The sequence below is a fragment of the Patescibacteria group bacterium genome (genome assembly GCA_034659915.1).
In the GTDB taxonomy this organism is placed as follows: domain Bacteria; phylum Patescibacteriota; class WWE3; order JAUXAW01; family JAYEID01; genus JAYEID01.
Genome location: JAYEID010000004.1, coordinates 1 through 57671, shown reverse-complemented (window position 1 = coordinate 57671; position 57671 = coordinate 1). Strand labels below are relative to the sequence as shown.

55 protein-coding genes (1 of these 55 running past the window's edge) are annotated in these 57671 nt (G+C 41.4%); 26 read left to right on the top strand and 29 right to left on the bottom strand.

All coding sequences use genetic code 11. The features are described 5' to 3' along the window. The 3 genes in view from U9M98_00760 to U9M98_00750 are tightly spaced (at most 48 nt apart) and all read left to right on the top strand, a layout consistent with a single transcriptional unit that may run on beyond the window. Window positions 1–933: the 3' portion of an LCP family protein gene (locus tag U9M98_00760; protein ID MEA2020249.1), read on the top strand. It extends 147 nt beyond the left edge of the window; 933 of the gene's 1080 nt are visible here — the last part of the coding sequence; its start codon lies off the left edge, out of view; its stop codon occupies window positions 931–933. Window positions 934–981: 48 nt separating this feature from the next. After that, window positions 982–1677 (top strand): hypothetical protein, encoded by a 696-nt coding sequence (locus U9M98_00755; protein MEA2020248.1) that lies wholly within the window; start codon window positions 982–984, stop codon window positions 1675–1677. 3 nt (window positions 1678–1680) lie between these two features. Then, entirely contained in the window at window positions 1681–2400 is a 720-nt protein-coding gene (locus U9M98_00750) for a sortase (GenBank protein MEA2020247.1), read from the top strand. 5 nt (window positions 2401–2405) lie between these two features. On the opposite strand, the gene U9M98_00745 is transcribed toward U9M98_00750, so the two are convergent. The 6 genes from U9M98_00745 to gap all read right to left on the bottom strand — a co-directional run bounded on the left by U9M98_00745 (window position 2406) and on the right by gap (window position 7076). After that, window positions 2406–2807, bottom strand: a complete 402-nt coding sequence (locus U9M98_00745; GenBank protein ID MEA2020246.1) for a fibronectin type III domain-containing protein — start codon at window positions 2805–2807, stop codon at window positions 2406–2408. Between the two features lie 9 nt (window positions 2808–2816). Next, window positions 2817–3461 (bottom strand): fibronectin type III domain-containing protein, encoded by a 645-nt coding sequence (locus U9M98_00740; GenBank protein ID MEA2020245.1) that lies wholly within the window; start codon window positions 3459–3461, stop codon window positions 2817–2819. 211 nt (window positions 3462–3672) lie between these two features. Further along, on the bottom strand, window positions 3673–4548 hold the full coding sequence (locus tag U9M98_00735) for an NAD(P)H-hydrate dehydratase (protein ID MEA2020244.1): 876 nt from the start codon (window positions 4546–4548) through the stop codon (window positions 3673–3675). A gap of 66 nt (window positions 4549–4614) precedes the next feature. Next, a complete protein-coding gene (locus tag U9M98_00730; GenBank protein ID MEA2020243.1) occupies window positions 4615–4995 on the bottom strand; it encodes an HIT family protein in 381 nt (126 codons plus the stop codon). 47 nt (window positions 4996–5042) lie between these two features. Next, window positions 5043–5822: a 3-oxoacyl-ACP reductase family protein gene (locus U9M98_00725; protein MEA2020242.1), complete on the bottom strand. Its 780-nt coding sequence runs from the start codon at window positions 5820–5822 to the stop codon at window positions 5043–5045. Window positions 5823–6005: 183 nt separating this feature from the next. After that, the gene (gap, locus tag U9M98_00720) at window positions 6006–7076 is read right to left on the bottom strand and encodes a type I glyceraldehyde-3-phosphate dehydrogenase (GenBank protein MEA2020241.1); all 1071 of its coding nucleotides are present in this window, start codon (window positions 7074–7076) and stop codon (window positions 6006–6008) included. Window positions 7077–7129: 53 nt separating this feature from the next. Here gap and U9M98_00715 point away from each other — a divergent pair, with 53 nt between their 5' ends. Further along, the gene (locus U9M98_00715) at window positions 7130–8992 is read left to right on the top strand and encodes a UvrD-helicase domain-containing protein (GenBank protein ID MEA2020240.1); all 1863 of its coding nucleotides are present in this window, start codon (window positions 7130–7132) and stop codon (window positions 8990–8992) included. Here the strand turns inward: U9M98_00715 and U9M98_00710 are convergent. Further along, complete coding sequence (locus U9M98_00710) at window positions 8989–9684, bottom strand: cohesin domain-containing protein (GenBank protein ID MEA2020239.1); 696 nt, start codon at window positions 9682–9684, stop codon at window positions 8989–8991. The genes U9M98_00715 and U9M98_00710 overlap by 4 nt on opposite strands. A gap of 212 nt (window positions 9685–9896) precedes the next feature. After that, entirely contained in the window at window positions 9897–11003 is a 1107-nt protein-coding gene (locus U9M98_00705; GenBank protein MEA2020238.1) for a PEGA domain-containing protein, read from the bottom strand. Between the two features lie 936 nt (window positions 11004–11939). Between U9M98_00705 and U9M98_00700 the strand changes: the two genes are divergently transcribed. Continuing rightward, entirely contained in the window at window positions 11940–12404 is a 465-nt protein-coding gene (locus U9M98_00700) for a DNA polymerase ligase N-terminal domain-containing protein (protein MEA2020237.1), read from the top strand. A 174-nt stretch (window positions 12405–12578) separates the two neighbouring features. On the opposite strand, the gene groL is transcribed toward U9M98_00700, so the two are convergent. Beyond that, window positions 12579–14234, bottom strand: a complete 1656-nt coding sequence (gene groL, locus U9M98_00695; GenBank protein MEA2020236.1) for a chaperonin GroEL — start codon at window positions 14232–14234, stop codon at window positions 12579–12581. Window positions 14235–14369: 135 nt separating this feature from the next. Beyond that, complete coding sequence (gene groES / locus U9M98_00690; protein ID MEA2020235.1) at window positions 14370–14660, bottom strand: co-chaperone GroES; 291 nt, start codon at window positions 14658–14660, stop codon at window positions 14370–14372. A 268-nt stretch (window positions 14661–14928) separates the two neighbouring features. Here groES and U9M98_00685 point away from each other — a divergent pair, with 268 nt between their 5' ends. Further along, window positions 14929–15360, top strand: a complete 432-nt coding sequence (locus tag U9M98_00685; protein MEA2020234.1) for a ribonuclease HI family protein — start codon at window positions 14929–14931, stop codon at window positions 15358–15360. Here the strand turns inward: U9M98_00685 and U9M98_00680 are convergent. The 4 genes from U9M98_00680 to U9M98_00665 all read right to left on the bottom strand — a co-directional run bounded on the left by U9M98_00680 (window position 15357) and on the right by U9M98_00665 (window position 19049). After that, window positions 15357–15983, bottom strand: coding sequence for a Wzz/FepE/Etk N-terminal domain-containing protein (locus tag U9M98_00680; protein MEA2020233.1), 627 nt, complete (start codon window positions 15981–15983; stop codon window positions 15357–15359). The two genes, U9M98_00685 and U9M98_00680, sit on opposite strands and share 4 nt — an antisense overlap. 147 nt (window positions 15984–16130) lie before the next feature. Next, window positions 16131–16433, bottom strand: a complete 303-nt coding sequence (locus U9M98_00675; protein MEA2020232.1) for a GIY-YIG nuclease family protein — start codon at window positions 16431–16433, stop codon at window positions 16131–16133. Window positions 16434–16517: 84 nt separating this feature from the next. Further along, a complete protein-coding gene (locus U9M98_00670; GenBank protein ID MEA2020231.1) occupies window positions 16518–17243 on the bottom strand; it encodes a G5 domain-containing protein in 726 nt (241 codons plus the stop codon). 6 nt (window positions 17244–17249) lie between these two features. Then, window positions 17250–19049: a SpoIID/LytB domain-containing protein gene (locus tag U9M98_00665; protein MEA2020230.1), complete on the bottom strand. Its 1800-nt coding sequence runs from the start codon at window positions 19047–19049 to the stop codon at window positions 17250–17252. Between the two features lie 464 nt (window positions 19050–19513). Here U9M98_00665 and U9M98_00660 point away from each other — a divergent pair, with 464 nt between their 5' ends. The 11 genes from U9M98_00660 (at window position 19514) to U9M98_00610 (ending at window position 26659) form a co-directional block, all read left to right on the top strand. Continuing rightward, window positions 19514–20014 (top strand): pilin, encoded by a 501-nt coding sequence (locus U9M98_00660; GenBank protein MEA2020229.1) that lies wholly within the window; start codon window positions 19514–19516, stop codon window positions 20012–20014. Window positions 20015–20018: 4 nt separating this feature from the next. Beyond that, complete coding sequence (locus tag U9M98_00655; GenBank protein MEA2020228.1) at window positions 20019–20336, top strand: hypothetical protein; 318 nt, start codon at window positions 20019–20021, stop codon at window positions 20334–20336. A gap of 3 nt (window positions 20337–20339) precedes the next feature. After that, on the top strand, window positions 20340–20675 hold the full coding sequence (locus tag U9M98_00650; GenBank protein MEA2020227.1) for a pilin: 336 nt from the start codon (window positions 20340–20342) through the stop codon (window positions 20673–20675). A gap of 11 nt (window positions 20676–20686) precedes the next feature. After that, the gene (locus U9M98_00645) at window positions 20687–21025 is read left to right on the top strand and encodes a pilin (protein MEA2020226.1); all 339 of its coding nucleotides are present in this window, start codon (window positions 20687–20689) and stop codon (window positions 21023–21025) included. Between the two features lie 14 nt (window positions 21026–21039). Further along, window positions 21040–21390, top strand: coding sequence for a hypothetical protein (locus tag U9M98_00640; GenBank protein MEA2020225.1), 351 nt, complete (start codon window positions 21040–21042; stop codon window positions 21388–21390). Between the two features lie 29 nt (window positions 21391–21419). Then, window positions 21420–21752, top strand: coding sequence for a hypothetical protein (locus U9M98_00635; protein ID MEA2020224.1), 333 nt, complete (start codon window positions 21420–21422; stop codon window positions 21750–21752). Between the two features lie 110 nt (window positions 21753–21862). Then, entirely contained in the window at window positions 21863–22444 is a 582-nt protein-coding gene (locus tag U9M98_00630) for a pilin (GenBank protein ID MEA2020223.1), read from the top strand. 29 nt (window positions 22445–22473) lie between these two features. Then, entirely contained in the window at window positions 22474–22836 is a 363-nt protein-coding gene (locus tag U9M98_00625; protein MEA2020222.1) for a hypothetical protein, read from the top strand. 143 nt (window positions 22837–22979) lie between these two features. After that, on the top strand, window positions 22980–23351 hold the full coding sequence (locus U9M98_00620; GenBank protein ID MEA2020221.1) for a hypothetical protein: 372 nt from the start codon (window positions 22980–22982) through the stop codon (window positions 23349–23351). 54 nt (window positions 23352–23405) lie between these two features. Further along, the gene (locus U9M98_00615) at window positions 23406–23807 is read left to right on the top strand and encodes a pilin (GenBank protein MEA2020220.1); all 402 of its coding nucleotides are present in this window, start codon (window positions 23406–23408) and stop codon (window positions 23805–23807) included. Window positions 23808–23965: 158 nt separating this feature from the next. Continuing rightward, the gene (locus U9M98_00610; protein ID MEA2020219.1) at window positions 23966–26659 is read left to right on the top strand and encodes a hypothetical protein; all 2694 of its coding nucleotides are present in this window, start codon (window positions 23966–23968) and stop codon (window positions 26657–26659) included. Window positions 26660–26661: 2 nt separating this feature from the next. Here U9M98_00610 and U9M98_00605 read toward each other — a convergent pair whose 3' ends face one another. Together U9M98_00605 and U9M98_00600 are read right to left on the bottom strand one after the other, a co-directional pair. After that, the gene (locus U9M98_00605; protein ID MEA2020218.1) at window positions 26662–27297 is read right to left on the bottom strand and encodes an Ig-like domain-containing protein; all 636 of its coding nucleotides are present in this window, start codon (window positions 27295–27297) and stop codon (window positions 26662–26664) included. 19 nt (window positions 27298–27316) lie between these two features. Continuing rightward, window positions 27317–30883 (bottom strand): CHAP domain-containing protein, encoded by a 3567-nt coding sequence (locus U9M98_00600; protein MEA2020217.1) that lies wholly within the window; start codon window positions 30881–30883, stop codon window positions 27317–27319. A 96-nt stretch (window positions 30884–30979) separates the two neighbouring features. Between U9M98_00600 and U9M98_00595 the strand changes: the two genes are divergently transcribed. Next, window positions 30980–32293, top strand: coding sequence for a hypothetical protein (locus U9M98_00595; GenBank protein MEA2020216.1), 1314 nt, complete (start codon window positions 30980–30982; stop codon window positions 32291–32293). A 157-nt stretch (window positions 32294–32450) separates the two neighbouring features. On the opposite strand, the gene U9M98_00590 is transcribed toward U9M98_00595, so the two are convergent. Both U9M98_00590 and U9M98_00585 read right to left on the bottom strand, forming a co-directional pair. Further along, complete coding sequence (locus tag U9M98_00590) at window positions 32451–34301, bottom strand: hypothetical protein (GenBank protein ID MEA2020215.1); 1851 nt, start codon at window positions 34299–34301, stop codon at window positions 32451–32453. Further along, complete coding sequence (locus tag U9M98_00585; protein MEA2020214.1) at window positions 34298–34675, bottom strand: hypothetical protein; 378 nt, start codon at window positions 34673–34675, stop codon at window positions 34298–34300. Before U9M98_00585 ends, U9M98_00590 begins: the two co-directional genes overlap by 4 nt. Window positions 34676–34994: 319 nt before the next feature. On the opposite strand from U9M98_00585, the gene U9M98_00580 reads away from it, so the two are divergent. From U9M98_00580 to U9M98_00570, 3 genes are read left to right on the top strand one after another with little or no spacing between them, the layout of a single operon-like run. Further along, window positions 34995–36419, top strand: a complete 1425-nt coding sequence (locus tag U9M98_00580) for a PrgI family protein (protein ID MEA2020213.1) — start codon at window positions 34995–34997, stop codon at window positions 36417–36419. Window positions 36420–36465: 46 nt separating this feature from the next. Continuing rightward, window positions 36466–37077, top strand: coding sequence for a hypothetical protein (locus U9M98_00575; protein MEA2020212.1), 612 nt, complete (start codon window positions 36466–36468; stop codon window positions 37075–37077). A 3-nt stretch (window positions 37078–37080) separates the two neighbouring features. Continuing rightward, window positions 37081–38886, top strand: a complete 1806-nt coding sequence (locus U9M98_00570; GenBank protein MEA2020211.1) for an ATP-binding protein — start codon at window positions 37081–37083, stop codon at window positions 38884–38886. Window positions 38887–38929: 43 nt separating this feature from the next. Here U9M98_00570 and dnaN read toward each other — a convergent pair whose 3' ends face one another. From dnaN to U9M98_00540, 6 genes are all read right to left on the bottom strand, one after another. Then, window positions 38930–40039 (bottom strand): DNA polymerase III subunit beta, encoded by a 1110-nt coding sequence (gene dnaN, locus U9M98_00565; protein MEA2020210.1) that lies wholly within the window; start codon window positions 40037–40039, stop codon window positions 38930–38932. An 86-nt stretch (window positions 40040–40125) separates the two neighbouring features. Next, window positions 40126–40593: a R3H domain-containing nucleic acid-binding protein gene (locus U9M98_00560; protein ID MEA2020209.1), complete on the bottom strand. Its 468-nt coding sequence runs from the start codon at window positions 40591–40593 to the stop codon at window positions 40126–40128. A gap of 7 nt (window positions 40594–40600) precedes the next feature. Continuing rightward, entirely contained in the window at window positions 40601–41323 is a 723-nt protein-coding gene (locus U9M98_00555; GenBank protein ID MEA2020208.1) for a YidC/Oxa1 family membrane protein insertase, read from the bottom strand. Between the two features lie 66 nt (window positions 41324–41389). After that, entirely contained in the window at window positions 41390–42127 is a 738-nt protein-coding gene (locus U9M98_00550) for a 50S ribosomal protein L25 (protein ID MEA2020207.1), read from the bottom strand. Next, window positions 42010–42423 (bottom strand): hypothetical protein, encoded by a 414-nt coding sequence (locus tag U9M98_00545; protein MEA2020206.1) that lies wholly within the window; start codon window positions 42421–42423, stop codon window positions 42010–42012. The genes U9M98_00550 and U9M98_00545 overlap by 118 nt, the downstream gene beginning before the upstream one ends. A gap of 48 nt (window positions 42424–42471) precedes the next feature. After that, entirely contained in the window at window positions 42472–44163 is a 1692-nt protein-coding gene (locus U9M98_00540) for an NAD-dependent epimerase/dehydratase family protein (GenBank protein ID MEA2020205.1), read from the bottom strand. A 72-nt stretch (window positions 44164–44235) separates the two neighbouring features. Between U9M98_00540 and rsmA the strand changes: the two genes are divergently transcribed. The 3 genes from rsmA (at window position 44236) to U9M98_00525 (ending at window position 47259) form a co-directional block, all read left to right on the top strand. Next, window positions 44236–45024, top strand: coding sequence for a 16S rRNA (adenine(1518)-N(6)/adenine(1519)-N(6))-dimethyltransferase RsmA (gene rsmA, locus U9M98_00535; GenBank protein MEA2020204.1), 789 nt, complete (start codon window positions 44236–44238; stop codon window positions 45022–45024). Window positions 45025–45247: 223 nt separating this feature from the next. Next, entirely contained in the window at window positions 45248–46261 is a 1014-nt protein-coding gene (locus U9M98_00530; protein MEA2020203.1) for a peptidoglycan bridge formation glycyltransferase FemA/FemB family protein, read from the top strand. After that, window positions 46246–47259, top strand: a complete 1014-nt coding sequence (locus U9M98_00525) for a peptidoglycan bridge formation glycyltransferase FemA/FemB family protein (protein ID MEA2020202.1) — start codon at window positions 46246–46248, stop codon at window positions 47257–47259. The genes U9M98_00530 and U9M98_00525 overlap by 16 nt, the downstream gene beginning before the upstream one ends. Window positions 47260–47450: 191 nt before the next feature. Here U9M98_00525 and U9M98_00520 read toward each other — a convergent pair whose 3' ends face one another. The 5 genes from U9M98_00520 to U9M98_00500 form a co-directional block, all read right to left on the bottom strand. Continuing rightward, on the bottom strand, window positions 47451–50360 hold the full coding sequence (locus tag U9M98_00520; protein MEA2020201.1) for an ATP-dependent DNA helicase: 2910 nt from the start codon (window positions 50358–50360) through the stop codon (window positions 47451–47453). A gap of 110 nt (window positions 50361–50470) precedes the next feature. Beyond that, window positions 50471–50851, bottom strand: coding sequence for a hypothetical protein (locus U9M98_00515; GenBank protein MEA2020200.1), 381 nt, complete (start codon window positions 50849–50851; stop codon window positions 50471–50473). 3 nt (window positions 50852–50854) lie between these two features. Next, window positions 50855–51655: a hypothetical protein gene (locus U9M98_00510; protein MEA2020199.1), complete on the bottom strand. Its 801-nt coding sequence runs from the start codon at window positions 51653–51655 to the stop codon at window positions 50855–50857. 4 nt (window positions 51656–51659) lie between these two features. Then, a complete protein-coding gene (locus U9M98_00505) occupies window positions 51660–52664 on the bottom strand; it encodes a DNA recombination protein RmuC (GenBank protein MEA2020198.1) in 1005 nt (334 codons plus the stop codon). A 633-nt stretch (window positions 52665–53297) separates the two neighbouring features. Beyond that, window positions 53298–55172, bottom strand: a complete 1875-nt coding sequence (locus U9M98_00500; GenBank protein MEA2020197.1) for an extracellular solute-binding protein — start codon at window positions 55170–55172, stop codon at window positions 53298–53300. A 476-nt stretch (window positions 55173–55648) separates the two neighbouring features. Between U9M98_00500 and dnaA the strand changes: the two genes are divergently transcribed. Together dnaA and rnpA are read left to right on the top strand one after the other, a co-directional pair. Next, the gene (gene dnaA / locus U9M98_00495) at window positions 55649–57001 is read left to right on the top strand and encodes a chromosomal replication initiator protein DnaA (GenBank protein ID MEA2020196.1); all 1353 of its coding nucleotides are present in this window, start codon (window positions 55649–55651) and stop codon (window positions 56999–57001) included. Window positions 57002–57284: 283 nt separating this feature from the next. Next, window positions 57285–57632, top strand: coding sequence for a ribonuclease P protein component (gene rnpA / locus U9M98_00490; protein ID MEA2020195.1), 348 nt, complete (start codon window positions 57285–57287; stop codon window positions 57630–57632). Window positions 57633–57671: the final 39 nt, after the last annotated feature.

Below are 57671 nucleotides of genomic sequence, written 5' to 3'. Positions count from 1 at the left end.
GCCCCAGTTTCAGTGTTTTCCCAAGTTGTAAATCCAAAACAGCTCTCCAGCACAGATGGGAGAACAAACATTTTGCTACTTGCTGTAGATGATCGCGAAGAAATAGATCCGCGCTGCGGTGATGACGCTGGTTCCGGAAGTCTAACCGATACTATAATCCTAGCCTCTTTAGGAAAAAAAGATAAAGACATTGTCTTACTCTCTCTCCCCCGCGACTTGTGGGTAGAAACAGGTTATTACTCAGGCAAAATAAATGCTGCATACGCTTATGGGGGTAGTAGCTCAAATGGTGCTGAATTTGTCTCTAGAATAGTAGGCGGGGTAACAGGTGTTCCTATTCATTATTACGCTGTAGTAAACTTCCTCGGATTTGAACAAGCAATTGATATTCTAGGTGGGATAGAAATAGATGTGGAAAGAGGTTTTGATGACTACCGCTATCCTATTCCTGGACAAGAATGTGCCGAAAACGAAGAGGAGCGCTGGGAACATATTCACTTTGATGAGGGCTTACAAACCATGGATGGGGCACGAGCTTTGAAGTTTGTCCGATCCCGCCATGCAGAAGGACCAGAAGGTAGTGACTTTGCCCGGTCGCGTAGGCAACAAAAAGTTCTACTAGCTGCAAAAAGAAAATTCTTCTCTTTATCAGCGTTCTCCGACTGGGCAAGAGTTAAAAATCTTTACCAAACGTTTGAAGATCATGTACGCACAGACTTAGGGATCTGGGAATTAGAAAGGCTTTATCATTGGGCAAGGGAAGCAGAAACAATCCCAATTAAAATGGAAGTTTTAGACGGTGCCCAAGGACTATTAGTTGCTACTCAGGATGAAAATAAGTATAAAGGTGCCTGGGTTCTCGCTCCTATTGCCGGCGATTATTCTCAAGTCCGGAACTATGTTCAGACTTTACTTTTCGAAAGTGGCAACTGAGCTTGAAGGTCCCCTGTGCTTTAGCATTGGACACTTGTTCCTACCCTAATGATTTACATCCTCCACGGTAACAACCTAAAAGAAAGCAGGGAAAAGCTTACCGAACTAATTAATAACCTAGGATCTGAAGCTCTCATCCGCTTGGAAGATGATCAATTTTCTTTTCCAAAATTCAAAGAAGCTTGCGAAGCACGCGGTCTCTTCTCCAAAAAATCCTTGGTAGTTGTAGAATTAGAGTCTTCCAAAAACTTAGAACCACTAAAAAAACCTGACAATCTTTCTTATTTACAAAATATCCCCCCTCACACCAATGTGATCATCTGGATAGGCGAACTCCTACATGCAAATAGCAAGATACTTAAGGAGTTCAAAAAATTGGGCAGGGTGCACTGCTTTCAAAAAAAAGAAGACAAACCTTTCGAATTTCTAGATGCCCTAGGAAAAAGAAGCGCAACAAGTGCTTATCTAGAACTAGCAAAACTGCGAGCGCAAGGTGAGCACCCCCTTAAACTTGTCCAACTAATTGCCTGGGAGTTGCGTACCCTTATTAGTATTAAATCCGCATCGGATAACCCCGGATTCCACCCTTATGTGTATAAGAAGAACAAAAAAATTGCTCAGGATTTTTCCCAACCCGAATTGATCAACCTTTTTGAAAAAGTTATGGAAGCTGACTTGAAAATGAAAACAGGAAAGGATGAACGTCTAGTACTGGATCTTTTAGTTGACGCGTTTTTAAAATAGCCCATGAAATTTGAACCCTACCGCTATGTAAAAGATTATAAACCCCAATCACCATCCTCTAGAAAGGGGGTTTTCTGGGATCAAATTCTTCCTTTATTTCTAATTTTCTCAGGATCCTTCTTAATCTCCAGCCAAGTAGTCTTACCCTACTTCTCATTCCCTTCCCAAGAAGCTTTCATGATCAGACCTGTAAAACCATTTCATGTTCTCGGTGCTTCCCAAAGACAATGGGAAACCAGCAGTAAAGAAGATAAGAATAGTATTACTCGCCAAGAAGTCCCCCCTACTTTTTATCTTTCAATACCAAAATTGGAAATAAAAAAAGCAAGAGTTCGAAAAGACAGCACAGAACAAAACCCTCAAAAATTTCTGGGTCACTTGCTAGGATCTGCCCTGCCAGGAGAGAAAGGAGGTAGTATATTTATTTACGGACACTCAACATTTCCCTGGCTTTTTGATTCCGATAACTATCGAACAATCTTTTCCACACTACCTGAACTAGAGCAAGGGGATTATATATATATTGAATACCCAGGGAAACAGTGGGTTTACAAAGTCACAGGATTCAAAACCCAAGCACCAGAAGAAGTAAATCCCTACGAGTCTGTGTCTGAATCAGCACCAGCTCAACTAGTACTTATGACTTGTGTTCCTCCGGGAACAAGACTAAGAAGGCTTCTCGCCTATGCCTCTTTGGTAGATGAACAAACTTTAGCTGAATAAACCAACTATTGAGCAGGAGTAGTCACTTGCAAAGCCTCATCACTTACTAGCTTCCCATCCATCCCAACCTTATAATAATAAGTAGTCTGGGGTTTTAGTCCTTCGATTGTTATTCTGTGCTTTACTAGCGGTGAGGTTTCGGGAGCAGTACGCTCTAGCTGCGTAGGAGCTGTACCGTATTGGACAAATCCAACACCCTCCTCCTCCTCAGTCTCCCAACTCAACGTTACAGCTGTGGGAGTAAGGCTTTCAATTCTAAGGTTTTTTATCTCCACTGTTTCCTTCTGAGCCTCAATAAAATGCTTATAGCCTGCTGGAATACCTTTATATGCCCCAGCTAAAGTAAGCACTCCGGTAACCATAAGTAAAAATGTTTTAAATCCTTTTTTAGCTTCAACTGAATTCATATCAGCAGATTACTGGGTCTGGTTCCTATATAACAATACATCTATAGCATTTACAATACCGTCACCATTTAAATCATAACGGGGATCATCTGTTCCTATTGCATCCCTTATTACTTGTTCGCTAAGTTCTATCTGCTCTGCTGGCTCGCTTTCTTCCTCCTCCTCGATATCTGCTGAACTTGTTGTCTCCCGCTCCAACTGTTCTTCGGTTGGGAGCGGTTCCTCAAGGTCGGCACCATCGCTTGCTTCTAAAGGATCTTGTGTTCCACTTTCTTTTGGAGTTGTGAAGCTGTAAGGAACACCATCGTTATCATAAATTTCTTCTCCTACCCCAATTTTATAATAATATGTTGTTTGCGGAGATAGGTTAGGAATAGTAACAGTATGAACAGCTGCTCTCTGATCCGCTTGAACTGTGTTCCCCAAACTCATGGTTTTTCCATACGAAACAAATCCATAAGCAGGTGTTTCTGTAGTCCAACTAATAGTAGCACTAGTAGCAGTTACTTCATCAAGGCGAATATTTTGGGGCCTGTTTTCTGGAGATGCTTTTGAATCAGGACTTCGGAAAAACTTCAGCCCCAAAACAATTCCAGCCAAAGCCAAGGTCAGAAAAACAATTCCAATTATGAGCAGGGTTTTTTTCTTCTTCATTACTCCTATAAGTTTTAACTTCACTTTAAATATAACTTAGACAACAGCAAGTTGTCTAGGGGTTTTTGGATTCTTAAAAAGCAACAAGGAAATAAAAAAACCGGAACTCGTAACAAAAAACAGTTAAGTAAAACAATTATCAATCTTAAATTATAAATTTTAAATTTAAATGACAAATAGAAGCCATTCCAAAGGACGGGGTGAAAAAGATCTAACTAGTCTCTTTTAACACCTGAGGAATGTAAGCAAGAAGATCTGTTGCCAAAAACGAAGGTCCCAAAACATCTGCAGCCAAATCACCTGCACGCCCGTTCACAAAAGCAGCTGCAGAAGCTGCTGTAAACGGATCTAACCCCAAGGCTAAATAGGCTCCGCAAAGACCAGCGAGAGTGTCTCCCGTTCCCCCCACCGACATGTAAGGATTTCCTGTATTATTAACCATAGTTTCTACACCATTAGATATAATATCCGGATTTCCTTTTTGCAAAATAACACACTCAATTGCTCTAGCACCGTGCTCTACCAACTCCAGCCGCTTCGGGCCCGCCTCGGGAAGTTTCTGACCGGTTAAAACATAAAACTCATAAGCATGAGGTGTAACAATAAAATCCTTTTCCTCAAACATCTCCGCTTCTGCCCATTCTTGAATACCCTCATCATCTTGCGCAGCATAAATTGCATCAGCATCAACCACTACTGGCATCTCTGTTCGCATTAGAAAGCGCCGAACAAATTCCAGTGTTTCCAAATTCCTTCCCATACCCCCACCAATTACCACCGCATCTTTATTTTCTGTAAGATCTTCAACTAAGGTAAGGTGCTTAGGTGTAAAATATTTAGTATCTACAGGGTAAGTAATAAGATCAGGAGAAAATCCCGCAACTATATCAGCAGCCCTCTCTGGCGCTACTACCGTAACCAAATCTACTCCCGCGTGGTAAGCTGCTAAAGCATTAAAAGCTGGAGACCCTGAATATAAAAAAGAACCCCCTACCACCAACAAATGCCCAAAGTCATACTTATGCGCGTGGGGAGAGCGGTCAGGGTAAATTTCCTTTAAAATGTCCGCTGTAACTTCCTTAGACATAAATTAAACAAATCACAAATCCCAAAAATCTGGAACTTGGCCCGCCAGCTGGCGGATTGATGCTTATCAACTAATCTTCCTCGCAATCTTCTCCAAATCCGTCTCATCAAACTCAGATTTTGCCTCATAAGCAGGAATAATGTGCATGTGAAAATGGAAAACAACCTGCCCCGCAGCCTCCCCGTTCGACTGGCGCAGCCAAAGACCATCGAGGTTCAGATCACTACCGCCAATCATTTCGGCTACTTTTTTAACCCTTACCATTAAACCACTCAGCACATCCTCCGGAATATCAAATATATCCTCATAATGTTCTTTCGGAATCACCAGCGTATGACCTGCCGATTTGGGGTTAGCATCCAAAAACGCCATAAATTCATCGTCCTCATAAACTTTATGAGAAGGGACTTCGCCCTTTACAATTTTACAAAAAATACATCCTTCCATAAACTTAGCGTAAATTCGCCTCCAATTTGCGTTTATTAGCGTTGGTCTCACCCAGCGAGCCAGCCTCCATCAACAAAAAGGACAATACCATTAACAAAATCTGCCTCATCTGAAGCAAGATAAACAGCAGCTGCGCCAATATCGCTCGGCCTACCAATACGACCTATGGGGGTTCTGGCTAAAATATTCCTTCTTTGTTCTTCATCAGAAAGCATATCACTAGTCATCTCTGTCTCAATAATTCCAGGACCAATAGCATTTACCCGAATGCCCTTGGGCCCAAGCTCTAAAGCTAAAGTCTCAGTTAAGCCCGTAACACCACCTTTAGAAGCTGTATAATGAGCCACTTGCGGAAAGCCTACGCCAACTTGCCCCGATGCAATAGACGCAACGTTTATAACTCTACCCCACCCGTTTTTTGCCATTTCTCTCGCAGCTACCTGAGCACAAAGAAACTGGCCTTTCAAGTTAACCTCAATAACTTTATCCCACTCCTCTTCTGTCATTTCAAAAAAGTCCTTAAACTGAGAAATACCAGCATTGTTTACCAAAATATCCAACCTCCCGAACTCATCTACCGCCATCGCTACCATACCCTCTACTTCCTCTTTATTTGTCACATCACAAAGAAAAGGGATCGCTTGTTGCCCTGTTTTCTCCTCTATCTCTTGACAAGCTTTTTTGCAATCTTCTAAATCAATGTCAGAAACCAGAACATCGGCACCAGCTTGAGCCAAAGCAAGAGCAATACCCTTACCAATGCCACGCCGGGCACCAGTTATAATTGCCGACTTTCCTGTTAAATCAAACATATATAAGTCACCCACTTTCGAAAAGTTCTAAACACTAAAATTCTAAGCACTAAATCCTAAATTCTAGACAAGCACAAAGTTTCAAATGTCCTAATGTTCAAAATAAGAGTCTTAAGGTTTTGGTCAGTTGTCCTTTGGTAATTCGAATTTGTTTAAGATTTAGATATTAGGATTTAGGATTTTTCTACTCATGAAGCTCTAACCCAAATCATTCATAACCAGTTGGGCAACTTCCACCAACCGGTTTGCGTATGCCCACTCGTTATCATACCAGGCCAAAATTTTTACCAAATCACCCCCAACAACACGAGTAAAAGGCGCATCAAAAACGGCCGAGTGGGGGTCACCAATAATATCTGTGGAAACAAGAGGGGCCTCCGAATAATCAATAATTCCCTTATACTCATCCAAATCCACGGCCTCCTTAAAAGCACTGTTAATCTCATCCACACTTACGCTTTTTTTCACAACAGCAACAACATCGGAAATTGATCCACAGGGAACAGGTACACGAATTGCAATTCCGTCAAACTTACCATTCAACTTGGGTACAACTTTGCCGGTTGCTTTTGCCGAACCTGTTGTAGTCGGGATGGAATTTACACCCGCAGCACGAGCCCGTCGCGGATCTTTACGATGCGGTCCGTCCACCAAATTTTGTGTAGAGGTATAAGCATGCTCTGTTGTCATCAAGGCTTTCTCTACTCCAAATGAATCTTCCAAAATCTGCATAATTGGAGAAATACAATTAGTAGTGCAAGAAGCGTTTGAAAAAACATTGTACTCTTTTGCCAAAGCCCCCAAATTATTTGCCGAATCTGTACCAAGAACTACTGTAGGACCATCACCCTTTGCATTAGTTGAAATAATCACTTTTTTCGCTCCTGCATCAATATGCATAGCAGCCTCTTCAAAATCAGCAAAAACACCTGTACATTCCAGAACTACATCCACACCTAGCTCTTCCCAAGGTAAGTCTGCGGGACTCTTTTCAGAGCAAAAACGCACTTTCTTTCCATCAACAATTAGATAATTACTATCTTCCGAAAGAGATACTTCAGAACCAAACACACCATAAACACTATCGTACTTTAAGAGATTAACTAATTGCTTCTTATTGCCCAAATCATTTACTGCAACCACTTCAAAATCATCTGCATTAAACCGCTTCGATTTTCTCCGTCGATTTCCAGATCCAAACAAACCAATAGCAGCAGCAAAAGCTGCGCGGCCTATTCTTCCAAATCCGTTAATGGCTAGTTTTGTCATTGAGAATTAAAAATAGATAAAACTATAAACGATTGTGCTAACATTATACAGCTGTGTCAGAAATTCTTCAAGACCTTAATAATCAGCAAAGAACTGCCGTGGAAAAGACAGAAGGACCCATCCTAATTATTGCGGGACCAGGGTCTGGCAAAACCCGCTGTCTAACTCACAAAGTTGCCTACCTAATTGAACAAGAAAAAGCTCTTCCTTCGGAAATACTTGCAGTTACTTTTACAAATAAGGCTGCTAACGAGATGAAGGAGCGAGTACGAAAGCTGATTAAACAACACAACAAAAATGTTTCTTGGATTGGAACTTTCCACGCTACTTGTGCCAGAATTTTAAGAATCGAAGGACCAAAAATCGGAATTCCAAAAAATTATGTCATTTACGATACCTACGACTCAGAAAAAGTTATAAAAGAAGTTATCCAAGAGCTAAAACTCTCTCCTAAGGAATTTCAACCTGGAACTGTACTTAGCAAAATCTCAAGCGCAAAGAATGAATTAGTAACTGCTGCTCAATACAAAAACTACGCCTACGGGTACTTCCAAGAACAAATAGCAAAAATTTATCCAAAATACCAGAAGGTTTTGGGAAAGAATAAAGCTCTAGATTTTGGCGATTTGATTTTAAAAACTGTTCAACTTCTTAACACCTGCCCAGAAATACTTGAAAAATGGCAAGGGAAATTTAAATACTTCTTGGTCGACGAATACCAAGATACTAACCAAGCGCAGTACACCTTTATCCACTCACTCGCAAAGGGCAATAATAACCTTTGTGTAGTTGGGGATGTTTCTCAAGCTATCTACGGCTGGAGAGGTGCTAATTTTAAAAATATCCTAAATTTTGAGAAAGACTGGCCAAACGCTACTATCTTTCACCTTGAAAAAAACTACCGCTCAACGCAAAAAATTATTGAAGCAGCCAAGAAGGTTATAGAACACAACAAAACCCATATCAATATCAATTTGCAAACAGAAAACGAGCAAGGGCAAGACCTTTTTGTTTACCAAGCGTGGGATGAAAAAGATGAAGCTCGCTACGTCGCTCGCAAGATTGAAAAGATGCCCACTCGCTACCAATGCGCAGTTTTGTTCAGAACAAACGCACAATCCCGTGCTTTTGAAGAAGCTTTTATTCGAAGAGGTTTACCTTATCGGTTATTTGGGGGCACAAAATTCTATGAACGGCGGGAAATCAAAGACATCCTTTCCTATCTCAGACTAGTGGAAAACCCACAAGACACACTAAGTCTAAAAAGGATTATTAATGTACCACCAAGAAGGGTTGGAGAAAAAACTCAAGAAGAATTAGCTAGAAAGGGTTGGAAAATAAAAGACGCGGATAAGCACTTTGAGTTTTCGTTGCAAGAGTTGATCCAAAACAAGGATCGCTTAGAGCCACAACAAATAATAAATATTATCCTAGGAAAAACAAAATACCTTGATTGGATCAGGGATAGAGGAGATGAAAACGAAGGTAGAGTTGAAAATGTAAAAGAGCTTCGTGCTGTTGCCTCAGAATTTAATAGCCTAAAAAAATTTTTGGAGAATGTTTCTCTTGTTGAAAATGACCAAACACCAAACGGACTTAATTTGTCCCAACCAAGCAACACAGCAGGCAACTATCCTATTACTATTTTAATGACTCTACACTCAGCCAAGGGTTTGGAGTTCCCAGTAGTATTTATTACTGGATTAGAAGAAGGTTTGTTACCACACTCGCGGTCACTACTGGATTTGCACCAGCTAGAAGAGGAGCGCCGTCTGTTTTATGTAGGAATGACTAGAGCTAAGAGGGAATTACACCTAACATACGCAAAAAGGAGATTATACTTTGGGGGCGAACGAAGTGGTAGTATCTCCAGATTTCTCCTCGAAATCCCCGAAAATCTAAAAAACGAACTCTAAAAAACCAACAACAACCCCGAAAAGAGAAGGCTACATCCTAGAAGGAAAAAGAACACGGATAATTCACCCTCACCTGTCTCTGGCGTATCTGTAGTTTCGGGAAGCTGGTCCACATCCTCTTCTGTACTATCCTCTGTAGTAGTTGTTTCTGTCGTAGTCGCCCCTGCCTCAAAAGTATAAACACCATTAGTCACGGAGTTCAATATGTCATCCACACTTTCTGCTTCAATTACATTGCAATCTTCTGTCTCACCTAAAGTAAAATCAAAAATCAGCCCCTCTTCTCCTGAATCTACCAACGGTGTAAGTTCCAAGGTACCAACAATTGCCTCACCACTAACAGTTTCTTCAGCCTCAGTATAAGCAGAAAAGTTAATCTCCCCCGTAGTATTATCAATTCGCCCAGTAGTTGGCATAAATGTGGAAAAGGCACTATCATCAACATTCATAGAAATATCAAACTTATCTGGATCAAAATCAATAACTACATCTACACCACTAATAAGTGCTTCTCCCGAATCCACAACTATATCAACATCAAGGGTATCGCCGAAAGAGAGTGTGCTTTCACCAGGAATCAGCTCTAAAGTAGCACTTGCAGCCGAAGCTGGAGTAACAAATAGACGCATGCCACAGAAGATTATCAATACTGTTAAACATAAAAAAAGCTGGGCAGGTTTTCTTAGCATCATAAATTTAGTCTAACAAACAAAAACAAACTTATACAGAAGTAAACAAAGTCATTATCCAGCAACGAGCTTCATTTGCATCCTACTTTATTCTAAACCCAAAAAGTCTTGTGGCAAAGCAGCTTTGATCTCATTACCTCTTTGGGTATATGTCCCCACTTTCCACAAATCTCAGTTCCAATAAAATAATAGCGCAGAAAGTTGTTTTCCAAAACCTATTCTACTATTTCCTCCACATAATCTCCCGATACCCACCCCTCGCGACCGTCATCTAAAAGGATGCGATGCCAACCACCTTGGGTACCAAGCATAGGATATATATCACCAGGGCTAACCTTAGTTATTTCATTGTAAGAAGTACCAGAACCTGAACGCACTCGCAAGAATCCAACTCCAGTAGGAAGAACCCTAACCTTAGGACTACTTTGGGCAGGGAAAGACTTTTCTAAAAATGAAACTAGACCTTCCCGGGCAGCTTGCGGTACATCCTCATCACTATCCCCAAGATAAGCTAATACTAGCCTTCCCTCACCACCCTCTTTCTCTTCCACTTCTTCACCTCTTTCATTATAAACTACACCTGACTGATCAAGAAAGTAAGTTGGAGTCTCCTCCAAAGAATTATCCCCCCACCGGTCTTGCAAAGCCGATATCCAGCTCTTTGTGGAAGCAAAAAAGCTGGGGTCAGGAACCGAATAATCCAAGAGTGTTACTAAATCACCCTTGCCTTCCCAACCCCACTCTGTGGGATCAATCTGCTCCGCCTCATAAGGAATTATACTTGGTCTAAGCTTAAACCAGGCATTCAATTTGTAACCAGGCTGCACATGCACCTTTAAATTGGATAATTCATAACCATCCTTTACAACTTCCAAATCATAAGGGCCTGGCTGAACAGGTGAAAAAAGCGGTGTGGTACCCATGTTTTTTCCTCCCATTTTAATCTCAGCTCCACCTGGCTCAGAAATTACAGAAATCTTGGCTTCGTCACTTTTTTCAAGCCAAAATATTTCCTCCTTAGTAAATTGCCCTAAATCCAAATTAACAGCAGTAAGAGTAGAAGGAGTAAAATTCAACCGCGCTGACCAACTTGCAACTCGAACTGTAGATTCCCCGGGGCGCAGGGTATCTGAATAAAAAGGGGTTTTACCGCGCAGTTCACCATCTACCCATACATCTTGAGAAGAACCATCCAAATTAATACTCAAAGCTGCATTGGGCTCCACTCTTCTTCCTGTAAAATAACGCCACCCAACAAACCCGAGCGTGATAATAACTGTAGGTCCCAGTCCAAGCAAAATCTTTTTTATACGGTCATCCATAACAGGTTCAGATTAGCATAGAAGCCCTAGATTGACAATTTGGAAAAAAGATGAAATCCATTCATTGTTCAATTGCCCTATTGTTAAAAGAAAGCCTCGAAAAGAACATTAAAGAACCCAGAATGTTAAACTAAATAAACCTCTAAAAAGTCAAAACAACAAGAATAAGATATAAAATACAGACATAATATTTATATCTTATAGGTTGCTATTTGGCTTGTTTTTCGGTATAGTATACACATCGTAAAAAAGCAAGAGAGTTTGCCTCGAAGCCCTCTATTTTAAGCCTTTCTACAGGTTCTTTAATAAAAACTTTGCCGCCCAGCGCTTTGCTAGCAAGCCCATTGCTATCAGACCGCTGGGGATGCGAGGTACATTTCACGGGACCCTTTCGGGGACCCGAAACTAATAACTGGCCGAGGCCTTTAAAGGAGGGACAAAATGGCTAAGTTCTACGCATGGAGCAACAACGGTGTCATCGCCGTTATCTCCGAAACGGTTTTCGAGCTAATTCAAGACCGCCGCGAAAAAGAAGGGCACACGGAGGCTGTTGGGCGAGGCCGTCCTCAACTTCCGTATCCGCGCCCTATCTTCACCTTCGCGGATCTCAGAATGATGCCTTTCAAGAATGAGTGGGTGACAGGCAGCACAAATCTCATGAATATCCTCTTAGAGGGCCACCAAGTCGAGCACTGCAGCTTCTACGTACCCTTTTCGAATGGGTACGAGTATGGTGGAAACTCGCCGAAACGGAACGCGCATTCCGCACAACGCTCACCGAGGCCATGGCAACTTTTGGCCTCGGCCGCGTAGAGTAGCATAACAAGACTCGGATCCCAGCACCCAAGGCATTGTGTGCCGCAACTTGGACCCCACCGGGGGACCTTAAAAATGTTGCGCATGCAGTGCTTTTTCGTTTTCTGCTAGAATGTATTTGTGAGCTTAGAAAAATACAAAGAAAAAAGAAAATTTGAAAAGACAAGTGAACCTGAGGGGAAAGGAGGAAAGGAAAGCAAACATCGCTTCGTAGTACAAAAGCACGACGCCTCTAATCTTCATTATGATTTTCGGTTAGAGTTAACCGAAAATGTTTCTAGCGGAGACGTGGTCCTCAAAAGTTGGGCCGTACCCAAAGGTGTGCCGGAAAAGAAAGGGATCAAAAGGCTTGCCATTGAAACCGAAGACCACCCCATTGATTACCTTAGCTTCGAGGGCAAAATACCCAAAGGAGAATACGGTGCGGGAACAGTTGAACTCTGGGATGGCGGAAAATTTGAACTACATAACCGGGAAAAAAATCTTTATGATTTCAAATTAAAGGGAGAAAAATTAAAAGGAAACTATATCCTTGTCCATCCGCAAAGTTTCAAAAAAACCCACTGGCTAATTTTTAGAAAATAACCACAATCACCCCAGCACCAGAACCTTCGGTTCGGTGTGGGGTTGATAGTTCCTAAGCTCACTAAAGTTCGCTAAGGTTCTATCAAAAAAATAAAACTCGCCTTCCAGCGAGCGTACATCAACAATATTCATCTTGCTTTTTTTATCAGCGTTAATCCGTAGGCGTCCCCACCATTACATGCCGGGCATACCACCGCCCATTCCGCCCATACCTCCCATTCGTCCACTGCCCCCAGCAGCATTATTACCTTCGCTATCTTCGGGTTCCTCGCAAACCAAGGCTTCGGTAGTCAGAACCATGGTTGCCACCGATGCGGCATTTTGTAAAGCAGACCGAGCAACTTTAGCAGGATCGATTATACCTTTCTCAAACATGTGACCAAACTCCATAGCAACTACATCATAACCAAAATCATCCTCTTCCTTTTCCACCTCCCGCAAAATCCAACCAGAGTCTTCTCCCGCATTTTCAACAATTTTCCGCAACGGTGCCTCTAAAGCATTGTAAACAATTTTTGCACCCAAATTTTCTTCGCCGCCCGTTTTTGCCGCCTCCTCCAAAACTTCGCGCGCGCGAATCAAAGCCACACCACCACCAGGCACAATACCTTCTTCCAGAGCCGCCCGAGTAGCATTAACCGCGTCCTCAACTCGGTATTTTCTCTCCTTAAGCTGTGTCTCAGTTGCAGCACCAACACGGATAACAGCCACACCGCCAGCCAAGCGGGCAACGCGCTCTTCCAATTTTTCTCGGTCATAATCGGAAGTTGCTTGCTCAATTTGCTTCTTAAGCTGAGCAACTTGGGCTTCAATATCTTCTTTGGAACCTTTCCCACCAACAATAGTTGTTTCTTCTTTAGTGGAAACTACTCGTTCTGCCCGTCCTAGGTCTTCAACAGTTACTGATTCTAAATCTCTCCCCGTCTCTTCAGAAATAAAGGTACCGCCAGTCAAGGTTGCAATATCAGAAAGATTTGCTTTTTTCCTATCGCCAAAGCCGGGTGCCTCAACTGCCAAAACATTAAAGGTACCACGCAATTTGTTAACCACTAAGGTAGCTAAAGCCTCACCCTCAAACCCATCCGCAATTATGACAACATTTTTAGTTTGTTTAACAAGGTTTTCTAAAGCAGGCAAAAATTCGTTAAGGGAGGATATTTCTTTATCAGTAATAAGAATCCGAGGCTCCTCAATAACTGCCTCCATTCTTTCGGAATCAGTAATAAAATAGGGGGAAGCATATCCTTTATCAAATTGCATTCCCTCTGTATAATCAACTTCTATTTCCAACCCACGACCTTCTTCTACTGTAACCACACCATTGTCGCCAACTCTTTCCAATGCATCTGCAATCTTTTCCCCAATCTCCTCATCACCAGCAGAAATTGTTGCTACCTGGGCCTTTTCTTCCTTTGTAGAAACACTTTTAGCTGTGTTTTGAAGTTCTTCCACAACTTTACTAGCCACCTGCTCAATACTACGACGAAGAACCATAGGATTTGCACCAGCAGTAATATTTTTCAAACCCTCTTCCGTTATTGCCTTAGTAAGAAGAACGGCAGTAGTAGTACCGTCGCCAGCTACATCATTGGTTTTAGATGCAGCCTCGCGCGTTAAACGCGCTCCCATATCCTCCAAAGGATCGGAGAGCTCAATGTCTTCCGCAACGGTAACACCGTCATGGGTAACATTGGGAGATCCCCAGCTTTTAGCTAACGCCACATTTCGCCCCTTGGGTCCTAGTGTTGTAACAACAGCTTTCGCCAGTTTATCAACACCAGCTTTTAAGTTGTTTCGCGCCTCCTCGGCGTAAACGATTCGTTTAGACATCTTTTTAAAACAATACTTAACTAGACTTAACTAGACTTAACTAGACTTAACTAGACTTAACTATTCTTTACCATTTTTTTCACTCGTTAAGTGTGGAAAAGTATCGTAAAAAAGTCGTAAAGTGTTGTAAATAAATTAGCCTTTAACTACTGCCAGTACATCCTCTTCCCTCACAATTAACATATCCTTACCATTAACCCTCACATCATTACCGCCCCACTTCTTGTAAATCACCCGATCACCTTTCTTAACATCCATTTCAATTCTTTTCCCCTCCTCATTTTTCCTACCGGGACCTACAGCCACAACCTCGCCTTCCTGTGGCTTTTCCTTTGCTGTATCAGGAATAACAATTCCTGCTGGAGTTTGTTCCTCCTCTTCTATTGGCTCAATTAAGATATAATCTTGTAGGGGTTTAACTTGCATCTGTTTTTTTTAATCCAAAACACAAAGAAAAGGTTTTTCCGAAATTTCCCTTGGCAGGAAATATTCTTTCAAACCCGAACTAAAGAATATAGTATAAAAAACACCACCTCTTGTCAAGAACTTCGGCTGAGTGATAGAATCCATAAAGCATAAGAACATAAAAAGCGGATCTTACTTTTCTCCTTATTTAGAAATTAACAATTAGGAATTAGAAATTCCGCACAAACCTTATAAGGAAAGACTAGGATTTTATTTACTCAAAACTATTATGAAAGAACTTCATTTGTACACTGACGGTGGTTCTCGGGGAAATCCCGGTCCAGCTGCTGTTGGTATTGTATTAAAAACGGCGGAAGGAGAAATTCTGAAAGAAAAAGGTAAAAGTATTGGAAAAGCTACCAACAACGAAGCTGAATATCAGGCACTAATTGAGGGTCTCAAATTAGCACAAAAATACAATCCCCAAAAACTTATCTGCTTCCTGGACAGCAACCTGGTTGTCAACCAACTAAACGGTAACTGGAAAGTAAAAAAGGCACATCTAAGAAAACTGGTATTTAAGGTAAGAGAAGAAATGGCACAGTTGTTAGGTACTAGAGTAACTTTTCAACACATCTCCCGCGAAAAAAATACAGAAGCAGACGAGCTTCTAAATACAGCCCTAGACAACAAAAAAACAGAAGAAGAAGGCGGGGGTTAATTCTCAAGATATCTGCGAAAAGTAACAACAAAAAAGGCTACCAAAAAACCAAAAAGGGCTGCAACCATAGTATTAAGAACAATATTTGGATTGCGAACTTCTACTAGGAGGTCCTGGCTAAGAACATCAACTGATAAACCATCATCTCCACCTCGCGTATTAAGTTTATCAACCTTTTCAACCACCCTGCTTGAAAGAACATTTGCCAAGTCTTTCGGAATCCACGAGACCCCTCCCTTCCAACGCTTATGCACCTCCACTTTTACAAGCTGCGGTGCTGTTTTACGCACATTTATTTTTTTCCCTACACTCCGGAGAAATTTCTGATCAGTAGGTAGTCCTAAATCTAGAAGGGAATCCTTCAACAAACTTCTACTTTGAAGCAAACCCACTACCGTATCTGCATACCGCTCCGCTGCTTGCTGAGCATAGTAACCATCGTAATTATAAAACTCCTCGCTAGCGGGTTGGGCAGTTCTCTTCACATATAGAGTTATTTGAGCTGATTGCACAGGGGGAATCTGTAAAGAACCCACCAGAGCAACAACAGCACAAACAATTGCTGTAAGCAGCAAAAACAGCCGGTGTTTATTTAAAATATCTAGTAGTTCTTTAAGTTCCATTGAAACCATTCAAACATATAAGTAACTATCACACAAGAAATCCTGAGTCCTTCTATCATTTCGACCAATCCCGACTTGTCGGGAGAGCGGAGTTGCCTCTTCGGCAACCTACCGAGGAGGCAGGAAATCTAGGCCTCTGGGCCGCGCTCAACTTTCCTCGTCTTCCCATGGTTTTAATTTCTCCCAATCAGAATTCTTCCCTTCGATTAAATCTTCTTTCTTTTTCCGACTCCAACTCTTAATCTGTTTTTCTCTCCTAATAGCACTTTCCACATCTTCAAAAACTCCATAATAAACTAACTTCCAAAGATTATATTTCTTTGTAAACCCATCCACGAGTTTATGTTTGTGCTGATAAACTCTACCCCGTAAACCGCTTGTTACACCAATATACAAAGTCGTGTTTGAATAATTAGTCAAAATATAAACAAAATATTTCTTGTTTTTCACTGCGTAAAAGATGCGGCCCCGATTTTGTCGGGACCTAGATTCCTCGACTCCTCGCAGACTCGTCGCTCGAAATGACAAAGCATATCACTCCGGCGCATTCGTGAGCAAATAAACGTCAACGTGGCGGGCGCTCCAAAAACCCTTACTCACATCTTCAAACCCTAGATCAACATCATTGCCATCAACTGCCCCACCAATATCCTCTGCCCGGCAAATACCATAACCGGGAACATAGAAATTAGTTCCCAAAGGAATAACCTCAGGGTCAACAGCACAAACCCCATGTTTTACTTCTGTACCTGAATATGTTAAGCCGCGGCACCCTTCACAATTTCCATCGTAAGAAGTTGCCCAACAATTTTCCAATTTTGCCCAGTACTTGTAACCCTTACCTGGAACTTCTTTCCATTCAATCTTTGTTCCGCGAGAAATAACTTCAGGAACAGGCTCTTGAACCTCCCTTTCCAAAAGTTTTCGCGAAACCTCCTCCCCATACCAATAACTAATTTCGTAAGTAAGAACTTCCTCCCCTGGCTTACCCTCTTGCACTATCTCCTCTTCGCCCCAGGGCAGGTCGCTATCCTCTTTATACTCTGTTTCAAAAGGTATTTGTTCGGTAACCACTTTAACTTTTTTCTCAAACTGGGAAACGGTTTCGGGATCAAGTGCAAGTCCCAAAAAGGTGTCCCGCTTTGCCGGAAAGTTACTACCAAGAACTCTAGCAGGAGGAGCCACTGCATCAACAAGCTGAGGTTGAAACAATACAAGAAAAAAGGAAATTGCTGTTACAAACAAAGGCTGCCAGCGCATAATTGTTTAGTCTCTTCTTTCAATATCGTAAAGCGAACTCCACAAAGCTAAATATCCAGGAGAACGGATAACAAATATTTTTCTAAAATCACGCCCAGAAAGAGTCAGGCCCTCATCATAATTCTCACTAACCAAAAGGACTTGCGATGTATAACCTTCCGAAGAATTTGAGACTGTAATTTGCTCAATTTCCCCAACTGGATCAAGGTCACGATCCTCAAGTTCATCTTTTACTTTATCTTTACTCCAACCAGGATCAACGTCAAAAGCTACGGGATCTTCCTGATACAAATTCTCTTCTAAATCATGGTCCTCACTATAAAGTAGCGTAGCATTCAAAAGATCTTGCATTTCTTTCTCACTTAGCCAAGGATCGCCATCCTTGCTTTCACTATACCAAGCTTTGTAAAACCAAGGTGAGTTCCCGTATTCAGGACCGTCGTAAAAATTACCACCGCTATCGGCATCTTTTATCCTCTTTATATAATCAGGTGTACTATTCCACTTAACATCAAAATCTGTAGGCAACCTTGTGTATCCTCCTGCTGTAGAAGCATACCAAGCTTTAATTGCGTCTCCGTCGTGTGTAATTGCTACACCCTTAGTCTCCTTCACTGCCTGGTGCCAACGAGAAGCAGCTGAAGAATCCACTTTAGATTCCAGCCAAACCTGACATGATTGGGTAGTACAAATAGAACCAGCACCATCTCCTGTATATGCTAAAGCGTAGGTTCTTGCAGCTACAGCCTGAGCTTTCAAGGCTTCCATTTCCCAACTAGAAGGCATCTCCGCAATACCTTTTAAATACTCATCTTCAAAATCCAGCTCCTTGGAACCAAAAGACCCTGTCACAGTAATTTTATCTGGACAGTCATAGTTCTCATCAATTTTGATATCTTTATAGTAGGCTTTCAAAATCTCCTTATAATTTTGCCCAGCCATTGCCCGTCCTCTCGCTCCGTACTGATTCATACCTACCCGGTGCGGATATCCCCTGGAATATACCACATAAGCGGGAGTATCCGATGGGTCTGGCAACGACTTTCGAATAGGAGCCACATCCCCAACCGAAGTATTTTCTGCAGTTGCTTCCAACTTAGCTCTCACCAACTTACTTATCTTCTCCGAAAGTTCAGAAAGTTCAGAAGATATTGCATCCCGCCTTTGCATAGTTTGAGCTGCCTGCACTTCTGCCTCCTCCTTTTGCTCAGCTAATTGATCTTTTAACACAGCAATTCGCGCTACTTCCCTATCCAAAGACTTTTTGGATTCTGCTAACTGTTCTTTCTGCTCTTCAACCTCAGAAATATCGTTGTTTAAATTAATAATCTTATCTTTCAAATCACTCACAGAAAGGGAACGGTAAAAGACATTTTTTGAGAGGTTAGAAAAACCGTCATTGCTCAAAAACATCTGCCAAAAAGGGGTTCTCTTCTTTTTGTAAAGTTGGCGCACCAATTGATCTCGAAAATGCTCCTTTTCGGAAAGATCACTACGAAGCGTAGAAAGTTCTTTACTCAAGTCCTCAATTCTTGCTCCTAATTGCTTAGCTTTAAAAGCAACTTGGTTCAGCTGAACTTGGGTCACAGTAATATTATCTTCCAACTCACCTATTTCACTGTGTAACTCTTCCAACCTCTCCTCTAAGTCCTGCATTTCTCCCTGCTTTTTCTCTCTTTCTTCACGTAAATCCTCTAACTGCTCGTCTATATCCTCCGCCCAAATAGTCGTGGGCACTGGAGTTACATTGACACCAACCAACATTGCTGCTAGGATAATTGCGAAGATTGGTAGGATTTTACGCATTTTGGACAGGTCCACCGCAAAACAATTATAGCAAATTAAAAGGACCGTTTTCAGAGGGCCTACCTAAAAACTTGAAAAGTCTTAAATCAATGAGTATTTCAAAAAAAACTAATAAAATTCTTTCCTCTCTGCTCTTATGTGGTACTTTCTTCCTAATAAGAGGTATTGCACCTCAATCCGTTTTTGCTCAGGGTTGGGTTTCCTGCATGTGGAGTCCGGGCGATGTGTGTACATCCGCTACAGATCATTGCCAAAGGGAATACCAACCACCTTCCGATTGGATAACACAATGCCGAACGTATTCAACACCGGACGCCTGTAACTCTGCTCGTATATATTGTGTATATGATCCGCAAGAAGCTTGCGGAGGACATAACCAACCTTGTTGTGGAACTATACCCCCCCTTTTTTGTGACTCTCCGCTTAAACCATCCAACCCACAGGATTTAATTAATTGTGTGTGTGTGAGTCCAACAGAGGAGGAAAAGGATGCTGGGTATTGTCCTGGAATATGCAAGGGGGAAGGCGTACAACCTGATAATGAAAACCTAAAGAGGTGGGTTGAAGGAGATGCAGGTTGTAGCAAAACAGAACCACGGTGTTGGGTTTATATCTGGGAGTCACCCACTTCAAAAGAACACCCAGCTGTCAGCACAGGTTTGGGAACCATCCCCACTGATCCAGAAGGTCTAACAGTCTGGTTCCTACATTATGCGCGCCTGATTGCTGGAGGCATTGCCTTTGCTCTACTCCTCTATGGAGGTATTCTCTTTATCACAGCCCAAGGAGATGAGGAAAAAGTTGAAAATGCAAGGAAAACCATAACATCTGCTCTTACTGGACTACTGGTTATTATCTTTGCTACTCTTATTTTAAGAGTTATTGGTTATGATATACTAAAATTACCCGGGTGGGGAGGAAATGGGAGTCTAACATTACCCAGCACCGAGGAAATAAATAATTAGATCAATGATAATACAACAACTATATGCCTATGAAATAGAAAACCCCACAGGCTTCAACACTATTGGAGACGTTATTGGCACTGTTCTTCTCAACGTGTTTATAATTGCAGGACTTCTTCTATTCTTCTATCTTATTTTCGGGGGGTTTAAGTATTTAACAGCGGGGGGAAATGAGGACGCAGTGGAGCAGGCTCAGAAAGTAATAACTACAGCAATAATTGGATTTGTAATTATTTTTATGTCGTATTGGATAATGTGGATAATACAAACAATTTTTGGTGTAAATGTTGGAATAATAGGAGGTCAAGGACCAATTATTTAAAGTATGCCAATAAACTCTTTTTTTGGACAAATCGGAAATCCCTATAAAGGCTTATATGGAGGTATTACCCAAAGCCCTGAAGGTATGCGCTACTTCATAAATAACTTAATAAATGCTGTAATGATAATAGCAGGGCTTCTTCTTTTCTTTTATCTTATTTTTGGCGGTTTTCAATACCTTACAGCAGGAGGAAACGAGGACGCAATTGAAAGTGCGACTAAAACAATTCGAAATGCTGTAATAGGTCTTTTAATAGTGGTAGGAGCTTGGTTCATTACAAAAATAGTAGAAACTCTTACCGGTGTTCCAATACTAAGCCCTGAATTCACAGGGCCATAAAACTCAAGTAGATGAATGTTCTCGCATTAGCTGCAAAACTAGAAATAGGCGATATAAAAAATCCTACTGAATACGGGGATGATACTACAGCGCTAGGAAATCTAATAACAAACGCTGCGTCTTCTATTGTTATGATTGCGGGTGTGCTTTTGTTTGGAATGTTAATCTTTGGAGGGTTTCTTTGGCTAACTGCACAAGGAGATGAAGATCAAGTTGAAAAAGCGCAAAAAGTTCTCAGTAGTGCTGTAATTGGGTTAGTTATTGTGGTTGCAGCCTTTTTCATTACCCAAATCCTAGGAACTGTACTTGGATTTGGAAGTATTTTTGAACTAGAGTTTCCAACACCCTAAAAAGATAACTTTATATGTCTTTGTTTGTTTCTTTTGGAACAGTTGAACATCCCTTACCATCACTTAGAACAACAGATCCAGGTGCGGGTATAGGAACCTTACTTAACAATGTTATTTCTCTTACAACTTACGCAGCAGGAATTGCATTTTTAGGCTATTTAATATACGGAGGAATCATGTGGATAACAGCTGCTGGAAACGAAGACCGAGTAGACCGTGCACAGAAAGCTATCAGCAACGCTCTAATTGGCTTAGTAGTTGTTGTTGCAGCTATTATCGTAACCCAAATTGTTGGAGCTATGCTAGGATTCGACAATATTCTTACACCAGTATTTGAGGGTCCTAGTGGAACAGGGACTAGCTAATATTTAAAATATAAGCAAAATTTTTTAAGATGGTTTTTTTACCACAAATCACATTCGAAATAGTAAATGAAGCAATAGGCTATGATCCAAGCGGTGGCGGTTTGAACTTATTAATCTCAAACTTAATTGGGGCTGCTACTATGTTTGCTGGAATTGCTATGCTTGGTTACCTTATTTATGGCGCTATTACTTGGGCTACGGCTGGCGGAAACGAGGAAAAAATCGAAACTGCACAAAAAGCAATTAGTAACGCTTTAATTGGAATGTTAATAGTAGTGTTAGCTACAACTATTGCAGCTATTGTTGGCAGTGTTATTGGTACACCTATTCTTTCCCCTCCTTGGGAAACTTTAAGACCATAATAAGAAAGAGATTAGAGATTAGAGATTAGAGATTAGAGATTAGAGATTAGAGATTAGAGATTAGAGATTAGAGATTAGAGATTAGTAACTAGCAACTATAAAAGAAAATTATGAAAAAGGTACTTTTAGCATTAACAATTCTTATAAGTGCTAGCCTCTTGTTCACTGAGGATAGTTATGCCTACACTTGGAAACCAAGTTGTGACAGTAACGAATGTGTTGGAAGGCAAAGAGACAGCGATGATTGGTATGCGTGTCACACTGAAGGTGAGTGCGGTGCCCTCACTCTTGGAGAACCAGAAAACTACTACTGTCAAGGTAGTGCTGGCTGGAGATACGACCCCGATGCTTGCGGAATTGGTGGGGGTGGCGGAGGAACAGGATCCGGAAGTGGTGCTATCCATAACCCCATGGTTTCTGTAGAAGGAATAACTGCCCTTTCCAATTACATTGGCACTTTCTGGCAACTTGCCTACATTGCTACTGGCATAATAGTCTTATTTTATCTAATTTACGGCGCAGTAAGGTTTATCACTGCCGCCGGTAACGAAGAACGAGTAGAACAAGCTCAAAAAACAATGACCAATGCCTTTATTGGTTTGATAATTTTAGCTGCAAGTTTTCCAATTATAAAAATTATTGAGGTTGTTTTTGGAATAAATATTTTACAAATTCAGTGGCCAACTGTTTAATTCCCAACTATCACTAACATAACCAAGGCATGACTTTAGAAAACTTAAACTCCAAAATTACAAAACAAGCACACGCTGCTATATCAGGAGGTAACATTGAAGAACACCTAGATGGCGGTTGGCCTTTTCGCAACATAGGACAACTAATGAATACAGCACTGTCAACCGTTATCATTGTTTCAGGATTAGTGTTGCTTATTTACCTTATCTATGGGGGATTCTTGTATATGACAGGACAAGGGAATGAAGAAAGGATAGAAAAAGCACAAAGAGTAATCTCAAACGCGTTTATTGGATTAATTATAATTATTTCTACTTTTGCAATCATTACCGTAATTGAGCAGGTTTTTGGAGTAAGCATTGTAAGCGGAATCACATTGCCACGTCCATAACAAACAACAAATACAGTAAGCTGCAGTTTGCTGTACAATGCTTTCCAAGATATGCTAATCTTTTTTAGCTGAAATCCTTATTTATCAATTTATTAGCTAGCAGACCTTAACTAACTACTCTGAAAGGAGGTGAATAGAGAAAAATGATTCTCAAAGAACTTAACACTCTTTTTACAAAAGTAGTGTATGCCCAAGACATAAGTCCTCTTAGAGAAGAGGAAGTAGCACCTTACACCAATTTGGGGCAAATCCTAAGTACTGCTATTCAAATTGCTCTGGTTGGTGCTGGAATTGTTGTTCTTTTAATGGTTATTTGGGGCGGTATTCAATACATGACATCAGGTGGAGACAAGGAAGCAGCCCAAACAGCCCAAAAACGAATTACAGCAGCTCTTGTAGGCCTAGTAATTGTAGTATCAGCCTACGCTATCGCAGTTATAGTTGAACAAGTATTTGGAATTCAAATTGTTTCTGGAATTAACCTTCCAACAGCAGAGCATCAAATTGGAAAATAAAACCAATCTGCCCACGAAACCAATTAATAGCGGAAAAGTGGGGCGGCTATTTTTATGTTAAGCATAGTAAAAATACAATTAAAAAGATTGGTTAGCGCTGCGGTATGGGCGCCTAATGGGCTCCCCGACGGTCCAGAACGTCCTGGGGGTTGGGATGACCCTTCAGGCTACGCGCAGCTTAAAGATTTGGAATGGGTGTTCCATCGAATTATAAGTACCCTCTTCTACGCCGGGGGGATTGTCGCTTTTGTCTATCTTCTAATTGGCGGTTTCAAATATTTGACCTCTAGCGGCGATGAAGAAGCAGTAGAAACTGCAAAAAATACCATTACCTACGCTATTCTAGGCTTGCTTGTAATTGTACTCAGTTGGCTTATCCTTGATTTACTAGGCAAAATTATTAGTCAGGGTGGTAAACCTATCGACCTTCTTCAATTTGAACTTCCCAAGCCATAATGAAACTTCTCCTTGTTTCAACCACTTTTTGCTATACTAAGCATTAGATATTTATGAACCGTATTATTATTATTATTGCCTTGGCCACAATTGGACTTCTTTTACTCTTCCCCAAGCAGGTAAGGGCCCAATGCTTATATGACACTGTGTATGCCTGCATGAACAGGAATGTCGCTACCCAACCTTGCCACTATGACTTTGAACGCGGTATTTACGCATCCTCCACACCAGCTGTTGATTCTCAGTGCCGAGATGGAGAGGGTTGCCTTGGCGACGCCCAATGTAGCCTTGTGCAATACTGGTCAACCGAGTGCGGTGGCTGCACTTGTCAAGCAGTAGGTGGTATATGTGTACCCTCTGCTAGCTGCCCCTCTTCCCTATCATTAGCAGGACCCCCCAAAGATCCTGAAACCTCTCAAACCTGGTCAGATTGTGATTCAAATCAAGGATATGTGTGTTGTGATTTAAACGATATTGAAAACTGCGCTGACCTAAACCTTGAGAATGCTGTTTGTCTAAATCCTAGCCAGTGCCAAAGCAGCAATGGGGAGCCAATTGCACCCGCAAAAAGTTGGACAGATTGCGCGTCTTACGCGGGAGATGTTTGTTGTTTACTACCCGAAACGGGAACCGATACACAGCCACAACAACCTACAGGAGGATCCTGTGCTGCATCAGGAGGTTTTTGCGCACCAATTAGCGAGTGCTCGCAGCAGCTTTCTCGCCCAGATAATGGTTGGCAAGAAGAAGATTGTAAGTTAGAAAATAGTGGAACATGCTGTTCGGTAGAACAATACCTAACTCCAGGATGTGAGTACGCGGGCGATTGCCACCGCGATTACATAGGATGCTACAGGGGTGAGTTAAAAAGAACTAAAGAGTGGTCACGAACCTTCACTACTAGAGAGGAGGCTGAACTATGGCTCGAAAACTTCAATGTAACAACCACCTATAGCTACGACGGGACAATGACTTTGGAAGATTTGACCTTTCCCATTGATGGTGAATTAGAAAGACTTGTCGGATACTTTCCTTACGGAGACCCGGACGGAGATGGTCCTGCCCCAGACGTAATTAACGGGCCACAAGATTTAAAAAAACACGATTTTGTCGAAGGTCCCCTTTTTCGCCTAGCACCTCCAGAAAATGCTGCAGAAATTGCTAACTGGCTGCCAGCAATGTTTAAAAACTACAAACACTACGCAGTTAGGCTAAAATATTGTGGAAACAACCGAACCCCAGAAGATGATGACACTAACGACCAGGGTAACCCTGAGATCCATGGTGGCGTTCGCGGTCCATGGGGACTTCTCCAATCCATGCACAATGATGTTCTAGACGCTGGACTTTGGACCTGGATTGCAAGAAAACCAGGACAATCAGCAGCAGAAGCCATAAACGAAACCAAAGCCCTTACCGCAACCAAATTAGATACAAACAATAAGGCAGAAATAGCTCCACAAGTTACTTATCCACTAGCTACCGCAGCCTCCCTGGAAGAGGGAAACCACTACGCACTCCTAACTCAAGCAAATACATATAGTGATATTGGAAACGTATTAGGAAAAATAACATGCCCAGAGGTACAAAGCTGTCCGCGGGACGGCAGAAGTGCTCCCCAATATGATGAGGATTGTGTCCGGTACGGAGGAAATGTAGAGGTACGCAGCCAATTCACAAATATAACTGTAACCAAAGAAAACTCAGATACTAGAATAGACACCAATATTGATGGTCCTGTTGTTACACACACTGCTCACCTTAGTCACACTGAAAGCATTGAAATGAATACGGAAGTAAGAGAGTGCCACCTCGCAGAATATTGGCCGTTGAAACTAAACTTTTTTCTCAGCTTAATTCCTCCACAAATCACCTCCGGCTCAGGCCCACAAAATTTAACCACATCTCCTGAAAACCTCTGGGGCAGGTTAGAACTAGATCACTCTGACCCCAATGTTCAAGTAGATGTTGGCAATGAAAATATAGGTAAAGAAGTAGAATACATGCACCTTGCTGGCTGGGCAAAAACTGCCGAAGAGCTAGTAATGGGCAAAGATACTCGCGTCCTGGGTACCAGTACCTCAAAAACACAAAACACCGGAAGTAGTACAGGAGAAGTTTTAAGTAGCAGTACACCTATGCAAACAGGTCTTGGTTACGCAATACCTCCAAGCTGGGGAGGAGTTTACTTACCAATTATACTGAAAGGCTACGAGGATTACTTAGAAGAATCCGTGCCACCTGGAAGTTATGCGGAGGGCCCTGACAGCATCCCCAACCCAGAAGCGTTGGCTGCCCAGGTCGAAGACTGGGCAGACTCTTTATGGGGAGAAGGTGCAGGAGACCGCTTTATTTACCTAGCACTAACACAAGGAGAAACAGGTATGGGTGCAAACTGCGGAACTTGCATTGCCTGGGAAGAGTACCGCAAACATCCTGCCCTAGACACTGATAGTCAGCGCAGTGCACTGAGAACTCTAAACGAATTTTGGAAAAAGCACGACATTCGAAGCAATCCCGAATCTTTTGCTTCCCAATACATACCCGACTCCTACAGCGTACAGGGAATTAAAGGAAGCTGTGGAGGTGGGGCTTTGGGACTTTCCCAACTCTTGGCAGGAACAGCTGTTCTCCATCTAAACAAGCACGGACTTGGAGAGCCTTTTGATCTTTGGGAACCAGAAACAGCAATGAAAGTAATGGCGGCAGAATTGCACAGACTAGGATGGCATAGAGATTTAACTTGGACACAGAAATTAAATGTTTTAAGGAAGTGGAACAACAAAGACTGGTGGCTACAGCAAGTTCTCCAAACTGCAAAACAGTACATGAACTATCGCAGCAGTCACTAACTCTATTCAATCCATTCAATAGTAATATCTTCCGAATTAATATTGTGCTCTGCAAACCATTGCAAAACCTTCTGTCGCGCAAATTCCTTATCTTCTGCATACAAATAAATTCGGGCTGCTTTTTTCCCAGTTCGCACAATTTTATAATCTTGAGTTAAAACAGGAGTAATTCTTAAAAGAGGGTTCTCCTCATAATAACGTTGCTCAGCCTCACTAAACTCAGGGTCACCCCTACCCTCAACCTCGCTTTCTGGAATGGTTGCTTCCTTTGTCTTAAATTGCCAAGAATACTTATAAATATTAGGACCACTTACAGTTACAATATAAGTAGTCTCCGGGTTTAACTCTTCTTGGAAGTTTATAATTATACTTTTCCTTTCTAGAGGCGACTCCAATTCAAAAGGAACAAAAGGATCCACAGAAACAACCACCTCTTCACTTGTAACCTCGCGATCAAACACCACTCGTGCAGTAACTTCCAAGGGAACGTCCTCTGCTCCAGGAACAGGAGAAACTGAAACAATATCTGCAGGAGGAATCTCCGTCGCTTGTCTTAAAACAAAGAGTAACAAAGCAAGAATTGCAATCAAGCCTATCACCAAGAAAATATTTTTATTTTTTACCAAAAAGTTTTTCATTAAATCTAATTCTAAACTCTTATTTTAACACCCGAATAAACCCTGGTATTTCGTACCCAGAAGATGCTTCAATCTTACCATCAACAATAGCTTTAGTTCCTATTCTTGTGGAAGTATTTGCATGTGCATATCTAACGCTACTATCCGTTTCTTCAACAATAACACCAATATGACCATCCCCAGTGGGACCACCACTAAACACAAGTATGTCCCCTTCTTGGGGTTGCGCAGAACCATTCGGGTACACTAAAAATCCATCTTGACCTTGATAGGATGTATACCACGTATGTGCATCGCCTGCATGAGGCACATTCACATCCGAACAATGCATTGCTGCAACCACAAAATTGACGCAAGTTATAAACCCGTGATTAGAAATACTAGCATCAAACTGGCTTTTTGCTCTAGAACATGTATTGAAGTAGTCACATTCTGAATAATACTGGTTATAAACAACCTCATCTGCAGAAGTAGAACCGTCGCGTAAGCAGTCCGATAAGCTCTGAGCAGTAGCTGCCAAGGCTTCAGATCCTTCTGCGTTTAAATAAAGCGGCACGGGGCCAACTGTTTCCTCCATGCCCTCCACAGTACCTTCTACAGTCTCAACTGTATTTTTGATTGCACCTGCAAACTCTTTCTTGTAGTACTCATCAACCGCGACCTTATAAGAAACAGTAAAAGTGTCTCCTGGATCTAACCTTCCTATATCCCAAAAGAATGCTTTGGTACATCCCGGAGTTTGTACAACATTTACGTTATCCGGTTCTGGTCCCCCCACAATCTCAATTCCACCCTCTTTGGGACAAGGCCTCATACTCGGACACTCATCTTCCGGGTAACAGGGGTTCAGATAACGTACCATAGGGAGATTGAGTGGTGATTCATAAAAAACTTGAGTATCCCTAAGTTTTATATCTTCTACAATCTTTTCCCTTGCAGACAGTTCTACTGTATAAATAATTTCATCCCCAGCTTCTGGTTCATCTGGTTCTGCCCTCTTTGTTAGCATTAAATACCTACTTTGAACAACACCGGGCTGCCATGCCTTGTACTGATCGTAACTAACTACTGCAGCTATCGTAACTCCCACAACAGTCAACACAAGAATTGCAATAAACGCAACAGATGCAAGCGTCGCAGAAGCCAAAATCCCTCCAAGCCCTGCCCACACACCAGAGAAAAAGCTAGCAAATGCTGCTCCTATCTTTACTACAACAGCTTCTATTATCCCTCTAGCAAAAAGAGTCTTAATTCCCCATAAAGTGCCATAAACAGCCCCTGCACCAAGCAAACCTCCTCCCAAACTCATTAAAAGTACGCCCCAAGGCGGTAGCCCCATCCGCATCCCCAACTTCGCACCTTGCCAAGCACCAAAGCCAAAGCCTCCTATATATAAACCGATAGGACCAGTTATACCTAATTTGGAAGCTATAGTACTAAACAGAGCTGAAAGAGCTTTATGAATACCATACGCAGCACCAGAAAAAACTAAAAACCCAATTCCTGCTGTTATAAGTGAAGCCCAATGCGGTAGCCCTAGAGCTCTTCCGCTCACATAACCAACGCCAGCTCCCACCAAGCCTGCTTGCCAGTGTTTAAGAAAGGCTAGATGAGCTAAAATAGGGTGGGCTGCAACCAATTGGGGCCAAACAATGTTAGAAGTAACCCTGGAAAGAACAACCGCTCCATACTCAATACCAAAACCACCAACAAACCCAAAAGCAGCCCCAATACGCGGGTAACCAAAAGTAGATCCAACAATATATCCCACGCCGCTACCTAAAGTTGGGCCCACTACAGGAATGTGAAAGAGAGAAAAAACTTTGGAAGTTGCAGTTGCCTGACCAGAAGCTGTAACAGAATAGACGGGAAGATGAAATGATTTTAAAAAACCTGCAACCGCACCACTAATACCGGGCTGACCAGCTAACGCCATAAAATGAGAGTGGGTTGCTAAATAACTTAACGCTTTTCCAGCCAAACCAACACCGCCAAATGCCAAAGCGCCATAAGGACTTCCCGTCATCAAGTAACCAGCCAAGCCGTAGCCTAAACCCCCCTTAACACCCGCAACTGCGGCTTGTCCCCAATATTTTCCGTGACGAATAAACCGCAACAAATTTCCAGCAAACCCCCCGCCCGTTTCAATCGCGTACCATTTTCGGACAAGTGCTGCTTGCAGCGTTGGCAAGCCTAACGCTCTTGAAGCTGCAACAGCCAGTGGGCGTGCTAATACCCACACTGCTTTTGCTGCACCCTTAGCTAACCACCAGAAGGCGCTGCTATCATCATCGCTACCGTCTTTCCTTTTACGCCGAAGGTGGGGACTTAAAACTTTCTTGGCACTTTGCAAAAATACTGCGCCTTTTTTTCTATTTGCCGCTCTATCAATAGCATCTGCCCAACTATGTCGCCTTTTCTTCCACCAACCAGCAACAAAAGCAAAAGGTGTAAAATACGTTTTTTCTCTCCGACCTTCAGAATCGTGCTTCCAGGAAAAAAGTGAGTACCGATGCCCATGTTCATCAACAAAGATGGGGATTGTCAAAAGATGGTTTCGTACAGCTTTCCATGCCAAATCCTCCATCTTTTTCCGAATATAATCTGACCTTTTGCTTTTTTCTAACTCTTTTAACCACGCGGGTTTCTCAATCTTTAGCTTCTTATAAAAAAGCCGCTCGAGAGGGGGTGCAACAACGTGGAGAGCTGTTCTGAAAAGCTTCCCCTTCCAAACTCTTGCTAACCAATACTTGGCAGCTTCTGATTCATCAATACCGTAATAAGACAAATCAAATTCTAGTTCTGCTTCTTCTACATCTTTTATCTCTCGAACCAAGTCCCTATGTGCGTGCTTTAGCCGCTCATCAATCTCGTCTTCTGCTGGTACAGGATAGTAAGACTTTTTCTCCCGCCGCAAAGTACCCACCTCCGAAACTTCTAACCGCACCCCAGTCTCTTCTGACTCCTCTAAGGACACTTCGTGAACAGGAGCATCCCTTAAAGCTTCCGCTGCACCATCCTCCATGGTATCAATTAAACTACGCTGAAATTGCAGCTTTTCAGGAGAATGATCTTCGGGAAAAATATCTTCAAAGTCCTCGCGAAGTGCTTTACCAAGAGGTTTGCGAAACTGAGGATCGCTGAAAACCTCAGAAATTTTCTGAGTGGCACGAGCACGCGCAATTTTTAGGCTTTCATCAGATGACTTGCCTTGGGCTGTAGCTGCTAAATACCCAGATACAAATTCTCCAGAAACCCGGTTAGCTAACTTCTTGGCTGCCCTTTTAGATTGACTGCTTAGCCTTTCAGCGCCAAATCCAAACGGCAGAGAAGTTCGCGCAGAAAGGTGGGCAAATATCTGCCTCCTTAACCTTACAGTCAAAACATCCCTAGCTAATTCACGTATGGCTGAGTTTGCTAACTGTTCCCGTACTCCGGGTGAAGGCAACCCAGAAAAAACACCTGCATCCGTGATAACACCAGTACTTTTTAACTGGTCAAAAACTTTTTTCCGACCCTTCTCAAAACGAAAGAGATTATTACCATCATCAGAAACAAAAACTATTGGAGATGCATTACTTGCCATGTGCTAATAGTAGCACAACAAACCCCGCAAACCACAAGATTTCATAGTTTCTAAAGCATTGACTAAAAAATTGCCGTATGATTAAATCAAGGCAGAATGAAACCAAAGCTTCTTCTTATCCTTGGAACAATAATTTTTCTTCCTGTTGCCCTTTTATCTTCCCCTAAAAATACCGAAGCAGCCTATCCATGGGAACCTAGTTATAACATGGGCCAGACGTTTACCCAGGAACTCAATGCGGGGCCAAACCTCGTAAATTGGATGGGACACCTGGTAGTATACGGAATTCAATTCGGAGATACTCTAGTTAACGGCACTTCCCAACAAGCTATGGGAGAAGAATCTACTCAATTCGCAGGATTGTTAGGATACAGCACAGTAGCCGTAGGCGCCACATATAATGCACAAACACCCTTTGCAACAACAACCTACCTCGCGTCTCTAAACCCTGTAAAAACTGCTTTTGCTGCTCCCTCTACGGGAACAGCACATCTCCAATTTATTCTGTCAATTTGGAAGGTTTGTCGCAATATCTCATATTTTCTAATAACTATAGCTCTTGTCATTGTTGGATTCTTAATTATGTTTAGAAGAAGGCTAGATCCAATAACGGAAATTACATTAGTAGCTGCCTTACCAAAAATAATAGTTGCTCTCTTGCTTATTACATTTAGTTTTGCTATTGGGGGATTTATGTTTGACCTAGCAGCCCTCAGCAAGAGAGTAATGGGAAATACTCTGGCCTCTCTCGAGATGTATGAAAACCCAGCTGACGTTAAGTTTCCCCAAGAATTTGCTTTCTATGATATTTTTAACAACTTTGGAATGGGCGCTTTTAAAGATGCTTTCAAAGGTAACCTGGAGGGCAATATAGAAATACCAACGGGAGTTACCCCTATCAGCTTAAACGTGGGTGGTCTCTTTGGTACAATCGTGGGTTTTGCCATCTTTTCAGTAATGATGAAATTGCTGATGTCGTTAATAAAGTACTTCGCACAGTGGTTTTTATTTACTGCGTTTGGTCCTTTTTTCATTGCAATCGGAGCACTACCTAATATGTCCGAAATAATCAGCTGGTGGCTTAAAAAACTCTTTGTATCTGTAATTGTATTTCCCGCTACTTATTTTGTCTTAAATTTAGCCTTTTACATAAAAAAAGTCCTAGCATTAAGTAGTGAAGCTGCACAAACATTACCCTCAGCACCCTTCCTAGGGGTACCTGATCCCAGTACCCCAGAACAAAGTAAATTACTAGGTTCCCTAATCGCTTGGGGGTTAGTTTTAGCATCCGCATCACTACCACAAGCAATTGAGAATGCGCTATCTGGTGACATAGAAGGCCGTACAGATGGGGTAGACTTAAGCAGAGCAGCTCAAAAGATTCCTATTATTGGGGGATTAATGAGTTAGCAAACCCACTTCTCTTTCCTTTAAATTTAAAAACTTTGTTCTTTCCTCTCAAAAAAAGGAGGGTTTACAACCATCTGCCGTGTACGCCAAGAAGCATACGCGGAATTCGTAATTGTAAACCCTCTGGTCCAAAGTGCACTCCTCACCAAACTAGAAACTAGAACGGAGAGAATGTATCGCCACCGTCAGGCACGGGCGTAGAGTTACCACCACCCAAGATCGGAAATTTTATACCTGTACTAAGTGCCCCACATAACAACTGTACCAGTAAGAAAACCCCTAAAAGGAGCAGGACAGTTGTTATAACCCGGGCGCGTTCTGAACGCCTCTTTCCTAAGCCGCGCCTAATGTAGATATTCGCCGCTACTCCTACTGCAACAGCAACAACTATTGCTAGAAGGAGGAACCCTCCAGTCACATTAAAGGTTATAACTCCAGCTATCAGCCCATACACAAGAGGAATGGTAGCTGGCAACTCAATACCGAGGAAGCGCTGATCCGACACGTCAAGGAAATCATGAATTCCCCGAGCTACAGCGTGAACCGGGGAACCCTTCAGCGCTTTTACTGCAGCCTTCAAAGCGGTTTCATTAATCGAACCGCTAATAAACTGCTTCCAGAAAACGTCCTCTGGATCGCCCTGCACAACATCTACAGGAGCGTCCCGATGGCGCTCTGCAAGCTCCTTAGCATACACAGGTTGACCAAGACGGTCAACAAGCGTATCGGCTACTTGATTCTTCAGCCGTACACGATCGTCTTCCGTGCTTAACCAGCCGTGACCTAAACGTTCCTCCAGGTCACTCCAGCGGGTAACCATACCTCGAAGGGCCTCCTCATGAACCATTCCCAGCTCACTCTGATCCGCTGCCTTCCACAGGCGCGCGAACCTTTCTCTTCGGGCGCTGTCATCCGGCATGCCGTTCGGAAGACGGTCCTCTAAGTGGTCCCAGAGCCCGTCATCCCATGCGCTTGCTACATCCTTCCGCATAAGATCGCCATGAACTGCCCTGAAATCAAAATCAGGAGCAGCTTTGAAGCTCTCCGCAGAAGGATCTTGATAGCGCGCAGCAGCAAGAAGCCGCTGCTCAGTCGACGTGTCTGCAATCGTCCGGAGATAATCCATGTACGTCTGCTTTATCTCCCAACAAGCCGCACCGGCGTCCTTATCCTCATCCATCACAGCTTCGAGAATTTGGAAGAAGATATCGTAAAAGAGGTTAAGGCCCGGCTCCCGCTTAATGCCAAGAATCCCCTCTGGAGGTGCCCAAGGCACTGGAACCCATACATCAGCTCCCTGCGTAATCCCATCAAAGAAGCTTTCCCTGTAAGGCTTTATGCCCCCCAAGGGGCAGATAGTAAGCAACGCTACAATATCCTTTACTTTGTAAGGATGCACAAACCCAAGGTCTTTGGGCAAACCATCCAAAAGAATGTCCCGCGTTGCTCTCCCCCAACGAATTGGAGCCTCATTAGAAACCCGCAACGTTGTTCTAGTGCCCCGTAGAGTGCAAAGGTTCATCCAAGCACTCTTAGGAATCCAAACAAAGTCGCGAAGGTTTCCGTCCTCGTCGATAAACAGTTCTTCGGCCGCACTTCCCAGACGCACTAATACTTCCCTAGGAAGTTTGGTTTCAATGAGTCTTATACGTTCATCCTCCGAAAGAGGTCGATGCACAGTCCCATCGTCCGCCTCTTCGTAAATCCAAAGGAAGACGCGAACACCCATCTCTCCTTCGAAAGGACCGTAAGGAATGCGCCTCCAACGCGCAAACGCATTAAGCGCTTGCATAAGAATCGCATCCTTATCAAAACGGTTGTCTTCCAACCGCTCGCGAAAGTTCTCTTCGGGGTCCCCCAAAGGAAACAAGGGCTGCTCTAGAGCCTCCCGGATCTCTCTCAAGTCCTCCCGAGTACTAAACAGCGCCTGCAAAACCTCTGTCGGCGAAGCCTCTGTTTCCAGCTCCAAGAGCTGGCGGAGAACTTCGACTATTCTGTCAGCCATCATCTACCTCCAAAAACTACATTAACCATATACTTAGCTATCCGAGTAAGTGGACAAAACATCGCCACTGACCCAGAAAGAACAATTCCCATGAGAAAAAATCCTACCAGGTTATACAAGACCCCCTTTTCCCTCTGCAACAAGACATACCAAAGTCCTGCTACAGATCCTGCACTCAACACTATAAGCAAAAACGACGCGAACAAAGCCTCGTTTGCTACTGGCGCACCCGAAACTACATAAGCAGCGGCGCTCAGTTCATCATTGAAAATGAGTAACGCCATTAGGAAGACTAAGAACGTAGCCCAGCCTTTCTTTCGAACCGCCCAGTTCCGCACCTTAGCATTTGCAAACCACAACATGATCTTCAAGCTCATACTACTAACCTCCTAATCTCTACTGTTCCTTTATAGCTATTAAAGTACGCTTCCACAAACCCCAACCAAGAAAAAGTGCGTCTTCCTATTAATATAAGGTTACTTCTACACTTCTCCTATTTTTCCAAGTCTTGTTACTACCAGTAAATCAATTTAGATTAACATAATTTTATAGGACTGTCAATATGTGGGTGCTCCTGTTTTTCTAACACGTCTTATCCCTTTTTCCACATCTGTGCGGCTATGCTATACTAAGCTAAGAAAAAACTGCCCGCCTCTTTTTGCTTGCGGGAACAATTTTCACTCAATTAAATCCAAAATGGAAAAGAAAAGTAGTGAACTCAAAAAGCAGCATCCTGTGCCTCAAAACATTATGGAAGTAGAGTTCAAGTTGGTAGGGGACATGACTTTAAGGCAATTTGGCTATGTAGCTGGGGGAGCAGTTCTGGGGTTTATTATTTATTCCCAGCCATTACCTAGCGTCATTCGCTGGCCAATAATACTTTTTATAGCTACTATTGCTTTGGGAATGGCATTTGTTCCCATGGAAGAACGAGGCTTAGACGAGTGGATAAGGAATTACTTTATTGCTAGCTACTCCCCCACTCGCAGAGCTTGGAAGAAAAGCAAATTTTCAAGTAAGTCTCGTGCAAAAGCCAATAAGAAGGAAGAAAAGTCCAAGCCAGAAAAAGAAGAGAAAGAAGAGGTAGAAAAGTTAGGAAAAGAACTTAGAGAAAAGATTCAAGAAGCAAAAGAGGAACAAGGCAAATCCAAGGAAGATCTAGAAAAAAAAGCAGGCGAGATTTCAAAAAATCTAGATCAAATTTTAAAAGCAATGGGAAAAAGAAGTAACGAAAATCTTTCGGAAAAAGAATTGCGCGAGGAAAACATGCTTCTCAAAAAAAGGCTTGCTACCATTGGTGAGGAATATAAACGCTTAAAAGAACTAGAAGGGGCAGAAGAAACACCTGCCAATCTAAAGCAAACTATAAAATATTACAAAGACCAACTAGAAACACTAGAAGAAAAGAACCGAGCTCTGCAAAAAGAGCTAAAAGAAAAAGAGCAAAAAAGAGGAAAGAAAGAACCAAAGGATATTGGAAAAGAAACCAAAGAACTAAAAAAGCATATTCAAAGTTTAGAAGAAAAGAACAAAAATTTAGAAGAAAAACTTGCAGCTCTAAACAAATCAGTTAAAGAATTTGAAGCCAAAGCAACAGAATTACAGAAGGAAAAAGAAACCTACCAGAAAAAGCTTGAGGAAAAAAGCAGCGAGCTACGAGAGTTAGAAGACCAAAGAAACCGGGCAGTAGGAAAAATGATGAAAATGAAAAAACAACTAGAAGGGCAGACAACAGAACCCCAAAAAGAGGAAAAAAAGGTTATTCCCAAAAAGGAAAAAGCAAAAATGTCTTCAAAAAAAGAAAAGGAGAAGAAACTTAAACAGAAAATAAAAGAAGAGCAAGACCTAGCACCAATTATCAACAATGTGCCTAACATTATAAACGGCATAGTTAAAGATAATACAGGCGATCTGGTTGAAGGACAAATGGTAATAATTGAAGACGAAGATGGAGACCCAGTAAGAGCTCTAAAAACAAACAAGCTAGGACAGTTTGCAGTTTCCACACCCTTGCCCAATGGTAAGTACACTGTTAAGGTGAGTAACGGGCATTACCAGCCCACAAAAGTAGTGGTGGGGGGTAGTGTCTTAGATCCTATTGTCTTTAAAGAAAATAAATAAGTTTCAACGCAAAAACTCCAATATGTAGCGCTGAACTCTTACAAACATGACTGAAATAAAAGCATCTACTCAAGAACATTTAGATATAGAAGAGATTACAAACAATCTGGTTGTTCTAAAAAATGGTAACGCTGTCGCAGTACTTCAAACTACTGCTGTTAACTTTGATCTTCTTTCAGAAAGAGAACAAGACTCTATAATTGAAGCCTACGGGGCGCTATTAAATTCTCTATCTTTCCCCCTCCAAATAATAGTACGATCAAAACGCCTAAACATCAACTCTTACATAAACAAACTAAGTAAGCTGCGAAATGGACAAAAAACCCCTGGTTTGAAAGAGCAAATGGACAACTACCTAGCCTTTATAAAAAACTTAACTCAAAAAAATGAGGTGTTAGACAAAAAATGCTACGTAAGTGTTCCGTTCCGAAACATTAAACTTACTGTAGAAACACCTATCCAAAAATTAATTCGCAAACTTCAGGGAAAGCCGGCAGAACCACAAATAGATGTAGACCGGATTATCCAAAAAGCAACACCTAAACTTGAACCGCGCATTGATCAATTAGAAAAGCAGTTTAACCGTATTGGCATAAAAGTACAACGCTTAAATACTGAGCAGCTTACAAAATTATTTTACGAGATGTACAACAGCTAGAAGATGGGTAAACCTAGATATAATTTAGACAAATTTGAACATCTATTAGAAAAAAGAGCTAATGTCAAAGACATTATTGCTCCCGAAACAATCGAGGTTGATTTTAATCATATTCAGATTGGGGACCGCTACTTCCGAACACTGTTTATCTCCGGCTATCCTCGCTTTGTAAGTGCTAACTGGCTTTCCCCAGTTATTAACTTTGATCATTCCCTTAACACTTCTTTTTTCTGTTACCCAGTATCTTCTTCTGGTATTCTGCGGGATCTAAAAAGAAAAATTGCGGAGCTAGAAGCTACTCTTAAAGCAGATGAAGAAAAAGGTCGGGTAGAAGATCCAACTGTGAAAGCTGCACTGGAAGACGCAAAATCTCTCCAGGAAAGCCTTACCAAAGGAATGGAGCGTTTCTTCCGCTTTGCCTTTTACATAACTATTCCAGCAAACTCTTTAAAAGAGTTGGACCGCGTAACAGAAGAGCTAATAAGTACCTTAGGCTCCCTGATGGTTGTGGCAAAGAAGACCAGTCTCCAAATGGAGCAAGGCTTCAAATCAACCATACCCAGCTGTGCTGACCACATTAAGATAACTCGAAACATGGATACCACATCGCTCTCCACTACATTCCCCTTTGTTTCATCCGAGCTTACTGCCAACGAGGGAATTCTCTACGGAGTAAACGAACACAACAAGAGCCTTGTCATATTTGATCGATTCTCACTAGAAAATTACAACAGTGTAGTTTTTGGGAAAGCTGGATCAGGTAAAAGCTTCATGGCTAAGTTAGAAGTTTTGCGCAGCTTAATGTTTGACACTGAAATAATAATTATTGACCCAGAGAAAGAATACCAGAGGCTGTGCGAAGCAGTTGGTGGAGAATTTATTTCTTTCTCAATGGATTCGCCAGCAAAAATAAACCCTTTCAATATTTCTCAACTTGCGGAAGAAGGCGAAAACCAACTTGGTGCCAAAATATTATCACTGCACCGGCTATTTAAAATAATTTTAGGAGATCTAAGCACCAGCGAAGAGGCTATTTTAGACAAAGCCTTAATGCGAACCTACAAATCCAGAGGAATAACACCAGACCCAAAAACACAAACAAAAGAACCTCCATTAATGGAAGATCTATACAAAATCTTGCTAGGAATGGAAGAAAAAGAAGCTCAATCTCTAGCAGAGCGCATGGAAAGATATATAAAAGGCAGCTTGGCTGGGATTTTTGACCGGCGCTCCAATGTAAGCTTAAAAAAGAAACTAACAGTGTTTTCCACCAAGAATCTAGAAGATAAGTTACGCCCCGTAGCCATGTATATCATCCTTGATTTTATCTGGAACAAAGTTAAAGATGATTTAAGAAAGAGGTTGTTGGTGGTTGACGAAGCTTGGTATCTAATGCAACACAAAGACTCTGCCGAATTTCTCTATTCCATAGCCAAGAGAGCGAGAAAATACTACCTTGGCTTAACCACTATTACACAAGATGTAGATGATTTCCTTAATTCCGAATTTGGCAAGGCTATTATCGACAACTCCTCTATCTCAGTCCTTATGAAGCAGCATCCCGCAGCCATTGATCTAGTAGGAGATGTCTTTTACCTCTCTGAAGGAGAAAAAAGAAGGTTACTATCTGCAGGAGTAGGCGAAGGTCTGTTCTTTGCAGGTCCAAACCATGTTGCTATAAATGTTGCAGCTTCTGAAGAAGAACACAAATTAATAACTACTAAACCAGAAGAAATTATGGAAATGAAAGAGGGAAAAGAAGAAAAGGATAGAAACAATCGCGAAGCAAAAGAGGATTCTCACAAATAAATCTTGGAAACGTCTGATCACCCCCATATTCACCTAACTGCACTTACTCCTGTACTCGAACTGGCATAATCACATGCAAATAGTCATCAACATCCTTGGGAAGGATTGCCCCTGGTTTTAAGCTTTCAATCATTTCAAAAATAACTTTGTCAGAGGAAAGTGCAGAAAGACAATCTGTTAAATATTTAGCATTGAACGCTATTTTGGAATCTTCTCCCTCACCCCGAATAGGAACCTCTACTTTATTACTACCAATCTCCTGCGCGTTTGCCGACACCGACAAAACATTGTTCTCAGGTGAAATATCAAGACGCACTACATTCGCCCCACCTTCAGCAAAAAGAGAAGCCAAGCGCACAGCTTTCAAAAACTCGGCTCTATCCAACTCTATATTCACATTGAAGGAGTCAGGAACAACTTCTCGATAATTTGGAAAGTCTCCCTCCAACAAGCGGGAGGAAAACCTTACATCACCGACTTGAAACAGGATCTGATTTTCCTCTGCTACTTGTGCCATCTTCACTGTTTGGTCTTCACCCCCCAAAAGTAGAGAAACCTCCCGAAGTGTTCTAGCAGGGATAATAAAATCCATCTCTGGTAATTCTTTCTCAAAGGTCAGCTTTTTCTCTGCCAAGCGAAAACCATCCACGGCAACCATTACCAACTCCTTCCCACTACTCCGAAACAGAACCCCTGTAAGAACAGGGCGCCCCTCATCCTTTGCTGCTGCAAAAATTACTTCATCAATTCCTTCTGCTATCTCCGAAGCCTTCAACTCAAAACCCTCGTCTGTAAATTCAGGGATGTCTGGAAACTCATCCGCGGAAAGCCCATTAAATCTAGACTCTACTCCTTCTGCTTCCAAAAAAAGATTCTTCTTTTCAGTCTTTAAAGATATTTCGCCCGGAGCCAAGTCAGAAACCAATCTCGAAAAAACTTTGGCAGGAACTGTAATTGCACCCTCCTCTTCTATCTTCGCACCTACCCAAGTGGTTACGCCTGTTTCCAAATCAGTAGCTTGAAGTTTAAGCCGCCCCTCTTCGGTCTCTAGCAAAACATTAGAAAGTACAGGCAAACTTCCAGTTGTTGAAACAACACGAGTTACAATAGATAATCCCTCACTCAAATTTTCTTGCAGACAACTGATTTTCATAGGTATGAAAACAAATTACAAATCACAAACGGTTTGGAACTTGGTGCTTGTATTTTGGTACTTAATTATAAATTAGGTCAATTAGACTAATTTTCTTCTTCGCTTTTCGGGTAAATTACCACTCTCCTATCCCTACCTTCCCCCGTACTCTCTGTCCAAACACCACCCAGTTCACCTACCGCAGTATGCACTATCCGCCGCTCATATGAATTCATTGGCGAAAGTATTACAGGTTCACCTAAAAACCGCACTCTGTTTGCTGCACTCTCTGCTAATTCCCGTAGCTTTTCTTCCCTGCCTTCGCGATAATCTTCAACATCAACCAAAATTTTCTGCCATTCACCCAGAGAGCGATACACAAGCAAAGACAAAACCTTTTGAAAAGCCTCTAAGCTCTGCCCATGATAACCAATCAAAATACCACTATCCTCACCACAACTAATATTAACACGGAAGGAGTCCTCCTCTGCAACCACTTCCACATCATCATAGGAAACCCCTAATCGCTCTAACAATTCATAACTAAATTTTTCAATAATTTGTAAGGCTTCCATAATAAAACTACTCTTTGGAGAGGACCCACCACTGCTGTACCAACGAAAGTAAAACGCTTGCTACCCAATACAGCACTAAACCACTCTGGAGTCTAACACCGATAAATACAGTCATCAAGGGGAATATAAGACCCATTTGCGATTGCATATCTTGCATCATACTTTCCATCCCACCTTCTTCTTTTTTCTTAGCGCCCCCTTCATCAGACTCCTCAGCAGAAAAGCTTTGCCCTCTCTGTAATCGCCTACCAATAAAAAAGAGCCCCGCTTGTGCAAGCCCCGCCAGGATAGGTAATATGTAATAGGGGTCTGGCTGAGTTAAATCCAGATGCAAAAAGTCAACATTAATACTACCGCTGGCAGGGATTTCTAAAAAGTCAAAATAAAGCATGTTGTTTAGAGCAGAAATGCCTTGTTCATCAACTTGCAAAACTTGCCTAAAAACTTGATACAAAGCTATCAACACTATTATTTGGACAATTTGTGGTAAGCAACCTAAAGCTGGATTAACCCCGTGCTCCTGCATTAATTCTAATTGTTTTCGGGCTAATTTATCCTTATCGTCTCCAAAGCGGCTCTTTAGTTTATCAAGCTCCGGCTTTAGATCTTTTTGCTTTTGGGACATTCGTAATGCAGGTAAAGTAAGGGGAAATAGTAACAGTCTAATAAATCCAGTAAGTCCTAAAATAGCCAGGCCCAAATTAGAAAACAACACTTTATAAAAAAGCATTAACAGGTTTAAAATTGGTTCAACAAGAATAGTATTCCACATAAGATTAGGAATCTTTACTCAACTCTACTCCTCCTCTTGATCAGAAGCTTTATCACCTTCCTCAGCAGCCTCCTTAACAGGCTTAGCATCCACCTCTTCGCCCTCTTCTGCAACAACCTCCGCAACTTCCTCCATCTCCTCTTCTTCCTCCTCCAGCTCCTCTTCAAATCCAAAAAGTACTTCTTCCTCGTATTCCTCAACTTCTTCCATCTCCGGCTCTTCAATCTTAACCACAAAATCATCTGGCTCGTGTCCCAAAATTGTAACCTTATCCAAATCTAAGGGTAGATCTTTAATAGTGATAAAGTCACCTACATTCTCCAAATCAGAAATATCAACCTCTATCTCAGAAGGGAGGTGTTTGGGCAGTGCTTCAACTTCTAGCTGGTCTAGAAGAGTCAACAACAAACCATCTCCTCGGTCCACAACTGGCGAGGTACCTTTAAACCTAATTGGAACTGCAGTAGCAATCTTCTCTCCCTCGTGAATCCTACGGAAATTAACATGAACTGGTTTACCGCTTAGAGGGTCTAGCTGAATCTCAGAAACAATAACCTTAACTTGCTCCGAATCAATCTCAAGATCCACCACAGAACTATCCCTAGCTTCTTGATAGGTATTAAGGAACTGATGGTAGTCCAAAACTAGCGGGACGGAAGTTTCTCCTCTTTCAACGAGGACCGCAGGAACGTATCCTCCCCTGCGGAGCTTTTTGACTTTTTTCCCGAGAATTTCTCTCTTTTTTGCTTTAAAAGTTGCCATAGATCTTTCTTTTGAATCAATTCATAAATATCCAATACGTCATCCACCGAAATAGGCTCAGAAGCAAAAAACCTCTTTAACTCTGAGGAAGTAAGATCGGTTTGAATATCAGTAACCTGGTGACCACTAACACTCAAAGTTGCCAATGTCTCTGCACCACAATGTTCACAACGAACATGAATAATACTTGCTACCGAAGCTCTAAACAAAAAGGTAACTTCAGCATCTTCCAACGGAAGGCCACACTGGTAACAATGAGTATTGCTTAAAAACCGGGACAGAATCTTTTGATTCATTCGGTACCAGTATTCTAACAGAACAAAAGCCCAGCGTCAAAGGAAATATCACAAAACCCACCCATAACGGACAAGTTGCTGACGAAGAACAGGGAGAAAATATGAAGAAGGGTCACCCAAAAATTGTTGTATTACTACCAGACGATTTTTAGACTGGTTAATATAAGGCTCCCACGCCGTATCAAAAGGATTGGGCATACTCCTACCAGAAGAGCTGGTTATCTCTGCTTCTATCATGAGGATCATTTGTTTTGCACGCACCAACGCAGCTCGTGCACTATTATAAGCATTGGAAGATGCTGGTACGTGCTGAGACTCAAGTGCACTTTCAAGGGGGGAAAAAGATTCGGCAGAGTAATAAATATACTGAGACAAGTACTTAAGAGTGCGTAAGTACTGATTTCTTGCCCCATACCCACTCTGGTTTCCTACTAAAGTGAAGATCCATGACACCCATCTCAATCCTCTTTGTGAAGCTTCTATACTTTTTTGGGCATTAAAAGATGCTTGCAAAGCATTGTCTAGCTCCACCTTATTGAAATGAGAATTTGCTCGGGCAATTTGGCTTTCCGCTCTCTTTTGGTAAAACATAAATTGGCCTAAGGGAATAGCAAGAACAAGAAATAAGGTAGTAAGTGCCAACAAGAACCCTAGTCCGCGCCTTTTTAACCATTTCCAAACCTGACCCAAAAAAGATCTGCCTTTTTCCTGCAACCCCCGGCTACCCCCAACTTTGAAAGCATCTTTTTTCCCCTCTTTCTCCTCCTTTTTAGCAGAACCTGGGGGCACAGAAGCATCCGCATGTTCACGAACATAATCTATAATATTCTCAATACCCTTTTCCAAATCCCACCTTATTTGCCAAGAAGGCGGTCTGCTGTTTTGCAACTCTGGACCTCTCAAGGATAGCGCATAAGGTTCGGGAGCATTAGTAAAGGTTATTTTTATTCTTAAGGCAGAAGCGTCTCTTATTTTATATGCAAGTTCCAGGGTTGTAATTGGCTCCAAAGGTGCTACTACAAAGCGCCAGTTACCCTGGGGCTGCGAAAACATAGCAGCACAAACACCATTTACAGCATCATCAATATACACATAATACTCTTTCCTTAATCCTTCACCATACACTGTAATTTCCTGCTTTTCCAAAAGTTCCTTTATCATGCGCCCTAAACTACCCGAAGAAGAAAAGTCCATACCAGGACCATAAACTTCTGCCAAACGGACTACGCGAGCATTTAGATTAAATTCGTCTCGGTACTCTTCTACTAAAGCTTCGGCAAATCTTTTCGCTTCCAATAGTGGGTTAGAGCTACTATTCTCTGGGAAATTTCGCCCTACTCCAATAGAACTACCTAGGAGAAAGCGTGCGCTTTTTCTCTTCGCAAGATCTAATAAATTCTTAGTTCCAGTCGCATTGGTAATTAAAGTAGAAAGAGGCTGGGAAGAGCGTTTATCACGAAGTTCTAACCGCGCAAAATGAAAAATAAAATCAATTGAACTCTCTTCTACCTCCTCAGGAAAGTTTTTATTTATATCCGCAGTCCAGAAGTGAAAATTTTCGTTCGAGCAAAGAGCACTAAATGCCTCACTTTTCCCAGAAGAAAAATCATCCAAAACCCAAACTTCGAACCCAGAATTCAACAATACTTTGGAGAGGTGAGTACCTAAATAGCCAGCACCACCAGCAATCAATGCGCGAGGGTGGAGTTTGCCAATTTTTTGAAGCTTTTTTCTGTCCATAGGGCAGTGTTTTTAGTATACGCTAGCTACAAAGTAGGAGCAAGAAGGGAATATTATTCCAACCCGAAGCTTGTGCTACTATCTAGACATGCTACAAGCAAAAAAAAAGGTTTGGGTCAACACTTCCTAAAAGACAAACAAATAATAAGGACTCTTGTTAGCGCTGCCAATATATCAAGTAAAGACACTATTATTGAAATCGGTGCTGGTACAGGAAGTGTAACTAAAGAAATAGCAAAAAAGGCTGGAAGAGTTTTTGCTATTGAATTCGACCGGGACCTTATCCCCATTCTTGAAAATAATCTCCAATCCTTCAACAACGTTACGATTATTAACAAAGACATCCTTAAAATAGATTTTTCCGCTTTGGGATTTGGTCCACCAGCTGGCGGATTGGATTTGAAAATTCCCACCATAGTGGGCTCCATTCCCTTCCAAATTACATCACCACTTCTCCACAAACTAATTTTCGAAAACAACTGGGCGCTTGCTGTGCTTCTGGTTCAAAAAGAAGTTGCCAAAAAAATAACAGCTAAACCACCCCAAGCAAGTTACTTGTCTAACTTTGTTCAAGGGTTTACCAGCGTTCAATACCTTACAACAGTTTCAAAAACAGCCTTCCATCCTGCACCAAAAGTAGACGGTGCCCTTATCAAACTAGATTGGAACCCCCATATAGCCAATATTGAATCAAAAAAGTGGAGCTCCTTTCTACACCAAGGTTTTAAACACCCTCGAAAAATGATTCGGAGTGCATTTCCAGAAAAACAGCTGCAAAAAGCCGGGATTGACCCTCGCAGCCGCCCGCAGGAATTAGAAATTAACCAATGGGCAAAGCTTTACAAAGAACAGTCGTGCTAACCTACCAAAACTCTGATGCCAGAATCCCGACAATCCGAGACACGGTACAGAGTTAATTCAGCTACCGAAAAACTTAGAAGTTTTTCAAGCTTTTACCTATTTCCCGCACTTTTCCAGATTTATTCCAGAATTACCTTCCTTATAGGAATTAGCAAAATTCAAAAAAGGTTAAATTAATCTTTGACTCCTAAAATTTATCGTCGTTCTCTGTTAAACTGTATCCATGAGCAAAAATACCTACAAGTTTCAACCACCCACCCATCCTCCACAACATATTGTTCAATCCACAGCGTGGGGGAAGTTCAAAACCGAAATGGGAACCGCCGCAGTAAAAGTAGGCAATGTACAAATTACCCTTCACAAAATTCCTGCCCTACCCTTTAACATTGGGTATTGTCCAAAAGTCAATCCTACTCAGATTGATTGGAAATCTCTCAGAAAAGCAGGGAGGGAGCATAACTGCGCAGTAATACGCTTCGACTGCCCCAATGTAATAAAAAAGTATCGCCGCTACAAAGAAGATTGGAACCCTAATCCCCGCGCAATAAAATCCGAGAACATCCTCAAAAATAAATGCACTAAGGCTCCTCGAAACACCTTTGCTCAGCAGTCTGTTCTTCTTAACTTAACCCACAACAGAAAAACCCTCCTAATGAACATGAAATCTAAAACTCGCTATAATGTTCGTTATGCCAAACGCAAGGGAATTTATACAAAGGAAGAATCAAATTCTCAAGGATTAGAAAAGTTTCTTAAACTTCAAAAAGATACAGCAAAAAGACAAGACTTTCTTATCCACAACGACAAGTACTACAAAACTTTGTGGAACTATCTAGCACCGAAAAATAAAGCTCACATTCTTATTGCATATTACAAAGACGACCCCACACCACTTACCGCCTTAATGTTTTTTAATCATAAAAAAGTCCTTTATTACCCCTACGGAGGCTCCAGTAACAAACATCGCAACCGCCAGCATTCGTCCCGCGCAATGTGGGCAGGAATTAAGCTAGGACAAAGCCTTGGCTGTAAGCTATTTGACATGTGGGGTGCTACAGATAACAAGAAGGACGAGTGGTGGGGATTTACCCGTTTTAAGTTGGGCTTTGGAGGAACCCTCGTTGGGTTTATTGATTCCTACGACTTAGTTCTCAACCCTGTTATTTACCACTCTTTCAATCTCGCTTACCATTCTTTTTGGAAGGCAATTGATTTAAAAAAATGGCTAACTTCTTAAGACAATCAGAAGAATACGCATGTTATATGCGGAAAAAGGGCTGGAAAGTTATCAGCGTCCCGCTTTCCACCCGTAGCTGCCAGCCCAGCGAGAAGCCCACTGCAGGAGAAGCCCCAGGGGCTTCTGCTAATTTAGCCCCTGGGGCTAGGGAACGCAGTGGGCTTAACCATCAAATCAACACCCTCATAAAAAAAATCCCCCTTCTTGGTTCAGTAATCAAAATTCAACGCACCACTATTCCCCCCTCAAAAAAAGCTCTTGATAACTTAGCAAACAAACAGGGAGCCCTCTTTGTCAAACTAGAACCTGCAGTTGACGCTTGTAATCAAGAGTTCGTAGACTCCCACTGGGAACGGGACAGTTGGCCTTTACTGGCAACTAAAACATTACGGCTAAACCTGACCCAAAGCAAAAAAGAACTTTGGAACAATTTAGATTCTGATGCAAAGTATTCTATTAGAAAAGCGAAAAGGAAGTTAAAAGTTAAAAGTAAAAAGTTAAAAAATACAAAAGAATTAAAGAACTTTCACAAGATTTTAAAAAAAGTAGGAAAGAAGCAAAAGTTCCCAACCCCCAGCTGGAGAAATTTAAAAATGCTAGTAGAATGTTTTGGAAAAAACGCATGGTTAATTACAGCTTCAAAAGCCACCCACACATACCGTTCCAACAATTTAAAAAACCTTGTTGCTGGCTGCCTTATTCTTACGCATAACCAAACTAGCTATTACTATCATGCTGCAACAACCAAAGAGGGGCGGGATCTACTAGCTGGATATTCAGTTCTTTGGCACGCCATCTTGCTAGCAAAAGAAAAGCATTGTACCACTTTTGATCTTGAAGGTATCTATGATAGCCGCTACCACCAACAGACAAAAGAGTGGAAGGGGTTTACTCACTTCAAAAAGAAGTTTGGCGGAAAAATAGTAGCATACCCCGAACCATTAATTAAATACTACTCACTACCCATAAAATTACTATCAAAAATATTCCGCTCTTGAGTATTCTCAAGAATTATCCCTCAAGCATCTCTCCCCACTTTGTCATTTTTGAAATTCAATCCCGACAGGTCGGGATTGAATTTAATTAAGAGGACAAAACTCTGTGCATATATCCCAAAATCCCGAACCGCGCGGCTTCCAGGGCAGGTGCTAACACTTCTGAAAGAACCTTTCCTCAACCTTTCCTATGTTTAACTCCCAACCTTATACTCTGGGCAAAGTTCCTTATACTCACACCACTGACAAAGAAACTCTTTCTTGGGCTCAAATTCACTAGCTTTTATCTTCTCAATAGTATCCCTAAGCTCCACGCGCTTTTCTTCTAACTCTTCGGAAGTCCTAGTAGTTTCCACCTTTTTATTTTCAGTAAGAAAATACAAAGCAAGTCTGGAAGAACTCAAGTTCAAAGCATCACGGGCTGCAAGAGCATAAATAGTTAGCTGATCATCCTTATCAACATCATCTTGCTCCTTAACCTTTCCTGTTTTGTAATCAATAATTTCAACTCCATTCTCTACCTCATCTATCCTATCAATAGAACCAACAAGAGGTACACCTGCTACCTTTAACGTAAACTTCTTTTCCAAATGTAAGGGTTTAGCAAGATACTTTTCGTGCTCATTATAATACCTTTCTAAAAGAACCTTCCCTTCCTCAAACCGCTTCTCCCTGTGTTCCTGCGACTCGTATCCTTCCTCAATCCAATGATTCTCATACAATTTATATAAGTAATTCAAATCCTTTTTCGAAAATAAGTCAGCCCGATGAAAGTCGCGCAAAGTCCTGTGAATAGTTTGCCCAAAACTAAGAACATGATTAGAAGGTGCGGGAATACCCAAAACATATTTGTACTTATATTTCAAAGGGCACTGATTAAAAGTTTGAACCTGAGAATGGCTAATATACCTGGGCTCAAATCCTGTAATGTCTATGCTATGGTCAAACAATTTAGAATCCACAGAAGGAATAAAAGTAAAGCGCAGTTGGTCTTTACTCTCTACAGAAGAAGACTTAGGTGCAGGATCAAGCCCTAACTCTTCGATAAAGGCTGATGGTTTTCTTTCGCGTTTACCGCCGTAATCTTTACCCCAAGTCAAAAAAAGGCGCTGGGATGCTCGAGTACAACCAACATAGAAAAGCCTCCGTTCCTCCTGAATATGCGAAAACTCCTCCGGCAAAATATCCTTAACCAATGCATCAGGTAACTCCAGAACCCTACCTCTACGCCGAGTAGGAAAGCGCCCTGCTACTAGATTAACCATAAATACTACGGGGAATTCCAGACCCTTAGCACTATGTACAGTAAGTAAATTTACAGTATCAACATCTTCAATTTCTGCTTGAGCAGGGTTTTCACCAGCTTCCATCAGCAAATCTAAATACGAAACAAAATCGGGAACAGTAGGATTTTCTGCCTTTGCCTCATATTCCTTAATCTTGTCAAAGAACAAGTTTAGGTTTTTCACACACAACTGATTACCTATAGAATCTTCTTCCAAGAAAGGCTGCACAAAATTAGTTTCCATTACAAAATCATAGAGAATTTTAGTTGGCGGCTGAGAAGTTACATTTTCTCGAGCATCATCTATTAAGTGAATAGGTCTTTGCCAGTAATCCTTGTTATCTGCAAAACTTTTTGCAATTTCCCATAAAGGCTTTCTCTTCTTCCTTGCTAAAGAAAGCGCATCTGCAATCTCCTCCGCAGAAATATCAAATACATGCGCTCCTAACCATTCAAACAAAGCAGAGCTATCACTCGGATCAGCTACCACCCGCAAAAAAGCTATCAAGTTACGAATTTCTGGTTGATCCAAAAGACCCCTATTGCCAATAAGCTGATAAGGGATGCCACTTCGCTTAAGAGCAGCAACAAAAGGATCAAGATGAGAATTTGCTCTAGCTAATATTGCAAAGTCTCGAAACCGATAACCACCTTCCTTAGTTAACTCAATAATCCTTTCTGTAACCCCTTCCGCCTCCCCTTCTAGGGTATCAAAACAAAGAACTTCTACTGCAGACTGGTCACCATCACTATCTCCCACTGCTTCTAACTGTTTATCAATGCCAAGTTTTGCCTCTAAAGTATACGGATCGTTATTACGTGCTACCTTTGAAGAACACTCAATCAACGGTTGGGGATTGCGATAATCTTTATTTAAAATGACAGTTTCTGCATGGGGGTAATCTTCTTTAAAAGCCAATATATTAGAAAGCGATGCTCCGCGAAACTTGTAAATAGCCTGAGCATCATCCCCCACAACCAACAAATTTGGACTAGCCTCCGGCGGCGCCAAAAGCTTAATCAACTGATACTGGGCATAATTAGTATCTTGAAATTCATCAACCAAAATATGCTTAAATTGGTTCTGGTACCGCGCCAATACTGAGGGACGCTCCCGAAACAATTTTAGTGTCCAATAAACTAAATCGCCAAAATCCATAACGGAAGCAGCTAGCTTCAATTCTCGATATTTCGCATAAGCCTCTGCAAGTTCTTGTAATTTCTCAACTTGCTCTCTCTCCGCTGTTTCCAAAAGTTTGTTATTTGTAATTTTGTCGCCTCTTCGGCGACCTGCCGGAGAGGTAGGAATTTGATCTTCGACAAATTTTTTGAATTCTTTCGGATCTACATCTTCATCTCGCGCCCGCGAGAAAAATTCCAAAAGAGCGGATATAAACTTAGAAGGATTACCAAGAGGCATATAATAATCTAGATCAAATTGGAACAAGTTATTCCTTACAAAAAGCCACTGATCTGTTGCAGTTAAAATTTCATAATCAGGATCCAAACCTATCTCTAGACCACTTTCCCTCAAAATTCGGTCGCAGAAGGAGTGAAAAGTAGAAAGCCAAGGTTCCTCGTAACCTAAAGGCATTACTTGATCCACCCGCATAAGCATTTCTTCTGCTGCTTTATCTGTAAAAGTAACTGCCAATATACTTTGAGGATCCACATTCCGCTCCGAAATAAGATACCTAATTTTTTCCGTAATTACTCTGGTCTTCCCAGTACCAGGACCAGCCACAATAAGAAGAGGGGCCCCCTCATAAGTTACAGCTTTTTTTTGCTTCTGGTTTAATACAATTTTGTCGGAAGGCATAGACCTACTAAGTATAACATCAGCTAACAAAATGGTAATTACCGCATATTTCCTGATCTATTGTTGCTCAGCTTTACAAAACTTTTTTTTTGCCCCCGTATATTTGTGTATCAATCAGTTAAATTTAAACGAAAATCTAAAGTGGGGTAAAGGTAGTCGGAATCAATTTTTAAAATGTCTTGAACTTGCCTTTCCAATTCTTCCAAAGTTGCCTCCAAAGCAGGTTCGTGTATCTCAACCGCAGTTGGGGACTCGGCCTGTTGTGAACTTTCCTCCCCGTCTTGCTTTAGTAAATATCTAGAACCTACTCTAATACTTAAGAGAAAGGCGCCCAAAACAATCAAAACTATCGCAGTCTTTTTTATCCTTTCCAGAGTTACTACAGAAGAAACCTTTCTCCAATACAAAAATAATCTCTCCAACACCCGGGATCTGAAACTGCGCCATTCTTCCGGAGTAAACCCTGCTAAACTTAAAAGGTACTCATTCATATTCTAATATTTTTGTGCACGAACAATTTCCAATAAGTGGTGAATAACTTCCAAAACTAGTTGGCGAGGCTGCGCAGCTTTTTCCCCCACATCTTCTAGCAGCCTGGCTCTGTCATTCTGCTCCTCTATAGTACTGAAAGTTGCCACGCTCTCCCACAAAGAAACCTGACTTTCCTCTGCATCTTCCAGCTTTGCAGTTATCTTCTGATACCATTCGCCCAAAATTGTATCTCGCCCTGGGTAAGTGGAATTTTCCTCAACTGTTGTTCTCACTTTGGTAGCAACCTCGGATACATCTTTACGCAACTTTCCCAATCGGCCCAAAATTATTACAATCTGTAGGTATGAAGCATGGATTTCGCTTTCAGTGTAAACAGCATTTAGTTCATTAGCTAATTTATCCAACTCTATCAAACTTTCAGTAGTATCTATTTCTTGCTCTAATTCACTTAAAACCTTTAACCTTTGTTCTACCAACTTTTCCGAATCTTCTTGAAAAGAACCTGGCACACCTTCCTGTTCCTCTACTTCCCGCAAAAGATACGAAAAATAAGACCGCAGAGTTGCGTTGCCTTGGAGTAACAACTGGTGAGAAGCCTCAGTTAACGCATCCCTTGAAGACAATGTCCCCAACTTCTGATACCGTTCCCGGGCTAACTCATAAGTAGCACGAGCTTCACGGTACGCACGAATGTTATTGCGGTAAGAAGTTAAGCCACCAGAAGAGCCCCAGACACCTGAACAGGACCCCAACACAAAAATTGTAATAAAAATACCTGACAAAAGTCTCTTTAAAATCTGCATAAGTCTAATCCTCCAAAAGGTCTTCTTTATCTCGAGCTGGTTCCAAATGTTGAACTCGATCAATTTTCCCCTGTAACCGATCAAAGCCAAGCTGCACATCCGCCGCCTTGTTTTGTGCATCCCGAACATGTTTTAACAGCACACGCAAGTCATCTCCAAACCTACTAGTAGAATCTTGAATCGCCCGCAGTGATACCAGAATTTCTTTTGCTTTTTCCTGAACATTTTGACGCTCAAACCCAATTAAAATCATTCTTAAGAAGTGGTTAAATTGATTAGGCGAGACAATTGCCACTCGATGGTCTCGTGCATAATCCAAAATCTTGTCTCCATGGTGTACCAGTATTTCGTAAGCTACAGATTCAGAGGGGATATACATAAGAGCAAACTCAGTGGTTCCCTCTTGTGGACGAATATATTTTTGAGAAATATCGCGAATATGTTTACGAACGTCACGCACAAATTGTTTCTTTGCTTTCTTCTTTTCTTTATCACTTTCTGCTTCCATAAAAGCACGATAATTCTCTAAGGGAAACTTGGAATCAATTGGAATTATACCTCCCGCAGTCATAATAACTGCGTCCACCATTTGACCATCGTGAAAAGAGTACTGAAACGAATATTTCTCTTGGGGAATAGCCTGACAAATAAGATCTTCCAAAACTTGTTCTCCTAAATTTCCACGAAGTTTGGGGTTTCTCAAAAAATCCTGAAGCTCTTCCATTCTCCGCCCAATTTCACTCATCTGACCCAACTCCTTCTGGAGCTTACCAATAACCTCAGCAGCCTTATCTAATCTTTTACCTATAGATTCGTTACTTTCTGATAAACGTTTTCCGACCACTTCTGTGTTTTTATCTAAACTTCCGCGCATATCCTTAAGCCACTCTAGCAAAACCTCGCGCCCTTCATCCTGTTTTATACTTTCCAACTTTCGATTTAAGAAAAACAATATAGCAGCAAAACCCAAGACTATTAACATTGCTATAAGCACAAAACCACTAGACATGTTAAGATTATTTTAACACGTAAGAAACTAAGAGTCAGGTTGCGAAAAAATGGAACAATTTCTAATAACCATAATTATCCCTACCTTAACAGCTTGGGGAATTTGTACATATTTAGTGTTTTTCACTTACCCCTTTAGTACTCGTTGGGTTTTGATTTTCCTAATTGCATTATTTTTGTCACTAGAATTAAGTATTGGGCTAGGACTTTATTTTATTAACTCCCGCAGAGACGCCTCCTTCTTAGACAAGCGAAAAGTATTGCAAAAAAACTTAGTACGTGCGTTTCCTGTTGCACTTCCACTACCCCTGTACCTCCTGTGTCGCTATTACAATTTTGAGAGCTTCCTAATATTTTTGGCGTTTTTAATCCTTGCCAGTATTAGCGAATACAAGATCCACAAAAATCTATAATTCCCGCACATTTCCGGATTTATTCTTGCACAGGGTAACTAGCACTGCGCAGCTTCCTTTAAAAACTCGAAAAAAGCAAGTTAGAAGTTAACTACATGCTTACCAATAATTTCCGCATGTTAACTGTTTTATTACTGCAAAAATTTTACAGACCCAAGTGCAGCTTTCAATCAATTTAATCTGTAATTTTTCTACCCAAGTTTAAAATGCAGCAGAGAGGTCTAAAACAAAAGGCCTAAAGTAAGCAAGATAAACCCAAGGCCAACTAGCATATATGTAGGAATACTATAACCAGTAGGCATATCTGCAGAAGGAGATGCTTCATCCTTCTCTGGGCGTAGCGCAGAAATAGTAGCTTCACAATCAGCAACCTGGGGTGTAAGGTTTCCCAAAGTATCCTCAATACGAACAGAAGCAGTATAAGTACCAGCTTGAGAATAGGTATGTGTTACTTGCGAAGATGTAGTTTCATCCACATTACCGTCACCATAAGCAAATCGATAAGTGTTAACCAGAGCTTCATGTGAAGGGCGAGCAGAAAAAGTAACATCCAGAGGAATTTCACCCGAAAGAGGGCTTGCAGTCAAACCTTCGCAGGTAAGAGCTACTTCCTGTTCTTCTTCTGATACATCTTCTTCAACGATCTCTTCCTCTTCTTCTAATTCTGCTGAAGGAGTAGCTTCCTCTTGCTCTTCTTCCACTGGTTCTTCCACTTCCTCCTTCTCAATAGAGGGGATTTCCAAACCAAAAGAAGCTAAAGAACATAATATTGGTTCTGACTGTAATCCCAAACTTGAACTTTCATCCAGAGCACCAAGCGTACCCGTCAATTCTTCAAGACAGCTTGCAACACTAGCACCACCCAAAATATCGGTTATGCTTTCATTTACCGCACTTACATAATCTGTATTACCAGAACAGGAACTCATAATACCTGTACGGGAATTTTGCGCCCAGCGAAGGACAGCACTTAAATATTCACCATCCGCTGTGGTACGCATATCTTGGCGAGGTGAAGCAAAAGAAAATCCTTTCACACTACGTGCACGAGTCATCAACTGCTCTTGCGAGCTTTTCTCCGAAAGAAACTTTAAAAATTTCCAAGCCTCTTCAGCATGCTCTGTATTAGCCGATACACCTTCCACCCAAAAGTTAGCCCAGCCTATCTCTGTAAGTCCACCTTCCAACTTTGGAACTTGTGGTACAGGTGTCACACCTATTTCAAACCCGGGAGACATCTTTTCTAGCCGCGCAAGTTGCCAAGAAGGTGCAATAAGCATCCCCACTTTACCCTCAGCAAAAGCCGATATATCAGTTGGCCAGGTTTCATCCCAAATATGGTCTGTAGCTACAAAATTGGTATAAAAGGTGAAAACATCCTGCGAAGCACGAGAAGATAACTGGGAAGGTATTTGAACATCTGATTGGGCAAGCATCAATCCCACAATGTCAGAAGCGTGTGAAACATTTACAGAACTACCAATAGCAGCTCCCGCTTGCAACAACCTATTCCGAGGATCATTTCCTTGCCAATTAGTTAGCTTAGTAGCAACATCCCGAAATTCTTTCCAAGTTTCGGGGGGTGCGGAAATAGCAGCATCCCGGAACAGATCTTTGTTGTAAATAATAACCAAGCCATCGTACATTAATGGCGCTGCTAAAACTTTTCCTTGAATTGTACAAGAATCTACAACTACTGGATAAAAGTCTTGGGAAAACGACTCAAAAATACTAGGAGGAGAAGTTGCTAAGTACCTATTAAATTGAGGAACCCAAGTTGCATGCATCCGGGCAATATCTGGTCCCGCACCTTGTTGCAGCCTAGTATAAAGTGTCTCTTTATACCGCGCAAACGTAGTATAAGACTGCAAAGTATAATCAATAGTTACGTGTGGGTTTTCCTCTTGGTATTCTTTGATTAAGGGCTCAAGAACTTCACGAGGTTCAAAAAGGCCCCAATAAGTTAGTGTAACCTCTTCGGGTTTAGGTGCCAAAAATGGAATTTTGTCTCGGAAAAGGAACGCTCCTGCTGCTAGCAAAGAAAACACTGCAAGAACGGGGAGTACATAAACTAGAAATTTAGGCAGGCTTTTCATTGAATAGTTACCTCAATTTATATAATACACCAAAGACAGTACCCGTCAAACTAGATTTCAGTAGTTAGCAATGAAATAAATAATAAAAAAAAACAATTACTAATTTTAAATTTTAAGTTTTAAATTTTTAATAGCAAATAGGAGTTGTTCTGGAGCATAGCGATAGAATCCTCAATAAGACCTGACAAACTATTGCAAGCTGATAGTCAATTTAGCCCTAAATACGATCGGAGAACCTCCTCCCAAAGGAACAAACAGGAACGAGCTAGGAAAGCACTTTAATCAGTCTTGGCTGTTTCAATACTACGCTACCTATACAACAACACTTATACAACACTTAAAAAATAATCCATAAAAAGCTTTTTTTATCTTTTTTTAGTTTTTCCCTATTATAAGAGGCAAAAAGAGAAACACCTTGACACTTATCCACAAAAGCCATAAAGTAAAAAGTGAACTCCCTGCCCCTCTTATCTACCATGGAAAAAGATAGCCTTTGGAAAACAACTTTAGAACAACTACAAGTAGAGATAACTCCAGCTGCATATCAAACATGGTTTGCAAAAACTTGCTTAGAAACCGTAAATGGCAATAACTTTATAATAGGGTGCCCTTCCACTTACATAAAAAAGAGATTAGAAAAAAAATATAAACCGCAAATTGAACAAGCATTAAAATCTCTAACTAACAAAAACCCAAAAGTAGGTTTTATTATTAAAAAACAACAAGAAAAGGGCAAGGATTCCAGTTCTGACAACTTAGGACCCTTATTTCAAGAACAAAAAAAGAAAGAAAAGCAAAGAAAAGAAAAAATAAAAGAATCAGGACTCTCCCCCCAATATACATTTAGTAACTTTGTTGTGGGAAATAACAACAATCTAGCATATGCAGTAGCCCAAAGCATTGTACAAAACCCGGGCACCCGCTACAATCCTTTTTTCCTTTATTCTGATGTAGGTCTGGGAAAAACTCATCTTATTCAAGCTATTGGTAATGAGATACTTAAAACACAACGAGGTAAGAAGGTGATTTATTGTACTAGTGAAGAATTTGCCAACCAACTTATTCAAGCAATCCAAAATCGTACTACTGCAACATTCAAAACAAAATTTCGAAGTGCAGATGTGCTTCTAATTGACGATATTCAATTTATTGCTGGACGAGAAACTACCCAAGAAGAATTTTTCCATACATTCAATGCACTCTATATGGAACAAAAGCAAATTGTCCTAACATCAGATAAGGCTCCAAAAGATATACCGGAGTTAGAAGATCGTTTATCTTCACGATTTGGCAGCGGTATGTTAGCAGATATGCAATTTCCCGATTTCGATATTCGTCTAGCCATTCTCCAAAAGAAATGCGAAGATCTAAAACTAAAAGTAAATACTGATGTACTAGAATATATTGCAGAAGCAACTCCATCTAATATTAGGGAACTAGAAGGCGCCTTAAATAGAGTAGTTACTCTAGCAGAAACGCAAGGAGTAAAACCAACGCGAGCCTTAGCTCAAAAAATACTAGGAGAACCACCACAAAGTAAACCCCCAACAGCAGATAAGATAATTAAAACTGTATGCAATTACTATACACTAAAACCAAAGGATCTTAAGGGAAAACGGCGCCCAATTAGAATAGCACGCCCTCGGCAAATTGCCATGTACGTAATGCGGAAAGAAACAGAATTACCGTTTGAAGAAATAGGTAACCAGCTGGGGGGAAGGGATCATACTACAGTAATGCACGGAGTAACAAAGATAGAAGAACTTATCCACAATGATCCGGGGATAAAATCCCAGATCATGGAGATAACTAACCAATTGAGTGGATAAAAACAGTCAAACTACAAGGTATGTGTATAAAATAAATTATTTCCACAAAATATCCACAAAGGACTAACAATATTTCAACATCCTAATAAATCTGTTTAAAATAGACCACACAACCATAAACAAAATTACTAACATACCCACACACTCTACTACTACAGCTACATATTATTCTTTTTTTAAATTATTCAGATTTAGAATTAGTAGAGAAGTACACTTTGTTTTGTAGAAATTTCTCAATCTTGCATTAAATACCAATTGAAGCTAGGATTAACATAGATTTTTAATGCTTCCCAAACCAAACCGGCTACAAACTAATTACGAATTTAGTAAAGTACAGCGTTACGGACAATCTTATCAGACTCCCTACTTTATTCTTATTTGTTACCAAAATCCTAAGCGGAAAAACCAACCAACTCGTTTTGGTTTTATTGCGTCAAAAAAATTTGACAAACGTGCTGTAAAAAGAAATCGTGCTCGAAGACTAATGCGTGAAGCAGTTTTAAAAAATATATCTAAGATTAAAAATGGTTATGATGTAGTATTAGTTGCTAAGCATAATATAAAAAATGCCTCTTTCAAAGAAGTTTTTGTTGAATTTAATAAAATTTTATCAAAAGTATCTCTCGCTTGACCACGGTTGGGCAAAAAAATTGTGGCTAACTGATCGAGT

What these genes read in the sequence shown, in the direction of transcription:
- U9M98_00755 (MEA2020248.1), top strand. Translation starts at nt 982, where the DNA reads ATGATTTACATCCTCCACGGTAACAACCTAAAAGAAAGCAGGGAAAAG.
- U9M98_00750 (MEA2020247.1), top strand. Translation starts at nt 1,681, where the DNA reads ATGAAATTTGAACCCTACCGCTATGTAAAAGATTATAAACCCCAATCA.
- U9M98_00745 (MEA2020246.1), bottom strand. Translation starts at nt 2,807, where the DNA reads ATGAATTCAGTTGAAGCTAAAAAAGGATTTAAAACATTTTTACTTATG.
- U9M98_00740 (MEA2020245.1), bottom strand. Translation starts at nt 3,461, where the DNA reads ATGAAGAAGAAAAAAACCCTGCTCATAATTGGAATTGTTTTTCTGACC.
- U9M98_00735 (MEA2020244.1), bottom strand. Translation starts at nt 4,548, where the DNA reads ATGTCTAAGGAAGTTACAGCGGACATTTTAAAGGAAATTTACCCTGAC.
- U9M98_00730 (MEA2020243.1), bottom strand. Translation starts at nt 4,995, where the DNA reads ATGGAAGGATGTATTTTTTGTAAAATTGTAAAGGGCGAAGTCCCTTCT.
- gap (MEA2020241.1), bottom strand. Translation starts at nt 7,076, where the DNA reads ATGACAAAACTAGCCATTAACGGATTTGGAAGAATAGGCCGCGCAGCT.
- U9M98_00710 (MEA2020239.1), bottom strand. Translation starts at nt 9,684, where the DNA reads ATGATGCTAAGAAAACCTGCCCAGCTTTTTTTATGTTTAACAGTATTG.
- U9M98_00705 (MEA2020238.1), bottom strand. Translation starts at nt 11,003, where the DNA reads ATGGATGACCGTATAAAAAAGATTTTGCTTGGACTGGGACCTACAGTT.
- groL (MEA2020236.1), bottom strand. Translation starts at nt 14,234, where the DNA reads ATGTCTAAACGAATCGTTTACGCCGAGGAGGCGCGAAACAACTTAAAA.
- groES (MEA2020235.1), bottom strand. Translation starts at nt 14,660, where the DNA reads ATGCAAGTTAAACCCCTACAAGATTATATCTTAATTGAGCCAATAGAA.
- U9M98_00685 (MEA2020234.1), top strand. Translation starts at nt 14,929, where the DNA reads ATGAAAGAACTTCATTTGTACACTGACGGTGGTTCTCGGGGAAATCCC.
- U9M98_00680 (MEA2020233.1), bottom strand. Translation starts at nt 15,983, where the DNA reads ATGGAACTTAAAGAACTACTAGATATTTTAAATAAACACCGGCTGTTT.
- U9M98_00670 (MEA2020231.1), bottom strand. Translation starts at nt 17,243, where the DNA reads ATGCGCTGGCAGCCTTTGTTTGTAACAGCAATTTCCTTTTTTCTTGTA.
- U9M98_00665 (MEA2020230.1), bottom strand. Translation starts at nt 19,049, where the DNA reads ATGCGTAAAATCCTACCAATCTTCGCAATTATCCTAGCAGCAATGTTG.
- U9M98_00655 (MEA2020228.1), top strand. Translation starts at nt 20,019, where the DNA reads ATGATAATACAACAACTATATGCCTATGAAATAGAAAACCCCACAGGC.
- U9M98_00650 (MEA2020227.1), top strand. Translation starts at nt 20,340, where the DNA reads ATGCCAATAAACTCTTTTTTTGGACAAATCGGAAATCCCTATAAAGGC.
- U9M98_00645 (MEA2020226.1), top strand. Translation starts at nt 20,687, where the DNA reads ATGAATGTTCTCGCATTAGCTGCAAAACTAGAAATAGGCGATATAAAA.
- U9M98_00640 (MEA2020225.1), top strand. Translation starts at nt 21,040, where the DNA reads ATGTCTTTGTTTGTTTCTTTTGGAACAGTTGAACATCCCTTACCATCA.
- U9M98_00635 (MEA2020224.1), top strand. Translation starts at nt 21,420, where the DNA reads ATGGTTTTTTTACCACAAATCACATTCGAAATAGTAAATGAAGCAATA.
- U9M98_00630 (MEA2020223.1), top strand. Translation starts at nt 21,863, where the DNA reads ATGAAAAAGGTACTTTTAGCATTAACAATTCTTATAAGTGCTAGCCTC.
- U9M98_00625 (MEA2020222.1), top strand. Translation starts at nt 22,474, where the DNA reads ATGACTTTAGAAAACTTAAACTCCAAAATTACAAAACAAGCACACGCT.
- U9M98_00620 (MEA2020221.1), top strand. Translation starts at nt 22,980, where the DNA reads ATGATTCTCAAAGAACTTAACACTCTTTTTACAAAAGTAGTGTATGCC.
- U9M98_00615 (MEA2020220.1), top strand. Translation starts at nt 23,406, where the DNA reads ATGTTAAGCATAGTAAAAATACAATTAAAAAGATTGGTTAGCGCTGCG.
- U9M98_00610 (MEA2020219.1), top strand. Translation starts at nt 23,966, where the DNA reads ATGAACAGGAATGTCGCTACCCAACCTTGCCACTATGACTTTGAACGC.
- U9M98_00605 (MEA2020218.1), bottom strand. Translation starts at nt 27,297, where the DNA reads ATGAAAAACTTTTTGGTAAAAAATAAAAATATTTTCTTGGTGATAGGC.
- U9M98_00600 (MEA2020217.1), bottom strand. Translation starts at nt 30,883, where the DNA reads ATGGCAAGTAATGCATCTCCAATAGTTTTTGTTTCTGATGATGGTAAT.
- U9M98_00595 (MEA2020216.1), top strand. Translation starts at nt 30,980, where the DNA reads ATGAAACCAAAGCTTCTTCTTATCCTTGGAACAATAATTTTTCTTCCT.
- U9M98_00590 (MEA2020215.1), bottom strand. Translation starts at nt 34,301, where the DNA reads ATGATGGCTGACAGAATAGTCGAAGTTCTCCGCCAGCTCTTGGAGCTG.
- U9M98_00585 (MEA2020214.1), bottom strand. Translation starts at nt 34,675, where the DNA reads ATGAGCTTGAAGATCATGTTGTGGTTTGCAAATGCTAAGGTGCGGAAC.
- U9M98_00580 (MEA2020213.1), top strand. Translation starts at nt 34,995, where the DNA reads ATGGAAAAGAAAAGTAGTGAACTCAAAAAGCAGCATCCTGTGCCTCAA.
- U9M98_00575 (MEA2020212.1), top strand. Translation starts at nt 36,466, where the DNA reads ATGACTGAAATAAAAGCATCTACTCAAGAACATTTAGATATAGAAGAG.
- U9M98_00570 (MEA2020211.1), top strand. Translation starts at nt 37,081, where the DNA reads ATGGGTAAACCTAGATATAATTTAGACAAATTTGAACATCTATTAGAA.
- dnaN (MEA2020210.1), bottom strand. Translation starts at nt 40,039, where the DNA reads ATGAAAATCAGTTGTCTGCAAGAAAATTTGAGTGAGGGATTATCTATT.
- U9M98_00560 (MEA2020209.1), bottom strand. Translation starts at nt 40,593, where the DNA reads ATGGAAGCCTTACAAATTATTGAAAAATTTAGTTATGAATTGTTAGAG.
- U9M98_00555 (MEA2020208.1), bottom strand. Translation starts at nt 41,323, where the DNA reads ATGCTTTTTTATAAAGTGTTGTTTTCTAATTTGGGCCTGGCTATTTTA.
- U9M98_00550 (MEA2020207.1), bottom strand. Translation starts at nt 42,127, where the DNA reads ATGGCAACTTTTAAAGCAAAAAAGAGAGAAATTCTCGGGAAAAAAGTC.
- U9M98_00545 (MEA2020206.1), bottom strand. Translation starts at nt 42,423, where the DNA reads ATGAATCAAAAGATTCTGTCCCGGTTTTTAAGCAATACTCATTGTTAC.
- U9M98_00540 (MEA2020205.1), bottom strand. Translation starts at nt 44,163, where the DNA reads ATGGACAGAAAAAAGCTTCAAAAAATTGGCAAACTCCACCCTCGCGCA.
- U9M98_00530 (MEA2020203.1), top strand. Translation starts at nt 45,248, where the DNA reads ATGAGCAAAAATACCTACAAGTTTCAACCACCCACCCATCCTCCACAA.
- U9M98_00525 (MEA2020202.1), top strand. Translation starts at nt 46,246, where the DNA reads ATGGCTAACTTCTTAAGACAATCAGAAGAATACGCATGTTATATGCGG.
- U9M98_00520 (MEA2020201.1), bottom strand. Translation starts at nt 50,360, where the DNA reads ATGCCTTCCGACAAAATTGTATTAAACCAGAAGCAAAAAAAAGCTGTA.
- U9M98_00515 (MEA2020200.1), bottom strand. Translation starts at nt 50,851, where the DNA reads ATGAATGAGTACCTTTTAAGTTTAGCAGGGTTTACTCCGGAAGAATGG.
- U9M98_00510 (MEA2020199.1), bottom strand. Translation starts at nt 51,655, where the DNA reads ATGCAGATTTTAAAGAGACTTTTGTCAGGTATTTTTATTACAATTTTT.
- U9M98_00505 (MEA2020198.1), bottom strand. Translation starts at nt 52,664, where the DNA reads ATGTCTAGTGGTTTTGTGCTTATAGCAATGTTAATAGTCTTGGGTTTT.
- U9M98_00500 (MEA2020197.1), bottom strand. Translation starts at nt 55,172, where the DNA reads ATGAAAAGCCTGCCTAAATTTCTAGTTTATGTACTCCCCGTTCTTGCA.
- dnaA (MEA2020196.1), top strand. Translation starts at nt 55,649, where the DNA reads ATGGAAAAAGATAGCCTTTGGAAAACAACTTTAGAACAACTACAAGTA.
- rnpA (MEA2020195.1), top strand. Translation starts at nt 57,285, where the DNA reads ATGCTTCCCAAACCAAACCGGCTACAAACTAATTACGAATTTAGTAAA.